The organism is Streptomyces sp. NPDC031670 (assembly GCF_055580545.1).
The window spans coordinates 1-56,993 of sequence record NZ_JBVILC010000024.1 but is presented as its reverse complement, the minus strand read 5'-3'; the positions used below and the strand labels follow the sequence as shown (position 1 = coordinate 56,993).

The window sequence follows — 56,993 nt, the reverse complement described above, 5'->3', positions numbered from 1 at the left end:
GAGGACCTGGTCGGAGTTGCGGATGAGGCCGACCACCCATGACGCGTCGCCGAGTGCCGCGTCGAGGTCGGGGGTGGGGCGGCCCTCCTGTGCGGCCCACTCCCCGACGAACACCTTGGGTCCGCCGCGGTCCCGGCCGTCGTATTTGTGGGAGCCCGCCTGGAAGGCGGACGGCGACTGGTAGTAGTGCTCGTCGATGAGGTCGTACGGCCGCGAGGCGACCGGCGTCGTGGCGATCAGCTTCAGCTTCGGGTACCGGGCCCTGATCGCGTCGTGGAAGGCCGCGTAGCGCTCCTCGTACGAGCCCGACCTGTCGAACCAGTCCTCGTTGCCGATCTCCACATGGGTCAGCGGGAAGGGCGCGGGGTGCCCGTCGGCGGCGCGTCTGCGGCCCCAGGTGGAGGTGACGGGTCCGGTGATGTACTCGATCTGGTCGAGGGCGTCCTGCACGAACGGCTTCAGGGCGTCACCGGTGACGTGCGCGCCCTGCAGGGAGTATCCGGCGTATACGCACAGCAGCGGGGCGCAGCCCAGGTCCTCGGTCATCTGGAGGTACTCGGGCAGGCCCAGACCGTCGGTGGACCAGTACCCCCAGGCGGAGTTGCGGTGGCCGGGCCGCTGCTCGACGGGGCCGATGGTCTTCTTCCAGTCGAACCGGTCGGCGATGACGTTGCCTTCGAGGTAGTTGCCGCCGGGGAAGCGCAGGAAGGCGGGCCGCAGGGCGGCGAGTTTCTCCATCAGATCCACGCGCAGACCGTTGCTCCGGCCCTTGTACGTCGGCGGGAAGAGGGAGACCTGGCTCAGCCAGAGCGTGCCGGCGGCCGGGGCGGTGACGACCAGGCGGGCGTCGAGGGTGGTGGGGGCGCCGGGCCCGGTGCGCAGGATCAGCTCGTGCTTGCGCCATGAGCCGGTGAGTGCCCCCGTGGTCGCGGTGGCGTGGACTTTGCCGTCCGTGCCGACGATCGAGACCGTCAGCCTGCCGGTGACGTCGGGGGACTTCGCGTGGAGGGAAGCGCGGTAGGTGGTGGAGGGGCGGACCGGTATGCCCCAGAATCCCTCGTTGGCGACACCGTCCCCGGCCGCGCTCGTGGTGACGCGCAGCGACTGGGTCAGAGCTTGGTTGAGCGGCTGGGCGGGGTCGACGGCGAAGGTGGCGGCGCCGACGGTGGACCAGTGCAGTGGTGTGGCCGCCGCCATGAAGCTGCGGTTGTTGACGAGTTCGGCGTAGAGGCCGCCCTCGCCGCTGTGGTTGATGTCCTCGAAGAAGATCCCGCCGAGGTCCGGGCTGACCACGGGGCCGGGACGGGTCGTGTCCACGGTCAGCAGCGGTCGGGTGGAGTCCACCGGCACGCCCGCGAGGGCCGCCGCCTGTTCGGTGGTGAGCGCGGTGTCGAAGACCTGGACGTCGTCGATGAGGGCGTGCGCCTGGTCGACCTGGGCGCCGCCGAAGAGGCCGCGGCCGACGGCGGTGGCACCGGTGGCGCGCCAACTGCCGGTGTAGGGGACCTCGCCCTCCAGGACCCCGTTGACGTACAGCCGCACGACTCCCGCCGCCCTGTCGTCGACCCCGAGGAGGTGGTACCAGACGCCGGTGGCGGGGGCGAAGGAGGCACCGGCCACGGCGGCGGCGCCGTTCCCGGAGGTGGCGTCGGAGGGCAGCCGGGTGAGGGCGAACGCGCCGGTGTCGTCGCGCAGTTGCAGGAAGAAGCCGCTGACCTGGGAGCCGTCGACGGAGACGAAGGTCTGGTATCCGGTGGTGGCGGTGAGGCGGACCCAGGCGGAGACGCTGAAGCTCTTCGTGGTGTCCACGACGGGACCGGGGGCGGTGGCGTTTCCGTCCGCCGAGAGGTCGAGGGCGGACGCACCCGACTTCGCCGCGCCCCAGCGCGCGGGCCCGTTGAGGGTGAGGGCGCGTCCGCCGGCGCTGTCGGCCGCGGTGGTGCCGGCCGCCTCGTCGAAGGCCCAGTGGGCGACCGGGGCGGGGAGCGCGTCGGCCGCCCGGGCCGGGGAGGCCGCGAACACCGGGCCGACCGCCCCGGCCAGCGGCAGGACGCCGAGGGCGGTGACCAGGGTTCTGCGGCTGGGTCCGGACTCGGGTCGTTCCGCCGGTCCGGCGGGGGTGCTTGAGGTCATGCTGAACTCCTCATCTCTCCATGTGGGTTCGAGATTTCGGACAGTGTTCTGCATTTCGTCGCCACTGTGTCGCCGGGAGCATTCCGCTTCCGCCGCCCCGGCGTCAACACCCACGAGCCGGCCCGACGGCCGCGCGGAGCGCGCCACCTGCCCCGACTCGGAAACGGTTCCCGCGTGACCCATTGACACCCGCCACCGCGCGTCATTACCGTCACGCCAACATTTCGAACGCGTGACGAAATATCGAACGGTACGGCCGCAGCCTCGGGAGCAACTGCCTTGCGAATCACGGGAATCAGCACACACGTCGTCGGGACGCCCTGGCGCAACCTCACCTACGTCCAGGTCCACACCGACGAGGGCCTCACCGGAGTCGGCGAAACGCGCATGCTCGGCCACACCGACGCGCTCCTGGGCTATCTGCGCGAGGCCGAGACCAACCACATCGCGGGCTCGGACCCGTTCGCCGTCGAGGACCTGGTGCGCCGGATGAAGTACGGCGACTACGGGCGCGCCGGCGAGATCGTGATGTCCGGTATCGCGGTCGTCGAGATGGCCTGCTGGGACATCAAGGGCAAGGCGCTCGGCGTCCCCGTCTGGCAGCTGCTCGGCGGGAAGGTGACGGACCGCGTCAAGGCGTACGCCAACGGCTGGTACACCACCGAGCGCACCCCCGACGCCTACCACAAGGCGGCCCGGGCGGTCGTCGAGCGCGGCTACCGGGCGCTGAAGATCGACCCCTTCGGCACCGGCCACTTCGAGCTCGACCACCAGCAGACCCGGTACGCCGTGTCACTGATCGAGGCCGTACGGGACGCGATCGGCCCCGAGACCGAGCTGATGCTGGAGATGCACGGGCGGTTCTCCCCCTCCACGGCGGTGCGCCTGGCCCGCGACCTCGCCCCGTTCGCGCCCGCCTGGCTGGAGGAGCCGGTGCCGCCGGAGAACCTCAAGGCCCTGGAGAAGGTCGCCGCCAAGGTGGACATCCCGGTCGCGACCGGCGAACGCATCCATGACCGCATCGAGTTCAGGGAGCTCTTCGAGTCGCAGGCCGTCGACATCATCCAGCCCGATGTGGGCCACATCGGCGGCATCCTGGAGACCCGCAAGCTCGCCGCCACGGCCGAGACGCACTACATGCTCGTCGCGCCCCACAACGTCGGCGGCCCGGTCCTCACCGCCGCCAGCCTCCAGGTCGCGGGCTGCACACCGAACTTCAAGATCCTGGAGCACTTCAACGACTTCGCGGACGCCGAGATCAAGAAGGTCGTCAAGGGTGCCCCGCAGGTCGTCGACGGCTACTTCGAGCTGTCGCACGCCCCGGGCCTCGGCGTCGAGCTCGACGTGGACGCGGCGGCCGAGTTCCCCCAGCAGCAGGCCCGGTTCGACCTCTGGGCGGAGGGCTGGGAGAAGCGCGCCCCCAAGGCCTCCGGAGCGACGGGATGAACGACCACGGGACCAAGGGCCCCCCGGGCGGCGCCCCGCCGGACGCCGGGGCCCGGGCGACCAGCCGCGCCATCGTCGTCGACGCACCCGGCACCCACCGCCTGATCACCGTGCCGCGCCCCCAGGCCGGCCCCGGCGAGGTACTCGTCGAGGTCGCCGCCGCCGGGGTCTGCATGAGCGACCGCGAGGTGTACGAGGGCCGGCGCGCCCCCGACTACGTGCGCTACCCCGTCACCCCCGGCCACGAGTGGTCCGGGACCGTCGTGGCCGCCGGGGCCGGGGTCGATCCCGCGCTGGTGGGCCGCAAGGCGGTCGCCGAGGGGTTCCGCTTCTGCGGGACCTGTGAGCGGTGTCGGAGCGCGGAGACCTCCCTGTGCGCCGCCGCGTACGCGGAGACCGGCTTCACCCACCCCGGCGCCTTCGCCGACCACGTGGTGGTGCCCGCCCGGCTGCTGCACCTGCTGCCGGACGACGCGGATCTGCGCGGCGCGGCCCTGCTGGAGCCCGCCGCCGTGGTCGCCGCCGCCGTACGGGCCGGTGCGCCGGAGGCGGGCGAACGAATCGCGGTGGTCGGGGCGGGAACGCTCGGGCTGCTCGCGGTCCAGCTCCTCGCCGCCTCCTCCCCCGCCGAGCTGACCGTGATCGACCCCCGGCTCGAACGGGCCGAGCTCGCCTGCCGCATGGGGGCGACCGAGGCCCGTACGCCCGTCCACTCCGGCGAGGCGCACGGCTACTACGACCTGGTCGTGGAGACGGCCGGCGCGCGCACCACGGCCGCCGACGCCTGCCTCCTCGCGCGGCGCGGAGGCCGGGTCGTGCTCACCGGGATGTTCACCGAGGGCGCGCTGGGCATCGACCCGGTGCACCTGTCGGTGAGTCAGCTCACCGTGCGGAGCGTCTTCGGCGCCCCCTCGGCCGCCTGGTCGTTCGCCGTACGGGCGTACGGCGCGGGCCTCATCGACCCGACGGAGCTGATCACGCACGAGTTCCCGCTGGAGCGGTACACCGACGCCCTCGCACTGGTCGGAGGCGGTGACCCGAAGACCGGAAAGGTGCTGCTGCGCCCCTGAGACGCGTCCGCGCTCCCAGGGTGCCGCGGCCCCTTTCCACCCCCTGTGACCCGAACCTCGTTCGATATATCGAACAAGCTGGACTCTTCCGTACGCGCTCCCCTCCCAGTACAAGGAACCCGCCTGTGACCGACGCACCAGCCACCGACCCCCGTCCGGGCCCCGAGGGGCCCCGCCGACCCGGCGAACCGGCCCTGGCCGCCCTGGGTCTGGGCGCGCCCCGGGGCAACCCCGCCGACTCCTCCCCGCACACGTTCCCCGACGGGGGCACCTGGCGCACCGAGATCCCCTCCGTGGAGGGCCCCGAGGCGCTCGCCGTCGTCCTCAAGGAGGCCTCCCGCCTCGACGTGCCCGTGCACCGCGTCAGCCAGGGCAGCGGTGTGTGGATGCTCTCCGACGCCGAGATCACCGAGATGGTGGAGGGCTGCGCCGAACGCGACATCGAGCTCTGCCTGTTCACCGGGCCGCGCGGCACCTGGGACGCCGGCGCCTCCGTCCGTACCGACTCGGGCGGCGCGGGGCTGCGCGCCCGGGGCCACGACGCGCTGGCCGGATGCGTCGAGGACGCCCTGCGCGCCGCCGAGCTGGGGGTGCGCTGTCTGCTCGTGGCGGACGAGGGCGTGCTGTGGAGCCTGCACCGGATGCGCGAGAGCGGCCTGCTGCCGGCCGGGACCACCCTCAAGGTGTCCGCGCTGATCGGCCCGGTCAACCCGGCGTCCGTCGCCGTCTACGAGCGGCTGGGCGCCGACTCCGTCAACGTCCCCTCCGATCTGACGGCCGCCCACTTCACCGAGGTCAGGCGCGTCTCCGGGGTGCCCATCGACCTCTACATCGAGGCGCCCGACGACCTCGGCGGCTATGTGCGGATGTACGAGGCGGCCGAGCTGATCCGCCGAGCCGCCCCGCTCTACCTCAAGTTCGGCCTCTCCAGGGCGCCCGGCATCTACCCCTACGGCGCACATCTGCGCGACCTCGCCCTGCAGACCGCCCGCGAGCGGGTCCGCCGGGGCCGGCTCGTCCTCGACCTGCTCGCCCGCCTCGGCGCCGACGACGGTATGTCCCCGCTCGGCTCCCGCCTTCCCGGCTCCCTGAACCGCTTCCCCGCGAACCCGAAGGACTGATGACCATGCGCCGCACCCGACCAGTCGCACTCGCTCTCGTCGCGGGAGCCCTCGCTCTCGCCCTCACCGCCTGCGGACAGGACAGCGAGGGCGGTGGCAAGGCGACGCCCAAGGGCGGCAAGGGGGCCACGATCGGCATAGCCATGCCGACCAAGTCCTCCGAGCGCTGGATCGCCGACGGGAACAACATGGCCCAGCAGTTCCGGGCGCTCGGCTACAAGACCGACCTCCAGTACGGCGAGGACAGCGTCGACCAGCAGGTCGCCCAGGTCGAGAACATGATCACCAAGGGGGTGGACGCCCTGGTGATCGCGGCGATCGACGGCCGCGCCCTCAGCGACGTCCTCAAGCAGGCCGCCGACCAGCACATCAAGGTGATCTCCTACGACCGCCTCATCCTCGGCTCCCCCAACGTCGACTACTACGCCTCCTTCGACAACGAGAAGGTCGGCGTGCTCCAGGCGACGTACATCGTCGACAAGCTGGGTCTGAAGAACGCCCAGGGCGGCAAGGCCTTCAACATCGAGCTGTTCGCCGGCTCGCCCGACGACAACAACACCCGCTACTTCTTCCAGGGCGCCCTGAAGACCCTCCAGCCCTACATCGACAAGAAGCAGCTCGTCGTCCGCAGCGGCCAGACCCGGCTCAACCAGGTGACCACCCTCCGCTGGGACGGCGCCACCGCGCAGAAGCGCATGGACGACCTGCTGACCAAGGCGTACTCCAACGAGCGGGTGGACGCCGTCCTCTCCCCGTACGACGGGATCTCCATCGGTATCCTCTCCGCCCTGCGCTCCGGCGGCTACGGCACCGCCGCCAAGCCGTACCCGGTCGTCACCGGGCAGGACGCCGAGGTCGCGTCCGTGAAGTCCATCATCGCCGGGGACCAGGCCCAGACCGTCTACAAGGACACCCGGGCCCTGGCCAAGCAGGCCGTGCAGATGGCCGACGCGGTGCTCACCGGCAAGACGCCGCAGGTCAACGACACCAAGACCTACGACAACGAGAAGAAGGTCGTGCCGGCCTTCCTCCTCAACCCGGTCAGCGTCGACAAGTCCAACTACCAGTCGGTGCTGGTCGACTCGGGCTACATCAAGGCGAGTGACCTGAAGTGAGCAGCCCGAACAAGGGGGCCGGAGGGAACAGGGGGGACGCGGGGGCGCCCATCCTGGAGATGCGCTCCATCGTCAAGACGTTCCCGGGCGTCCGGGCGCTCTCCGACGTCTCGCTCACCGTGGCGCCCGGTGAGGTGCACGCCATCTGCGGCGAGAACGGCGCGGGCAAGTCCACCCTGATGAAGGTCCTCAGCGGCGTCCATCCGCACGGCAGCTACGAGGGCGACATCCTCTTCCAGGGCGAGCTCTGCGCGTTCAAGGACATGCGCGCCAGCGAGGCGCGCGGCATCGTCATCATCCACCAGGAGCTGGCCCTCGTCCCCTATCTCTCCATCGCCGAGAACATCTTCCTCGGCAACGAGCACGCCACCCGGGGCATCGTGAGCTGGAGCGAGACGCTCAAGCACGCGGCGCGGCTGATGAAGCGGGTGGGGCTGCGCGAGCATCCGCAGACCCGGGTGGCGGACATCGGTGTCGGCAAGCAGCAGTTGGTGGAGATCGCCAAGGCGCTCTCCAAGGAGGTCCGGCTGCTGATCCTGGACGAGCCGACCGCCGCCCTCAACGACGAGGACAGCGCCCATCTCCTCGACCTCATTCTGGAGCTCAAGGCGCAGGGCATCGCCTCGATCGTCATCTCGCACAAGCTCAACGAGATCTCGGCGGTCGCCGACTCGGTCACCGTCCTGCGGGACGGCAGGACCATCGAGACGCTCGACGTGAAGTCCCCGGAGACCACCGAGGAGCGCATCATCCGCTCCATGGTCGGCCGCGACCTCGACCACCGCTTCCCGCCGCGCACCCCCTACGAGGGCGACCCGGGTGCCCACCCCGCCCTGGAGGTGCGGGACTGGACCGTGCACCACCCCATCGACCAGCAGCGCAAGGTCGTCGACGACGTCAGCCTGCATGTGCGGCGGGGCGAGATCGTGGGCATCGCGGGGCTGATGGGCGCCGGCCGCACCGAACTGGCCATGAGCGTCTTCGGCCGCTCCTACGGCCGGGGCATCAGCGGCACGGTGTGGAAGGACGGCCAACGCATCCGTACGAAGACCGTCCCCGAGGCGGTCGCCCACGGCATCGCGTACGTCACCGAGGACCGCAAGCACTACGGCCTCAACCTCATCGACACCATCAGCCGCAACATCACCCTGGGCGCCCTGGACAAGGTGTCCCGGCGCGGGATCGTCGACGAGCACGAGGAGCGGCGGGTCGCCGAGTCGTACCGCACCTCCATGGGCATCAAGGCCCCGACCGTCTTCGAGCCGGTCGGGCGCCTGTCCGGCGGCAACCAGCAGAAGGTCGTCCTCAGCAAGTGGATCTTCGCGGGTCCCGATGTGCTGATCCTCGACGAACCCACCCGCGGCATCGACGTGGGCGCCAAGTACGAGATCTACACCGTCGTCGACCAGCTCGCCGCCCGGGGCAAGGCGGTCGTCTTCATCTCCTCCGAACTGCCCGAACTCCTCGGCATGTGCGACCGCATCTACACGATGGCGGCCGGCCGGCTCACCGGCGAGGCCGCCCGCGCGGACGCGACCCAGGAAGTCCTGATGCGCCTCATGACCACGAACGACACCACGAACAAGAGGTAGCCGATATGGGTCCGGTCACCACCGACGCCGCCCCCAGCCCCCCGAGGACTCCCGAGCCGCCGCGCTCCGCCACCGGAGCGCTGCTCCTCGACGCGGCCCGCCGCAACATGCGCCAGTACGGGATGCTGGTCGCGCTCGGACTGATCGTCGTGCTGTTCCAGATATGGACCGACGGCGTCCTGCTCAAGCCCAACAACGTCACCAACCTGGTGCTGCAGAACAGCTACATCCTGGTCCTCGCCATCGGCATGGTGATCGTCATCATCGCCGGCCACATCGACCTGTCCGTGGGCTCACTGGCGGCCTTCGTGTCGGCGGCGTGCGCGGTGATGATGGTGGAGCACCATGTGCCCTGGGTGCTCGCCCTGGTCGTGGCCCTCGCGATCGGCGCCGTGGCGGGCGCCTGGCAGGGGTTCTGGATCGCGTACGTGGGCATCCCGTCCTTCATCGTGACGCTCGCCGGGATGCTGCTCTTCCGGGGCGGCACGCAGATCCTCCTCGGCTCCCGCTCGCTCGGCCCGTTCCCCGAGGGCTTCCAGAAGATCTCCACCGGATACCTTCCGGAGGTCGGGCCCGACACCAACTACCACAACCTCACCCTCCTGCTGGGGCTCGCCCTCACGGCTGTCGTCCTGATCCAGGAGGTGCGCTCCCGGCGGCGCGAGCAGGCGTACGAACTCGACGTGCTGCCCCGCGGTCTGTTCCTCACCAAGTGCGTGGCGATGGCCGCGGCCGTCCTCGCCTTCACCATGACCCTGGCCAGTTACCGGGGCGTGCCCGTGGTGCTGCTCCTGCTGGCCGCCCTGCTCATCGGGCTGGGCTTCGTGATGCGCAACGCGGTCGTGGGACGGCATGTCTACGCGCTCGGCGGCAACCAGGCCGCCGCGAAGCTCTCCGGCGTCAAGGACAAGCGCGTCACCTTCCTGGTCTTCGTGAACATGGGCGTCCTCGCGGCGCTCGCCGGTGTCGTCTTCGCCGCCCGGCTGAACGCCGGCACACCCAACGCCGGCGTCAACTTCGAGCTGGAGGCCATCGCGGCGGCCTTCATCGGCGGTGCCTCGATGAGCGGCGGCGTCGGCACGGTACTGGGCGCGATCATCGGCGGCCTGGTGCTGGGCGTGCTCAACAACGGTATGTCCCTGGTCGGCGTCGGCACCGATTACCAGCAGGTCATCAAGGGCTTCGTCCTGCTGGCCGCGGTGGGCTTCGACGTCTGGAACAAGCGCAAGGTCGGTTCATGACATCCCCTCAACCATCTGGAGGACCAGTGGAGATGAACGCCAGCAGACGTACGGTGATGGCCGTCGGCCTCGCGGCCGGTGTGGCGGCGACCACGGGCCTGGGCACCGCCCACGCCGCGTCGGGCCGCACCCCCACCAGGACGCTCTTCGGCACCCTTGAGGACGGCACGCCCGTCCACCGGTGGACCGTCACCAACGGCGGTGTCCGTCTGGAAGTGCTCTCCTACGGCGGGATCGTGCACCGCCTCGACGTGCCCGACCGGCACGGGCGCACCGCCAACATCGCTCTCGGCTTCGACAACCTCGCCGACTACGTCGCCAAGTCCCCGTACTTCGGCGGTCTCATCGGCCGCTACGGCAACCGCATCGCGGCGGGCAGGTTCACCCTCGACGGGCAGTCCTACCAACTGCCCCTCAACGACGGCGCGAACAGCCTGCACGGCGGCACCAAGGGCTTCGACAAGCAGATGTGGCACGTGGAGCCGTTCACCCGCGGCTCCCGCAGCGGCCTCGTGCTCTCCCGGATCTCGCCGGACGGCGAGATGGGCTACCCGGGCACCCTGAAGGTCCAGGTCACGTACACCCTCACGGCGCGCGGCGAGTGGCGGATCGACTACGAGGCCACCACCGACCGGGCGACCGTCGTCAACCTCACCAGCCACACCTACTTCAACCTGGCCGGCGAGGGCAGCGGCCCGGTCTACGACCACACCCTCGAACTGGCCGCCGCCCGCTACACCCCGGTCGACGCGGGGCTCATACCGACCGGCGAACTGGCCCGCGTCTCGGGCACCCCGTTCGACTTCCGGCGGACGAAGCCGATCGGCCGCGACATCCGCCAGGGCCACCAGCAGCTCCTGTACGCCAAGGGGTTCGACCACAACTGGGTGCTGGACAAGGGCAGGACGGCGGAGCCCGAGTACGCGCTCACGCTGGCGGAGCCGCACTCCGGCCGGGTGATGAGGATGTTCACCACCGAGCCCGGCATGCAGTTCTACAGCGGCAACTTCCTGGACGGCACGCTGAAGGGCACCTCGGGCCACATCTACCGCCAGGGCGACGCCCTCTGTCTGGAGTCCCAGCACTTCCCGGACTCGCCCAACCACCCGGCCTTCCCGTCCACGGTGCTGCGCCCGGGGCGGACGTACCGGTCGTCGACGGTGCACGCCTTCTCGACGCGCTGAGCCCTCGCGGGTACCGCCTTCCGCCCGGTGTCAGCCGGCGAAGGCGGTACCCGGCATCCCGCGCCCGATACCGGGCAGCACCAGCAGCGCCCCGCAGAGCGGGTGCGGCCGTCGCAGACCGGTACGGGCGCTCGTGATGTAGAGGTCCGTGAGGTCCGGGCCGCCGAAGGCACAGGCGGTGGGGCGGCGCACCGGCAGCTCGACCACCAGGTCGAGCGTGCCGTCCGGACCGTAGCGGCGCAGGGCGCCCCCGTCCCAGAGCGCCACCCACACCCCGCCCTCCGCGTCGACGGTGAGTCCGTCGGGGAAGCCGTCCTCGTCCCCGATCAGCGCGAACGGCCTTCTGTCGTGGGCCAGGTGCCCGTCGAAGTCGAAGACGTCGATCCGCCGGGTCGGGCTGTCGACGTAGTACATGAGCCGCCCGTCGGGGCTCCAGCCGGTGCCGTTGCTGACCGTGACCGGGCCGGGCACCGCCGTGGCCGCGCCGTCCCCGGTGATCCGGGTGAGGGTGCCGCCGCCGGTCGCCTCGTCGTAGCGCATCGTGCCCGCCCACAGGGCGCCGTCCGGTGCGACCGCCGCGTCGTTGCCGCGCCGACCGGGCACGGGGTCGCGCAGCAGCCACGAGAACGCGCCCTCGGGGCCGTAGAGCCCGACGCCGTCGCGGAGGTTGACGACGAGGCCGCCACCCGCGCGCGGCTTGGCGGCGCCGACGTGCTGTCCGGTCGCCATGACCGTGCGCCGGCCGCTGTCCGGCTCGTAGGTGTGGATCCGCGACGCCAGGATGTCCACCCAGACCAGCCGGCCGCTCGCCGGGTCCCAGGTGGGTCCCTCGCCGAGCTCCGCCTCCTCCCGTACCGCCACGTCCAAGATCATCGCGCGCCCCGGTGGCCGAGCCGCACGGACAGGTCGCCGGCGCCCTTCAGCGCCAGCTCGGCGAGCTCCGCCTCGCGGGCCTCGGTCCACCTGATCATCGGTACGGAGATGGACAGCGCGGCGACGACCCGGCCCGCGCTGTCGCGGACGGGGGCGGCCACACAGCTGACGTCCGGGTTGGACTCCCGGTGCTCGACGGCGGTGCCCCGGGCCCTGATCTCGGCGAGCGCGGCCCGCAGCGCGGCGGGGTCGGTGATGCTGTCCGGGGTCATGGCGACGAGCTCGCCATCCGCGATCCGGGCGTCGAGCTCCGCTTCCGGGAGTGAGGCCAGGAGCATCTTGCCGACGGAGGTGCAGTGGGCGGGCAGCCGACGGCCGGCCGCCGAGACCATCCGTACCGCGTGGGTGGAGTCGACCTTGGCGATATAGATGACGTCGGTGTGCTCCAGGATGGCCACATGGACCGTCTCGTCGCAGGTCAGGGCCACCTCGCGGGCCACCTGCTGCCCTTCGGCGGCGAGGTCCAGCTGTTCGGCGTACCGGCTGCCGAGCTGGTAGGTGCGCACCCCCAGCCGGTAGCGCCCCGGCTGTCCGGGCGCCGCCGCCAGGTAGGAGCGGGCGGCCAGTGTGGTGACCAGTTCATGGACCGTCGTCCGCGGCAGACCGAGCCTGCGCATGACGTCGGGCGCGGAGAGCGGCGCTTCGCTCTCCAGGAAGAGTTCCAGTACGTCCAGCGCCCTGGCCACCGCCGGCACGAGTCGCCCCATGGCCGCCACCCCACCCTCCGTGTTCGAAACTCCGGTCAACGACCGGAATGACGAACACAGGCTATCTACAGGGCGGTTCGGGGGGCAATGGGGCCGCCCCCCGGGTGACGGCCGAATCGGGGCTGGGGCGTGTTGCGAAAGTGGCGCCGTCCGCCCGGAGGGGCAGGCGGGACTTCCGCAACACGCCCCAGGGGGTCAGGCGGAGAGAGCGGTGGTTTCCGCCGTGTCGGGGATTCCGTGCGAGGTGACGAGGCGGGCGCTGCCCTCGGAGAGCTGGTAGGCGAGGCCCACGACGCCGGTGTGGCCGGTGGCGACCTGGTCCGCGAGCACCCGGGAGCGGTCCAGGAGCAGGTCCACGGTGTGCTGTATGTGGGCGTCGATGTGGTCGCTGTCCGAGGTGAGCCCGGCGGCCCGGGCGGCCAGCACGCTCGGGGTGACGCGCTCGACGACGTCCCGGACGTATCCGCCGGCGGGCAGTCCGCCCTCGACGGCGGCGCGGGCCGCCGCGACGGCGCCGCACGAGTCGTGCCCGAGGACCACGACGAGGCGGCAGTCCAGCACGCTGGTCCCGTACTCGATGCTGCCCAGGACCTCCGGGCCCAGGACGTGGCCGGCGGTGCGGACCACGAAGAGGTCACCGAGCCCCTGGTCGAAGATGATCTCGGCGGCCAGCCGTGAGTCGGAGCATCCCAGCAGCACCGCGAACGGCTTCTGCGCCGGCGCCAGCTCGGCCCGGCGCGCGGCGTCCTGGTTGGGATGGCGCGGGGCCCCGGCCACGAAGCGCCGGTTTCCGGCGAGGAGGGAGTCGAGGGCGTCGGCGGGAGACACGGGAAGGGAAGTCATGTCACCAGACTCTACGAGGCGAGGGACGTCGCCGCACGGGCCGGGGGGCCGGGCCGTCCACGCGCGGTTGACGTCCCCCGCGCCCCGTACGAGGCCCCCGGTGTCGCTCGCGGGCCGTCAGGCGGTCCGGTGGGTGACGCGGATCTTGGACTGGCCGTGCCTGCGGGTCTCCCAGTCGTCCATGAACCGCGCGGCCAGACCGTGCTTCTCGGCGAGCGCGACGAGCGTGGAGGTGCGGTAGTAGAAGTCCTCGCGCAGCACCTGGTGCTCGGCGCCCTCGGTGCGGTCGAAGGTGAAGTCGAAGAGGCCGTCGGGCTTCAGGACGCGCCCCACGTGTGCGAAGCACTCCTCGATGACCTCGATCGGGGAGTGCGAGAAGACGCTGTGGGCGTGGATCACGTCGAAATGGGATTCCGGCAGGAAATCGAAGGTCAGGTTCCGGGTGATCGTCAGATGGGGCAGCTTCTCCTGGAGTCCTCGGGACGTCAGGGTGTCCTTCGCCGCGATGAGGATGTCGGGGGATATGTCGATGCCGTAGTAGTGCCCCGGCTCCAGGTAGTCGATGAAGCGCCAGCCGGCCCGCAGGTTTCCGCACCCGATGTCCAGCATGCGCTGGTCGGGGCGGAGCCCGTGCTCCCGCAGGTAGGCGAACTGCATCTCGCCCAGCGCCAGCCACCGGTCGTGCGACTTGCTGCCGACGGCCGCCTCGGGGCTGCGAGCGGCGTCGGAGGCCATCACGGCGCGGTAGTAGTCGACGTGGTCGGGGTGCTTCAGCCGCAGCCAGGTGTCTCTCGCCGTTCGCTTGATGTGCGGGGCGATCCGGTCCGGATGCGTGAGCGCGTAACGCACCTTGTGCGTCACCCGCGCCCTGTTGACCACAACCGATCTGGCCTTCTTCTCCGACATACGAGCCCTTCCCTGGACGGAACCCCCGTGTGCGGATTCCGTGTGTGCGGCGTCAACGGAATCGACCCTAGGGAGGCCGGAGCGGCGAGTAATCCCTCGTACGGCCGAAGCCGGGGAGTCCTCCTCAGGTGCCATGTCCGCCGGAAGGACGAGGTGGACGACGGCGGGCCGCACCGGGCGGCTCCGCCCCCGGACGGGCGCAACACCCGCATTCGCTCCATAACTGACGGAATAGACGATTCCGCTACAAGCCGGTCGTCCGTGGCGGTTTTCGGCCAGGATCGCGACCATCACTCCGTGTGCAGGTTACCCGGCCGTCCCCCGCTCCGCTTCCCGAAGCCACCGGCGTGCGGCCCTTGCGCCGTGCACACCGCGTGGCAGGAGTTCATGCGGACTTACCGTGAGTTCGCCGAAAATTCTTACGCGTTTCTGACAACAGAAGACAAGACTCGACCGAAACTGACCGCGATCCTTTGACTCCGGATCGGCGCCTCGGTGAAGGTCGTTCACATGTCCCTCACATCCGGAGCCTCCACGGGCAGCCCGATGCGCCGACGCGATTTCCGGATGCTGCTCGCGGGAGCGGCAGCCGGACAACTCGGCGCCCAGGTCACCCTGGTGGCCCTCCCCCTGGTGGCCGTACTCGAACTCGACGCCTCGGCCTTCCAGGTAGGCCTGCTCACGGCCGCGGAGACCGCCGCCTTCCTCCTCGTCGGACTGCCGGCGGGCGCCCTCACCGACCGGATGCGCAAGCGTCCGTTGATGATCCGGGCGGACCTGGTGCGGGCGGTGGCGATGGCCAGCATCCCCGCCGCCGCGCTCGCCGACGCCCTGACGATGGCCCAGTTGTACGCCGTCGCGCTGATCACGGGCGTGGCGACGGTGTTCTTCGACGTCGCCCACCAGAGCTTCCTGCCGCAGATCCTGCCGCGCGAGGAGCTCATGGCGGGCAACGGCGGTCTGGAGACGGTGCGTTCGACCGCGCAGGTGGGCGGACCGGGGGTGGGAGGCGGGCTGGTCCAGCTCGTCGGGGCCCACCTCGCGGTCCTCGCCGACGCCCTGGGCTATCTGCTCTCGGCCGTGTTCCTGCTGCGCATCCGGCAGCCCGAGGAACCGCCCGCGATCGCCGCCGACGCGTCCCTGCGCAAGGACATCGGCGAGGGCATCCGCTTCGTCACCGGCCATCCGCTGCTGCGCGTCATCGCCCTCACCACGGCGCTGGGCAACCTGTGCATGGCCGTCCTCATGGCGACGCAGACCGTGCACCTCGTCCGCGTCGTCGGGCTGGAGCCGGGCGCCCTGGGACTGGTGCTGTCCGCGTCCGCCATCGGCGGGCTCCTGGGCGCCCTGTGCTCCGGACGGCTCGCCGCCCGGTGGGGACAGGCCCGGCTCATCCTCTGGTCGGTCCTGCTGAGCGGGCCGTTCGCCCTGTTCTGGCCCCTGTCGGGACACGGCACCCTCGGGGCGGCCCTGTTCGCCGCCGGATCGGCGGGCATCTCCTTCGGCGCGGTCGTCTACAACATCGCCCAGGTCAGCTTCCGCCAGGGGCTGTGCCCGCCGCACCTGCTCGGCCGGATGAACGCCACCCTGCGCTTCCTGATGTGGGGCACCCTGCCGCTCGGCGCACTCCTGGGCGGCACCCTCGCCGAGGCCTTCGGCCCGCGCACCGCGCTGGCCTGCTGCGCCGCCGGCTTCCTCGCCGTCCCGCTGCCGCTGCTGCTCTCCCCGCTGCGCCGGATGCGGGACCTGCCCGAACCGGAGGACCCCGGCGCCCCCGTACCCGCCGCACCCGGCGAGGACCCGGCCGTGGAAGGCGACGGACGGCCCGCCCCCACCCCCTCCCGCTGACCCCCGGGCGCCCGGTCGCCTCTGCCGCGCCGCCGCACCCGCGACACCCCCGGCCCACCACGACAGAACGAGGATTCCGTGCCCAGCATCACGAGCCAGTACCTGGCCCGCTACCGGCGGATCACCGCCGACGCCGGGTCCGGCACCCTGCTGCCCGTCACCGGGGCACAGCGCCGCTTCGCGCTGGTGCGCTCGCTGGACCCGGCCGGCCGCCCCGACGTGGTGCCGATGTTCTTCGCCTTCCCGTACGGGACCGTCGACCCCGAACGGTTGCGGGCAGCCGCCCGCGCACTCGCCACCCGGCACACCGCCCTGCGCTCGCGGCCCGCCGTCGTGCGCGGCACCCCGGTCCTGCGTGTCGGGGAGCCGGACGTGCCCGTCACCCGCCCGGCCGCCGCGCCGGGCGAGCGCCCCGCCGACACCCTGCGCCGCGCCCTGGCCGCCTGGGACCCGCAGGCCCCGCCCCTGCGGCTGTTCCTCGCCCGCGACGAAGAGGGCCGCACCGAGGACCTCCTCGCCGTCGCCCTCGACCACGCCGTCTGCGACGGCCGGTCGCTGGCCCGCATCGCCGACGAACTCGGCGCCGCGTACACCGAGGCCCAGACCGGTTCCCGCGTCGCACCCGAGGAGACGGAGGCCGAACTCGCCGCCTACCGCGAGGCGGTCCTGCTCCAGCTCGCCGCCGAGGAACGCGCGGACACGCCCGGCGCCGCCGCCCACTGGGCGGACCGGCTGCGCGCCGTACGGGCGCACGCCCCGCTGCCCCGCCCGGAACGTGTTCCCGTCGGCGCGCTGCCCACCGGCTCGGCCGAGGCCCGGCTGCCCGCCCACGAGGGCGCCGTCCCCTTCCCCGGGCTGCTCGACGCCTGCCGCGCCGCGGCGGAGGCGCTGTACGGCCCGGACCGCGCCGTCCCGCTCGGCTACCCGTGGGGCGGCCGTCCCGTCGGCGCGGAGCCCGTCGTCGGCTGCTTCCTCAACACCGTCGTCTTCCCCGCCGCCACCGGACAGGGCTCCACGCCCGAGGCGACGGCCGACGCCTGGTGGGACGACCTCGACCGGGCCGACATGCCCTTCGACGCGGTCGTGGCCGCCGCGCGGGCCGCCGGTACGGACTGGAACGGCGCGCTGGACGGACTGCTGACCGTCGACGACGACAGCCGCCGCCCGCCCCTGCGCCTGGCCGGTGTCGAGGGCCGCGAGGTCCACGTCGACGGCAGACCGGTGCGCGGTCCGTTCGCCGTATCCGTCACCCAGGGCGCCGGGATCGGGCTGCGGATGGTGTGGGACCGCGCGGTCCTCGACGACGCCGCCGCCCACCGGGCCTTCGACGCGCTCACCCGGGCACTGCGCCCGGTGGCCCGCACCACCGGCTGACCCCCGGCCCACGGCACGCCAGGGGCGGCCTGCGGCGAGCACGTCCTCGCGGCACGCCCCCCTGGCGACCGGTGCCCCCGCAGCACCCGTCGCGCCCCGGACCGCACACACCTGCCCACGGCCCCGCACAACCCGCGGAGCCGCCCGTACGACCGCGCCCGGCACCACCGTGACCGGACCGCGAACCGCCCCGACGACCCCCAGGGACCGAACATGCTTCCCCTCTCCGCCTCGCAGGAGATCGTCTGGCTGCACGAGCAGATGCAGCCCGGCAGCCGTGCCTACAACTTCACCGCCGCGCTCGACCTGTGGGGCCCCCTCGACGCCGAGGCCCTGCGCGAGGGCCTGGCCGCCACCCTGGCCCGCCACCCGGGCCTGCGGCTCGAACTCGTGGACCGGCCGGGATCGGTACCGGGGCAGCGGGTCGCGCCGCGGTGCGAGCCCAGACTGCACACCGCCGACCTCAGCGGCGAGGACGACCCCGAGACGGCCTTCCAGGACCTGCTGCGCCGCGAGGCCGAGACACCGCTCGACACCTTCGAGGCGCCGCTGATCCGCTGGACGCTCGTCCGGCTCGCCGCGCGGCACCACCGGCTCGTCCACGTCGAGCACCATCTGATCCACGACGGCCACTCCTTCGCGATCCTGCTCGACGACGTCTTCCGCACCTACCGCGCCCGCGTCACGGGGGAAACCCTCACGCTCCCGCCGGCCCCCTCGTACGCGGACCACGTACAGACCCGGGCCGGCGCCGCCCTCGCCCCCGAGTCCCTGGAGTTCTGGCGGACCGTCCTGCGCGACCAGCCCCACGACCTGCCGCTGCCCGGCCTCACCCGGCCCGGCGCCCGCCGGCGGCACCACGGCGGCCAGCTGCGGCAGACGATCGGCGCCGACCTCGCCGAACGGCTGCGCGCCCACGCCCGCGAGCGCGGGCTCACCCCCTTCGCCACGCTCCTGGGGCTGTTCGCCGAGCTCCTGCGCCGCCACAGCGGTCGCTCCCGGATGGTCATCGGCACCGCCGTCGGCAACCGGCCGCTGGGGTACGAGGACGCGGTCGGCATGTTCGTCAACACCATCCCGCTGCCCCTCTTCCTGGACGCCACCCTCCCGGCCCAGGACACCATGGACGAGGTCACCGACACCCTCATCCGCGCCCTGCCGCACCAGGACGTACCGGTCCAGGAGCTGACCCGGGCACTGGGCCTGCACACCTCCGGCGCCGACAACCCGCTCTTCTCGGTCATGTTCAGCGCCCACGACGCCCCGCTGCCCGAGATCGACCTGCCCGGCCTGGACATCACCCTGTTCGAGGGGTTCAACACCGGGACCACCCGCTTCGACCTGGACGTGGTGCTGCTGCCCGACGACCGGCGCGGCGTCACCACCCGCCACGGCGCGCCCGGCATGACCCTGGTGTGGGACTACGACGCCGACCTGTTCGGCGAGGACGTGGCCCGGCTGCTGTCCGGCCGCTTCCTGGACCTGCTGCGCGCCTACCTCGACGCTCCGGGGGCGCCGTTGGCCGACCTGGCGCCCGCCGCGGTGGAGCCCGCCGCCGAGGCCGCGCCCGTGCCGTCCGGCCGCGATCTGCTGGATCCGGTGGCCGCCCACCACCCGTCACTGCCCGCCCTGCTGTGCGGGCCGCGCCGGGTGACGTACGGCGAACTGGACGAGCGGGTCGCCTCGCTCGCCGGGCGGCTGCGCGCCGCGGGGGTCGGGCCGGGGCAGCCCGTGGCGGTCGTCCTGCCCCGTGGCGCCGACTCGGTCACCGCGCTGCTGGCCTGTCTGCGTACCGGCGCGGTCTACTGCCCGCTCTCCCCCGCCGACCCGCCCGCCCGTACCGCCCTGCTGCTCCAGCGGCTCGCCCCGGCGCTCGTGCTGACCGCCGAGGGCGGCCCGGACCTGCCCGACGGTCTGCCCGCGGCCCGGATCGACGCGCCCGTGCTGCCCCGCGCCCACGCGGCCGACGTCCTGCCCGGTGCCACCTACGTCATCCACACCTCCGGCTCCACCGGCACGCCCAAGCCGGTCGCCGTCGGCCGCGCGGCCCTGGAGCACCATCTGACCGCGACCGCCGACCGGTTCGCCCTGACCAGCGCCGACCGCGTCCTGATGTTCGCGCAGCCGTCCTTCGACGTGGCGCTGGAGGAGGTGCTGCCCACCCTGCACGCGGGCGCCTGCCTGGTGATCCCCGAGCACGAGGTGCCCACCGGAACCGAGCTCGCCGAGCTCCTCGCCGCCGCCCGGGTCACCGTCGCCAACCTTCCCACCAGCTACTTCCTGGCCACCCGCGAGGAGCTGCGCCCCGCACTGCGGGAAGAGAGCTGGACGCCCCGGCTGCTGGTCCTGGGCGGCGAGCGCCTGCCCGCCGAGACCCTGCGCGGCATCCTCGCCGACACCGACGCCACCGTCCTCAACGCGTACGGCGTCACCGAGGCGGCCATCACCTCCACCGTCCACGAGGTCTCGCGCGAGGCCCTGGCCGAGGGCGCCGAGATCCCGCTCGGCACCGAACTGCCCGGCGAGCGCGTCCACGTCCTGGACGCCCACCACCGCCCGCTGCCCGTCGGCGCCGTCGGTGAACTGGCCATCGCCGGACCCGGCCTGGCCGAGGGCTACCCCGGCAACGCGGAGGTGACGGCCGCCCGGTTCCGCAGCGTGGACGCGCTCGGCGGGGAGCGGGTCTACCTCACCGGCGACCTCGGCTACCGCGGCCTGGACGGTCTGCTGTACTTCCTCGGCCGTCGCGACAACCAGGTCAAGCTGCGCGGGTACCGCATCGAGCTGGAGGAGATCGAGGCGGCGGCGTCCGCCGCGCTCGGCGGGCGGTCCTGCGCCGTCGTCCTGGACGCGGAGAGTGCCGCGGCGCCCCGGCTCGTGGGCTTCTTCGAGGACGGCGCCGGCCTCGCCGACGTGGACGAGAAGGCGCTGCACACCGAGTTGAGCCGCCGGCTGCCCGGGGCCCTCGTGCCCGCCCGGTGGGCCCGTCTGGAGACGATGCCGACCCTCGCGGGCGGCAAGCCGGACCGTACGCTCCTCACCCGCCGCGCGGTCGCCCTCGACCCGGCGGCCCCGGCCGCGCCCGAAGCCGCGACCTCCGCCGGGGACACGGAGACCGTCGCCGTACCGGACGACCCGATGACGGCCCTGCTGGTGAACGGCTGGCGCGAGGTCCTGGGCCACGGCCGCTTCGACACCGGCTCCCACTTCTTCCACATCGGTGGCCACTCGCTGCTGGCCGCCGAGCTGGCTGCCTGGCTGGAGCCGCACCTGGGCGCCCGCCCGCCGCTGAAGGTGCTCTTCCGCAACCCCGTACTCGCCGACCAGGCCGACGCCCTCGCCGCCACCGCCCCTCTCTCCACGGAGTCGTGATGATCCAGTCCCCCGCCCTCACCGACACCGCCCCCGCGACCTCCGGCGCCGGCACCCCGCCGAGCATCGCCCACGGCCCCGCCGCCGAACCGACCGCCGTACTCGCCCGCTTCGAGGAGTGGGTCCGGAGCGCCCCGCAGGCCCCCGCCGTCATCGACGGCACACGCACCTGGACGTACGAGGAGCTCAGCGCCGCGGCCGAACGCGTCGCCGCCGCGCTGCGCGAGCGCGTACGGCCCGGGGACCTGGTCGGGGTCTGCCTCGACCGGTCCACCGCGCTGGTGGTGACCGCCGTCGCGCTCGCCCGGATGGGCGCCGTCTATCTGCCGCTGGGCCCGCGCCCCGGCGAGCGCCGCACCCAGGCCGTCACCGAGGACCTCGACGTCGCCTGCCTCGTCGGCGACCCGGACGTCCTGCCCCGGGCCCACCAGGACGGGGAGCACATCGCGCTGGCCCTGCCCACCGACGGCGTGAACGCGCCGGGCGGCCCGGTGGCCGCGTTCGCCGCCCGCCCCGAGGATGCGCGGCGCGCGCCCGAGGGCGCCCTGTACGCCGTGCTCACCTCCGGTTCGACCGGCCGCCCCAAGGCGGTCGCGGTGGCCGAGGCCTCGCTGTCCGTGGCCCTGGACTGGTACCGGGAGGCCACCGCCCTGGCACCCGGCGACCGCCAGTCGCTGCTGATCGGCGTCGCCTTCGACCCGCATCTGCTGGAGCTGTGGGCCGGGCTGACCTCGGGCGCCGCCCTGGTCCCGGCCCCCGACGACACCCGCTGGGACGCGGCCCTGCTCACCGACTGGTGGCGCGAGGCCGCCGTGACCGTGTGCGTGGCGGCGACCCCGACCGTCGAGCCGCTCCTCGACCGGCCGTGGCCCACGGACCTCGCCCTGCGCCACCTCGTCGTCGGCGGCGACCGTATGCGCCGGCGCCCCGGACCGGACGTCACCGCCACGGTCCACAACGCCTACGGCCCGGCCGAGGCGACCGTCCTCACCACCACGTACGCGATGCGCGCCACCGACCCGGCCGCCGGCGAGACGGCTCCGCCGCCCATCGGTACGCCGCTGCCGGGCGTCACCGTCGTCGTCACCGGCCCCGACGGCGACCCCGTCGCCCGGGGGCAGGACGGTGAACTGCGCCTCGGCGGCCACTGCCTGGCGCTCGGCTACCTCGACCCCGAGCTGACCGCGCGGCGCTTCACCACGGCCCCCGAGCACCCGGAGCCGGCGGCCACCGGCCGCCTGTACCGCACCGGCGACCGGGTGCGCATGGGCGCGGACGGCGTTCTGGAGTTCCTCGGCCGCCTCGACAGCCAGGTCAAGATCAGCGGTGTGCGCGTCGAACTCGCCGAGGTGGAGGCCGCGTTCGAGGAGGACGCCCGGGTGCGCACCGCCGTCGTCACCGTGGCGCGCGACGGCTCCGGCCTCGCCCGGCTGATCGCCCACCTCAAGCCCGCCGACGCCGCGCCGCCCGCGCCCGCCGAACTGCTCGACGCGGTCCGTGCCTGGCTTCCCGAGCAGGCCGTCCCCGGCGTCGTACGGTTCGTCGACTCCTATCCACTGGACGCCAACGGCAAGGTGGACCGGGCCGCCCTGGCCGCCCAGGCCCCCTCCCCCGCGCCGCCCTCGGCCCCGGCCGACGCCCTGACCGGGGCCACCCCGGGAGAGCGGCTGGTCCTCGCGACCGTACGCGAGCTCCTGGGGCGGCCCGAGACCGTACTCGGCGACAACTTCACCGACATCGGCGGCACGTCCGTCGTCGCCGCGCGGCTGCTGGCGGTCGTCGAGCGCGAGAGCGGTGTCCGCCCGCGCGCCCACGAACTGCTGCGCAGCACCGACCTGGGCGCCTTCGCCGCCCTCCTCGACCAGCGGTGGACCCCGCGACCGGCAGGAGCCTGAGATGACATCCACCCCCGCACACCGCACCGCCGCCGCGCTGCCCGACCTCGTGGCCCGGCACGCAGCCCGCACCCCCGACGCCCTGGCCGTGGTCGACGGCGACACCACCCTCACCTACTCTCAGCTCGACCGGGCGGGAAGCGCCCTCGCCGCGCATCTGCGCGAGCACGGGGTGGTGCCCGGCGACCGCGTGGCGCTGCTGACCACCCGCTCCGCCCGCACGGTCGTCGCGCAGCTCGCCCTGTGGGGAGCCGGCGCCGTGTGCGTACCGCTCGATCCCGCCCAGCCCCGGCCCCGTACCGAAGGGATGATCGCCGACGCGGGAGTCACCCTCACGCTCGGCGACGCCAAGCTGCTGGACGCCGCCGGACTCAGCGGGCCCGTCCTCGCCCTGCCGGAGACGCCCCTGAGCGGCGGCCCGTCGGCCGGTGGCGCCGCCGCCGACAGCCCGGCCTTCATCATGTTCACCTCCGGCTCCACCGGCCGCCCCAAGGGCGTCACCATCGCGCACCGGGCCGTCGCGGAACTGGTCACCGCGCCCGAGTACGTCACCGTCACCGCCCGCGACCGGGTGCTGTTCCACTCGCCGATGACCTTCGACGCCTCGACGTTCGAGGTGTGGACGGCGCTCGCCAACGGCGCCGCGGTCGTGGTGTGCACCGTGCCCCGGCCGTCCCTGGAGGACCTGGCCCGGCACGTCGAACGCCACGGCGTGACCGTGGCGTTCTTCACCACGGCACTCTTCCACCAGCTCGCCGCTCGCCGCTCGCGGGTCTTCGCCCAGCTCCGCTCGGTCGTCGTGGGCGGTGAGGCCATGGCCGCCGGCCACGCTCGCGATGTGCTGACCGCCTTCCCCTGGCTGGAACTCGTCAACGGCTACGGGCCGACCGAGACGACCACCTTCGCCACCGCACACACGGTCACCGTGCACGACTGCGACGCGCCGCCGCCGATCGGCCGTCCCATCGCCGGGGCCACCGTCCACGTCCTGGACGCCGACGGCCTCCCGGTTCCCGACGGCGGGCGGGGCGAGCTGTGGGTCGGCGGCACCCGGCTCGCCGACGGCTACACGGGCCGGCCCGAGCTGACCGCCGAGCGCTTCGTCGACCACCCGACCGCCGGACGCCTCTACCGCACCGGCGACCTCGTCTCCGCCCGCCCCGACGGCGTCCTGGACTTCCACGGCCGCAACGACGACCAGATCAAGGTCCGCGGGTTCCGCATCGAACCCGGCGAGGTCGAACACGCCCTCCGTAGCGAGCCGGACGTGGACGACGCCGCCGTCACGGTCGACGGCCCGGGCACGCCCGAGGCACGTCTGGTCGCGTTCGTCGTCGCCGCGCCCGGCCGGGTGCCCACCGCCTCCGCGCTGCGCGGCCGGCTCACCGCCGTCCTGCCCGCCCATCTGGTGCCGGACGCCCTCACTTTGGTGGAGCGGCTTCCGCTGACGCCTTCCGGCAAGGTCGACCGGCGCGCGCTGGCCCACCGCCCGCAGACCGCCCAGGAACCGGCCGAGGCGCCGGCTCCGGCGATGACCCCGCTGGAGCAGGCCGTCGCCGAGGTGTGGAGCCGGTCCCTGGGCAGCGAGGTCACCCACGGCGAGGCCGACTTCCTCGCCCTGGGCGGTCACTCCCTGCTCGCCCTCGCCGTCACCGACGACCTGCGCGAGGAGCTCGGCGTGGAGCTCGCCCTGGCCGACTTCTTCGCCGCCCCGACCGTCGCCGCGCAGGCCGCCCTGATCGAACGGGCCCTGCTGTCCGCCCACAGCGACCTCCACCCCCGCACCCCGGAGCACAGCGATGCCCACTGACGCCGACCCCACGACCCGAGCCGAACAACAACGGCTCCAGCTCGAACTGCTGCGCAGGGCCCGCGCCGGCGCCGCCCGGCGCTCCCCGGCCGTCCCGGCCGGCACCGCCCCCGGGTCCGGCCGTCTGCCGCTCTCCCGCGCCCAGCGCCGCATGTGGCTGATGGAACGGCTCGGCGGCGCGGGCGACTCGTACCACGTCCCCTTCGCGACTCGGGTGCGCGGCCCGTTCGACGCCGCCGCGCTCGCCACCGCCCTGCGCGCGCTGGTGGTCCGGCACACGATCCTGCGCACCTGTTACGGAGAGAAGGACGGCGAGCCCTTCCAGGAAGTGCTTCCGGCCCCGACCGCCGTCGCCGTGCCCGTCGTCGAGGCCGACCCGGCCGACGCCCCCGCGCTGCTGCGGGAGGAGGCGGCCCGGCCGTTCGACCTCGCGGCGGGCGAGGCGGTACGGGCCCGCGTCCTGCGCCACGCGGAGCAGGACCACACCGTACTGCTGACGTTCCATCACATCGCCATCGACGGCGGCTCCCTGGAGACCGTGGCCGACGAACTCGCCGCGCTGTACACCGCGGCCGTCGACGGCTCCGGTCCGGCCCTCCCCGACGCGCCGCCGCAGTACGCCGACCACGCGCGCCGCGAGCACGAGGCGATACCGGGTCTGCGGGCCGAACTGGACCGCTGGAGCGCCCTGCTCGCCGACGCCGCCCCGCCCCGGCTCCCCGCGCCCGCGGCCCCGGCGCCGTCCGACCCGCCCCGGTCGGCGGCCGTCCACACCGTGCCGCTCGCACCCGCTCTGCCCGACGCGCTGCGGAGCCTCGGTGCCGGACACCGGGCCACGCTCTTCGCGGTGTCGCTGACCGCCGCGTTCGCCGCGCTCCACCGGCTCACCGGCGACGACGACCTGGTCATCGGCGTGGCGGGCACCCACCGCGCGGGAGTCGCCATGCGCGGCCTGGTCGGTCTGTGCGTCAACACCCTGCCCGTCCGCGTCGACGCCTCCGAAGACCCGTCCTTCATCCAACTGCTGCACCGCGTACGCGACGCGCTCCTCGATGCCCAGCGGCACCGGCACATCCCCTTCGACCTCGCCCTGGAGCGCCTCGGCGCCACGGCACGCGGCGCCGACGGCACCGCGCTGGTCCGCGTCACCTGCGACGTGCTGGGCGAGCCGACGGTGCTGCGGCTGCCCGGCACCTCGCCCGAGTACGTGGACGTACCCACCGGGGGCGCCAAGTTCACCCTGTCCTACGGCCTGGCGCTCGGCGAGGCCGAACAGCCCGCGGCGCTGGTGCAGTTCGACCGCGGCGCGCTGGACGACGCCGCGGCCGAGGCGACCGTACGGGACTACGCCGCCGTGCTGGAGGCGGCGGCGGCCGACCCGGAACGCGCCCTGAGTGAGGTGCCCGGCCTCGGCGCACCTCGGGACCGGGGCACCCGGGCCGCGGCGGAGGCCCCGTCCGGGGCCGCCCCCGCCGGAAGGGACGCGCACCCGGCCGCCCAGGCCCTGCGCGCCCACCCCCAGGTCGCCGACGCGGTGGTCGTCCGGTCCGAGCAGGGGCGGCCGGTCGCCTACGCCGTCCTCGACGACAGCGCCGGACCGTCCGGCAACGAGCTGCTCGGTCTGCTGCGCCGCTCGCTCGCGCCGGAGTCCGTGCCCGCCGCGGTCACGGTGCTCGACACGCTGCCGCGGACGACCGACGGGCTGCCCGGTACAGCCGCCCCCGCCGCCCCGGCCGCCCCTTCCGGACCGCGAGCCACCGCCGTCACCGAGGCGTTCACGGCGCTGCTCGGGCTAGCCCCGCCGCCCGACGGCGACTTCTTCGAGCTGGGCGGCCACTCCCTGGTCGCCGTGCAGCTCGCCGAACGTCTGCGGGCCGGGCTCGGCCTGCCGCTCACCGGCCTCGACGTGCTCCAGGCCCGCACGCCCCGGGCGCTGACCGCGCTCCTGGACGAGCGCGCGGCCCAGCAGGCCGCGGCCAAGGCCACCGCCAAGGCCACCGCCAGGCCCGCCCGGTCCCGGGCCACCCGGCCCGGCACCGTGCTGGTCACGGGCGCGACCGGAGGTGTCGGCGCGTTCGTCCTGCGGGAACTGGCCGCCCGGGGCCGCCCCGTACTGGCCCTGGCGCGCCCCGAGTCCGCCCATCTGATCGCCGCCGAGGGCGTCGACGTGGTCGAGGGCGACCTCACCGACCTGGCCGGGCTGCGCGACGCCGTCGCGGACGCGGACGCCGTCATCCACGCCGCCTCCACCTTCACCCGGCCCGACGTGGACCTGGCGGCCATGGAGACGATGGTCGACGCCTGGCGCGGCGGCCCCTTCGTCTTCGTCAGCAGCGTCGACGCGTACGGGCATCCGCGCGCCCAGCGCGTCGTGGAGGAGTCTCCGTCCTGCGAGCCCCTGAGTCCATACGGCAGGGCCAAGGCCGACTGCGAAGCGATGGTGCTGCGCGCGGCCGGTACCGACGGGCGCGGCGGAGCGAGCGCCGTGCGGTCACCGATCGTCTGGGGCGCGCACGAGCGGTTGCGTGAGCAGTTGCGCTGGGGCGCCCTCGGCACGCTCTACCAGGCCGCCGTCCGGGGCGAGGCGATCGAGGTGCCCCGTCCCGGCACCGCCGGCCACCCCTGGTACGGCGCCGCCTGGGTCCACGCGGCGGCCCTGGCCCGTGCGGCGACGGAGTGCCTGGACCGCCCCGTCCACGGCGTCGCCAACGCGGTGAGCGGTCACGTCTCCTGGCACGACCTCGCCCAGGACCTCACGGACCTGCTCGGCACCCACGCCGAGATCCGCGAGAGCGGCGCCGTGCCCCGGGACCTCGACCACCGCTGGCACTACGACAGCGACCGGCTGGCCCGCCCCCTGCGGCCCCTGCCGGGCGAGGACCGGCGGAGCGTACTGGCCGAGATGATCGGCGGTATGACGGGCGACTCCGTCTGACCACCCGTCACTCGACGGACACGGTTGCCGTTCCCCGGGGGCTGGGCGCGGCCGGTACGTCAGCGCGGCGCGGACGAAAAACGACCGAAGCCCGCGGTTGTCTTCCGTCGGCGCACCGCCCAAGCTGCCAGTGCCGGACAACTCATTCCCTGGGGAGGCTCCATGACCAACCGCGTGGACCAACCGCGCCCACTCGACCTGGTCGGCAACCCGATCCACGTCGGCGGCGTCGCCACCGGCTTCGAAGCCACTCTGGAGTACCGGATCAGCGACGGCCACCAGCAGGTGACCGGCACGTTCACCGCGGGCGGCGGCAGCGGTGAGCACGGCCAGTTCCACTTCACCGTCGATGTGGGCCACACCGCTTTCCAGGCCGACCGGCTGCTCGTCCAGGTCTTCGAGGCGAGGGCCCGGGACGGCGGCGAGATCAACGCCGTCACCGTCCCGGTCGTCTACGGGCCGCGCATCGTGCCCGATTACTACGGATACCGCGAGCACACGGTGGCCAAGGGCGAGACGCTGTCGGCGCTGGCCAAGTCGTACTACGGCAACGCCGCCCTCTATCCGCGCATCGTGCGGGCCAATCCGGCCCAGATCACCGACCCCGACAAGATCGTGCCGGGGCAGGTGCTCCGGATCCCAATCGGGTCATAGCCCCGGCCCGGTCCGGACGGCTTCCGGGCTCCCGGCCGCGCGCGGGATGTACGCCAGCCCGTGCGCGCCGGGCTCGCCCGTCTTGGCGATGTCCAGCCGGCCGAGCTCCTCCATCGTCCGAAGGTCCACGACGTGGACGGTGGAGGAGACCACGCACGACACGTACGCGAGCCGGCCGTCCGGCGACGAGGTGATGGTCAGGGGGAAGAGCCCCACCTCCACCGCGCCCAGCCGCTCGCGGGTGTCGGCGGAGACCACCGTGAGCAGGCCCGGAGCCTGGCGGCCGAGCCGGGACGCCGGGTCGGGTTCCGTCCGCAGCTCACCCACCAGCAGCAGGCCGGTCGAGGTGAGATGCACCGGCAGCACCACACCGTCCGTGCGCAGGGTGTCGACGACGGACGACGTGCGGGCGTCGATGACCGTGATCCCGGTGTCCGGCCGGTCACCGGTGTCCGAGAGGAAGGAACCGGCGTACGGGGAGGCCACGTAGACGTGGGAGCCGTCGGCGGACACCGCGAGCCCCTCACTGCCCGGCACCTCGACCTTCGCCGTGAGGACGCCCCGTTCGAGGTCGACGACCGAGACGAAGGGCGCCTCCTTGTTGGTGGCGTACCCCGTCCTGCCCTGGGGGTCGATGGCGAACCAGTGCGGACCGGGCGCGTCCGTGTCGATCCTGCCCAGGGGCCGACGGGTCTCGGTGTCGATCACCACGACTCCGCCGGGCCGGTCAGCCGAACCCTCCACGCTCACATAGAGGCGGTGGCGTGCCGCGTCCAACGCCAGCCCGTGCGGGCCGTGTTCGGGAGCGAGGTCGATCACCTCGACGACGCGGCGCGTGTCGGGGTCGATGACGGTCAGTTCGGTGCGCCGGCCGCCGTTCGCGTGGTAGTAGCCGGAGTCGTACGTGGTGGCACACCACAGCAGGCGCTGCGTCGGGTCGAAGCACAACTCGTGGGGCTCGGCGAGGACGTCGATGGTGTCCACGTGCCGGTCGGTGGCGGCGTCGAAGAACGAGACGGTGGGCCCGCTCTGGCTGACCACTGCCAGTAGATCGCCGGCGCGGCCGGGGCGGGGGGACTGGTGCACGGAAGGCTCCCTCGGAGGGTGGGCTGAACATCACGCGAGAGGTCTCGCGGACGTCTCCACTCTCGCCACGGGGAGCTCCGCGCACCATGCAAGAATGAGCACCACATTCTTGCCTCAGATGTAACAACGCAGCTCAGGAGCGGTATTGGACCTCAATCTGCTGCGTGTACTGGACGTCCTGCTCCAGGAGAACAGCGTGACCCGCGCCGCTGAGCGGCTCGGGACCTCGCCCGCCGCCGTCAGCCGTACGCTGGCCCGGCTGCGGCGCGCCGTCGGCGATCCCCTGCTGGTCCGGGCCGGGCAGGGCATGGTCCCGACCCCGCGCGCCCTGGAACTGCGCGACGAGGTGGGCGCGTTGCTGCGCGGCTGCGAGAACCTTCTGCGGCCCGGGGCGGGTTTCGAGGCCGCGCACCTCCATCGCACGTTCACCGTCCAGGCCACCGACCTGCTGATGGCGGGTCTGGCCGGGCCCCTGACCGACCGCGTCCGCGCCGAGGCCCCCCACGTGGACGTGGTCTTCCTGCCGGAGGCCATGGAGGGCGGCCCGGCCCTGCGCCAGGGCCTGGTCGACGTGGAACTCGGCGTCCTGGAACACCTCGACCCGGAGATCCGCACCCGGGCGCTGACCCGGATACCGCTGGTGGGTGTCGCCCGCGCCGGTCACCCCCTGTTCGACGGGCGCATCACCGCGCGCCGTTTCGCCGCGGCCGACCACATCGGCGTCTCCCGGCTGGGCAAACGCCTCGGCCCCATCGACAGCGCGCTCGCGGAGCTCGGGCTGCGCCGCCGTACGGCGGTCGTGGTGCCCAGCCATACGAGTGCGATGCTGCTCGCCCGGACCACCGACCTCGTCGCCCTCACCCTGGCCGACTGGCTCACCGACACCATCGCCGCGCTGGGGCTGCGCACCTTCTCCGTCCCTCTCGACCTGGCGCCCCTGGAGCTGGGCATGGCCTGGCACCCCCGCAACTCGGCGGACCCGGGCCACCGTTGGTTCCGCGCCCACCTGGCGGCGGTGGCGGACCCTGCCGGCGGGTGTTCGCTCCTCACGCCCTAGAAAGGCGCTTCCCGGAGTCGCGGTCAGTGGCCCGTGCCGCTTCCTGCGGGGATGGCGTGCTCGGCGGCACGGCTGACGTCCTCCCAGGCGGCCCAGGTGTCCATGCGCTTGCGTGAGATGTCGAAGGCGAGATCGTAGATCATGCTTCCCAGCAGCAGACGCAGCGGCGGTTCGTCGCTGTCCACGAGCTTGAGGAGCGCCTCGGCGGCCAGTTTCGGGTCGCTGTCGACCGACCCCTCGGCGAACTGCTTCTCCAACTCGGCGCGCAGCGGCCCGTATTCCTCTCTGGCGTCCGTGGTGTGCATGGCGGTGTAGAGGTCGGTCCAGTAGCCGCCGGGCTGCACGATGCTCACCTTGACCCCGAAACCGGCGGCCTCCATGGCCAGCGCTTCGCTCATCCCCTCCAGCGCGAACTTGCTGGCGCCGTAGAGCCCCGTACTGGGGAAGCCGGCGAGCGCGCCGATGCTGGAGATCTGGACGATGTGCCCGGAGCCCTGCTCGCGCAGGGTGGGCAGCACCGCCTGGCTCACCCACAGCGCGCCGAAGAAGTTGATGTCCATCTGGGCGCGGGCCTCGGCTTCGGTGAACTCCTCGATCATGCCCATCGACAGCATGCCCGCGTTGTTGACGACGATGTCGAGCCGCCCGAACCGGGCCACCGCGTCGGCCACGGCCGCGAAGACCGCGTCCCGGTCGGTCACGTCCGCGGTGAGCGGAAGGACCCGCCCCGGATGGGCGGAGGCCAGCTCCTCCAGCGGCCCGGCGGTGCGTGCCACGGCGGCCACGCGGTCACCCGCGGCCAGTGCGGCCTCGGCGAAGGCGCGGCCGAGGCCGCGGCTGGCGCCGGTGATGAACCAGACCCGGTCGGTCCCCTCGGCTGACGTACGCATATCCGGCGCTCCCCTCCTCGTGGCGAGACGTTGCGTCTCGCTTGATGCGCCCACTATGCCCCGCCCGGGCTCGCCGGTCAAGACGGAACGTCTCGTTTCCTCGCGGGTCTCTCCAGTGGGGAGGATCGCGCCGCTCGCCGCCGTACCGCCGTCCACCGACACCGACACCGACACCGACACCGACACCGACACCGAGGTCAACGGCAGGCGTGCGGTCAGTGCGTCGCGGACCCGCCGAGGTCGCACCAGGCCACGGCATCCTCACGGAGGCTGCCCAGGGCGAGCCGTCCCGCGTGCTCCGCCACGCCGGTCACCATCCGGTAGCCGCGCCCGCGCAGTTCACGCACGACCCTCCCGTACGCGTCCACCTCGGCCACCCGTGCGCCGCCGAGGGCGGGTGGAGGCGGCAGCCGGCGGGCCGCGGCGGCCACCGCGCGGCGCAGCCGGGGTCCGGTCCGGTGCAGTAGGTCCAGTGGGGGCATGGGCGGCCCGGCGAGCGCGACCCAGAAGCCGCCGCGGGGGCTGCGGGACATGTTGTCGGGGAAGCCGGGCAAATTCTCGGCCAGGGTGTCGTGGCGGCCGGACGCGGGGCCCGTCAGCCACAGCCGGGTCAGACGGCGCGCGCCGGTCTCCGCCACCGTCACGGACGACTCGTCGGGCGCGAGCGCCAGGCCGTTCGCGAACTGGAGCCCGTCGAGCAGCACTTCGGGCTCGCCCCCGGGTGCGAGCCGTGCCAGTACGCCGGTGGGCTCGTGCTCCACGATGTCGGACAGCCAGTCGTCGAGGCCGTGACGGCGGCTGGACACCGTGAAGTAGACCGTGCCGTCCGCCGCCGCGACGGCGTTGCTGCAGAAACGCAGCGACGCCCCCGCCACCGAGTCGGCCAGGACCTCGATACCCGCCCGGCGGCCGTCCGGATCGACGCGCAGCAGTCCGCGCTCCGCGTCACACACCAACAGCCGCCCGTCGGGCAGGACTTCGAGGCCCAGGGGGCGTCCGCCCGTCCGGGCGACCTCCACGACGTCCGGGGTACGCGCGGGCCCGCCCGGTCCGGGAAGGCCGATCCGCAGGACGCGCCCGTCCGCCACACCCGCCAGCAGCCGGCCGGAGGCGTCGAACACGACGTCCTCGGGCCCGGAGCCGGCCAGCTCGACGCGGTGCAACGGCGGCAAGGGGGTGCGGGCCGGACGCGCTGCGGTGGGACTCGGCATGACAGCCCTTCTCGTCGTCAATTGCGGGAACTCCCCGGAACCTTCTGGGATCTCCCGGGAACTTCCGGAACCTGGCGGGAACTTCCGGGGAGCCCGGGGGCTCCCCGAGCGGTCCCCGCCGTACGGGAACGGCCTTCCCTGGATTCCCGGCCCGGCCCGCCGAAAACACCCCGGGCCGGTTTCAGGCCGGGCGGTCCGCCGTGACCAGCCACGAGGTGCTGAGCAGCCGGACGGCGCCGTCCGCCGCCTCATGGGGCCGCAGCCACTCCTGCAGTGTCCTGCGGGCACCGGCCCCGGTCTCCTCGTCCACCTGCGCCATAAGGTGGCTGCCGGGTCCGGTGCCGAGCAGGAACTCCGCCGCGTCCGCGGCGCCGCTCCCCCACGTCCCGTACGCCTGGGCCCTGGTGACGGTGATGCGGGTGAACCCGGCCGCCGTGAGGACTTCGCGGATACGGTCCGGATCGGCCAGCGAGAACATGCCGGGCAGTCCAGGCCGGGCCAGATCACCGAGCGGCAGCAGACCGCGCAGGGCGAGCAGCGCCTCGACCCAGCCGTTGGCCCCGGCGTCCGCCGGACACACGAACGCCAGACGCCCGCCCGGCCGCAGCGCCCGCCCGATGTTGCCGAAGGCGGCCACGTGGTCGGCGAAGAACATCACGCCGTAGCGGCTGACGGCACAGTCGTGGGCGGCGGGCTCCAGGGGGTGGACCTGCGCGTCGCCCTGGATGAAGGAGACGTTGCGCAGGCCTTCGCGCTCCGCCCGGGCGCGGGCTTCGGCCAGCATCGGGCCGGACAGGTCGAGCCCGAGCGCGCGCCCCCGGGGAGCCCGGCGCGCGGCGAGGCGCGTGGTCTGGCCGGCCCCGCAGCCGATGTCGAGGACACGGCTCTGTGCGGTGAGCGCCGCGGCGTCGAGAAGCGGCTCGTCGAAGCCCTCGTTCACGGCGTTCCAGCGGTCCTGATGGCGTGCCCAGTGGGCGCCCTCGGGGCCGTTCCAGGCCTGCGCCTGCTCGGTGTTGACGACGTCCGGCATGGGTGCCTCCTGCGCGACGACAGAGAATGGGCGTACGCCCAAACAGTATGGGCGAGCGCCCATACTGACAACCCCGGCTAAGATCCGCGGAGCGGGGAAGACCCCCGCGATCACGGCAGCGAAACGGGAGAGGGCCCATGTCACCGCGCGGAGTGGCGACGCCGGACGTACGGGAGCGGCTGTTCGCGGCAGCCGAGCGGATCCTGGAGCGGGGCGGCCCCGGCGTGCTGACCAGCCGTGCCGTCACCACCGAGGCCGAGTGCGCCAAGGGGCTGCTGCACACGCACTTCGCGGGGCTCGACGAGTTCGTCGCGGAGCTCTGCCTCGACCGGTTCGCCCGTACCGCCGCCAGGGCCGAGGCCCTGTCGGGGCTCGTCGGAGAGGGCACGGTGGCGGAGAACCTCGGGGCGGTCGCCCTGGCGCTGCTCGACTCGGGCGGTCCGGCCGTCGCGGCTGCGGCCATGACGCGCCCGGCCGCCGCCCTGCGTGTCCGGGAGGCGCTGGAAGCGGGCGCGCCGGGCTTCGCCGCGATCGAGGACTCCATCGAGCGCTACCTCGTGGCCGAACGCCGGCGCGGACGGGTGGCGGCCACCGTCGACCCGCAGGCCGCGGCCCTGGCCGTGGTGGGCGCCGCCCACCATCTCCTGATGACGAGTTGGCCGGGCACCGCGGACCCCCGGGCCCGGATGATCCGGCTCGTGGCGGCTCTGGTCGGCGGGTAGCGGAGCGGCCGGGTCATCATCCGGGAGTCGGCCCGGTAAGCCGACGCGCGCGTCACCGGGGTCGTCCGGGGCCCCTGCGCCGGGAGGCACTTCACGCCCGCCCGTCCGAATCCGGTACGGTGCCTCGTTCAGCCCGTCAGCGTCCCCCAGCGCCGTCAGGAGACACCGTTGCACGCCCCAGCCGAGACCTCCCGGGTGCTGGTCACCCTGTACGAGACCGTCGCCGCCGCCGAGGAAGGGCAGGGGGGCGCGTTGTGGCGGCTGGCGGAAGAGGGCAGACAGCTCGACGCCAATCTGGTGCGGCTGCCGCCGGACGCGTCCGTGGCCGAGCACGTCGAATCCGAACTGGACGTGCTGCTGGTCGTGGTCGAGGGCACAGGCCGGCTCGACAACGGGGTGGAACCCCAGCCCCTGGCGCCCGGGACCGTGGCCTGGCTGCCGCGAACGGCCCGTCGCGCCCTGTCCGCCGGGCCGGACGGACTCGCGTATCTGTCCGTGCACCGGCGGCGCCCCGGGCTCAAGATCGGCGTCCGCACCGCCCAACTGGACGAAGGCGGCGAGGCGCCGTGTTCACTGGACCGCGTCTGCCCGGCGTGCGGGCGGATGGCAGCGGAGTCGGACGCACGCTACTGCGCCCGCTGCGGCGAGGAGCTGCCGAGGTAGGCGGCGCCGGCGGCTGATGGTCCCAACCTGTCCGGCGCCTACGTCCTCCGTACGAAGACAACGCCCTTACGAACTACCTCGTCCGCGCCGGTGAAAACATCGAATTCCCGATCGTCTCGTGCGGCACGGGAATCAGGGGCACCGGGGAAGACCGCCGTCGCGCCCGGAGTCCGTCGTCCGGACGTCGCCCAGCGGTCCCGCCGATCCGGCCCCGGCGGCGAGTTCGGCGACGGCCGCCGACAGCCGCTTGCGGATCTGTGGAGGCAGGGGGGCGCCTCCGGCGGAGTCCACCACCTGCTGGGCCACACGATGCAGCTTGATGTTGGTGTTCTGGGACGTCATGACCAGCGCGGCCCAGGCCTTTTCCGGGGTGATGGCGAAGACCGCCATGAGGACCCCCCGGGCCAGGTCGATCGTTCCCCGGCTCCGCATCGCCCGCCGCAACTGCCCGAGCTCCAGCCCCGGATCGGACTCGGCGGCCCCCGCGTCGACGGGCTCGGCCGAGTGTGACGGCTGCGCCATGGCCATCTCCCATGTCTCCAGGGTCCGCTGGGTCCATCCTCCGCGCCCAGATTCCCGCCCGGACGGGAGACACGTCAAGAGATACATGAAGTAGGATTCGCATGTTCCTATACATGAAGCTCAGGGCGTGCGATCCGCCCATGGGTGGAGTACCGGAAACGCACACAGGATGGACGTTCATCACCAGCCACGCGCGTGTGCTCGCGGTCATCGCCGAGAACCCGAACGCGCGGATACGTGACATCGCCGCGCACTGCAGACTCACGGAACGCGCCGTCCAGAAGATCATCGCCGATCTGGAACAGGCCGGATTCCTCTCCCACACACGCCAGGGACGCGGCAACACCTACCGGATCGAGCCGGGCAAGGTCCTGCGTCATCCGGCCGAGGCGGAGGCGGGCCTCACGGTCGCCTCGCTCCTGGCCCTGCTCGCCCAGGACGAGGAGAGGCGCGCCGAACTGCTCGCCGCCGGTGCGCGCACACGTATGGAAGGAAGCCGCTGACACGAGCCCCGCGGGGCGAATCCTGCCGCCGTTCCGAGGACGGATCCGGCATCGGCGGCGGCCCCGGCCCGGCCGTCACCACGCCGGAACGGGCTTGTTCGGCGTTCGGACACCGCATTACCGTGCCTCTGTGGACCACTTCGCGGACTCATGGACGGCTCTGCTCACGGCCGTCGCCGAACTGCCCGACCATGACTTCGAACGCCCCTCCGGCTGCGCCGGCTGGCTCGTGCGGGACCTCGTCTGCCATCTGATCGTCGACGCGCAGGACATCCTCATCACCCTCGCCACGCCCGCCGACACCGAACCGACCGCCGACGCCCTGACGTACTGGCACGTCGAGGACCACCCGCCGACCGGCGAGGACCCGCTCGACGCGCTGACCGTGCGGCTGGCCGCCGCCTACGAGGACCCGGGCCTGCTCAGGTTCCACCTCGACGACGTGGGCTCCGCGGCCGGACGCGCCGCCGCACTCGCGGCACCCTCGGCCCGGGTGAGCACGCGCGACCTGGTGCTCACCGTGGAGGACTATCTCGCCACGTACGTCATGGAGTCGACGCTGCACCATCTCGACCTCGTGGCGCACCTGCCGGAGGCCGCTGGGCCGCCCGCCGAGGGCCTGGCCCACTCCCGCGCGGCGCTGGATGCGATCGTCGGGGCGGCCTTCCCCGCCGGCCTCTGCGACCGTGACGCGCTCCTGGTGGGCACCGGCCGCCGGGCACCGACCGAAGCCGAGCGGGCCGAACTCGGCGCGCTGGCCGAGCGGCTGCCGTTCGTCCTGGGCTGACGGCGTGGAGCGGGCCAGCCCCTACGGCACGGCCGGTGAGCAGGCACGGGTGTAGAGGTCGGCGAGGGTCCGCACGTGACAGCACAGCCCCCAGGGGTCGAGGGGTTTGAGCAGCAGCCCGGCGGCGCCGAGTTCGAAGGCGAGCCGGGCGAGCCGGTTGTCGCGGCTGGTGCCGGTGACGAGCAGTACGGGCACATCGCGGGTCTGGTCGAGGCGGTGCAGGTAGGAGAGGGTCTGCAGACCGTCGATGTGCGGCATCACCACGTCCATCACGACCGCGGCGACGGGTTCGCGCAGCGCTGTCTTGAGTGCCTGTTCACCACTGGTGGCCAGCAGGACGGGCCGCCCCAGCGGCCTGAGGGCGTGCTCCAGGGCGAACAGATTGTCCTCGTGGTCGTCGACCAGCAGAAGAGCCTGTCCCCCTCCCGGCGGGGACGCGTTTTGGGGCATGCGGGACGACGAGAGCGGTACGGGCACAGAGGACTCCCACTGATCGGCAGTACGACGATGAGCGGGGTAGCCGCTTCCTGACCACTCCGAAACAGGAGCATATCGACTTCAACCGTGCCGAGGCCAATACTCCGGGCTTCTGGGCGGTGTGCCCACCGGCCGCCCGGAACTGCCCTATTCTGTGCGCCCGCAGGGACCGAAACCCACACGTGCCAGCACCTCGACCAGCCGCCCCCGCGACCCGCGGCGGCCGATCACACCTCCGGTTCCGCGCCCCCCGAGCGGCCCAGGGCGTGGAGGTACTCCAACGCGTCCAGGACGACGGTGTGTTCGTGCCAGGCGAGCCAGCTCCCCACCTGCCGGCCGGTGGCGGCGAGCGCCTTGGCCTGGACCGGGTGCAGGGCCTTCGTAGGGCGTTCGAGGTGGGCCGAGACGATTCCCAGACACGCGCCCGACGCGCTGACCAGCGGAACGCTGTGACAGGCGCGGCTGCCCGCGGCGAGGATGGTGTGACGCGCCTCCTCGGTGAACACCGCGTCGGTGGCGACGTCGTGCACGGTGGTCAGCTCGACGTTCTTGGCGGCTTTCGCACACGATGTGCCGTCCTCACCCACGAAGGCGAAGAACTCGACGAAGTGCGCGCTGTGGCCGGTGTGCTGCTCCAACCGCAGACCGCCCGCGGTCGGGTCGCTGATCTGGACGTTGCCCATGTCCGTGCCCGTGATGGCCAGGGTCTGCGACAGGAGCGCGCCGAGCACCGCGCCCCGGTTGACGTGGCCGGGGTCGTCGACGCCGACCATGTCCAGCCGGGGCGGCCTCCCGCGCACCCGTCCGGGGAACCACAGGTCGGCGGGGCCGTCAGGTCTCGGTGTACTCACCACCGCCCCGGCCAGGACGCGCAGCTTCACGTTGTACCGCTGCGAGGAGCGGCGCAGCAGCGTGAAGGCGCTGTCGGCGTCCGACAGCCGGTAGCGCTCCTGGAGGATGCCCTGGGCGTGGGAGATGAGCGGTCGGCTGCGGACCTGGGCCCGCAGGTCACGGACCTCCGCGCGCAGCCGCGCCGCCTCCTCGGCCGCACCCTCCGCCGCCCACCCGCCGGGCACCCCGCCTTCGGTCATCCGCTCCACGCTGTTCTCTTCCGGACTCCGCTCAAGCGCTCAGCACCGAGTCGTCGAAGGTCCGCGCACCGGGCAGCCGGTGGCGCGCGGCGATCACGGCGGTGTCCACATCCCGCGTACCGGTCGACACACAAAGGGTGTAGGAGACGTCCTCAAGGCGCCGACGGGTCGCGTCGGTGCCCTCGGCCGCGTTCAGCGCACTGAGCGCGTCGTACTCGGCGAGGAGATCGCGCAGCACTGCCGGGTGAGCCATCAGCATGAGGAATCCTCCACTTGAAACGGTCACGATACGTATCCGCTTGCCCCGGCTTCCCACTCGTACACACCTCCGCCACACTTCGTTCGATCAGGTGGGGGGAGGAAAGAAGGGAGGGGGGAGGGAGGGGAGGTTTCCCGAGGTGCGACCCCGTTGGGGCGGGGCACAACCGGGCCCAGGAACCGACGGCGCCGCGCGCCCGGCCGCGCGGGCAGGCGCCGCGAACGCGGGTGCGGGGCCGGCACCTCTCCGAGGCCGGCATCGGGCTGACGGGCGAAGTAGCGACATAACGACCGAGAGATCTTCCACGCCACCCGCAGTAGGTAGCGCTTACCGGGTGGCACAGGAGCTTGCACACAAGTCTTGAACCAGTGGGAGCGCTCCCAGCATGGAGTTGGACGGGGCTGCGGTCAAGATGCTTGAGGAGTCGAAGTCATAAGACGTCATCGGAGCCCAACTCGTTCGCTGTTCTAGGGCAGTTGGACCCAGGCGGATGCCGAGCCCCTTCGCGGGAAGGGTCCTACGGCCCAGCGGTAGGCACCCGGGGAGCCTGCCAAGACGTATCGCGTCCTCCTCCCTTGCCATGCGCCACCCGAGCCCCTACCGTGATGCCCCACCAGTGGGAGCGCTTCCATCCGTCGGACGCCGGGCATCTGCCGACGTCCCGGCCGTGAAGGATCCGCTCATGCGACACCCCCCGCGCTTGGCATTACCCCTCACCGCGGCGGCGCTCGTGCTCGCGAGCGCCGTCGTCGTCCCGCACGTCACGGCATCCGGAGCCGAGCCGTCCTGTTCGGTGGCGTACGCCGTCACCAATGAGTGGGGCGGCGGCTTCCAGGGTTCCGTCACGATCACCAACAACGCCTCCGCGCTGTCCGGCTGGAGCCTCGGCTTCGCGTTCACCGGCAGCCAGAAGGTGACCCAGGGCTGGAACGCCAAGTGGTCCCAGTCCGGCAGCTCCGTCACCGCCGTCAACGAGAGCTGGAACGGTTCGCTCGCCCACGGCGCGAGCGTCACCCTCGGCTTCCTCGCCTCCCTGTCCGGCGCCGACACACCGCCCCGCGCGTTCACCCTCAACGGCGAGCCGTGCGCCACCACCGGCGCGGGCGACCCGACCCCGTCCCCGACCCCCACTTCTCCCTCCCCCACCCCCGGCACCGGCGCGCCCGTGCTCCGCGTCTCCGGGAACAAGCTGGTCGACGCGGGCGGCGCCACGCGCAGGCTCCTCGGCGTCAACCGGTCCGGCGCCGAGTTCATGTGCGTCCAGGGCCGCGGCATCTTCGACGGCCCGGTGGACGACGCCTCGGTGACCGCCATCGCCGCCTGGCACGCCAACACCGTGCGCATTCCCCTCAACGAGGAGTGCTGGCTCGGTCTGTCCAACATCGACCCGGCCTACGCGGGCGCCCGTTACATCAGCGCGGTTCGGGACCTCGTTCACCGCGTGGAGGCCCACGGGATGACGCCGGTCGTCGAACTCCACTGGTCGTACGGGCAGTACACGGGCAACTCGGCCGGCTGCTCCGACGTGCACGCCGGCTGCCAGAAACCGATGCCCGACGCCCAGTACGCACCCGCGTTCTGGTCCTCGGTCGCCACCACCTTCAAGAGCGACCCGGCCGTGGTCTTCGACCTGTTCAACGAGCCGTATCCGGACCGCGCCACCTCCACCACCGACCAGGCCTGGAGCTGCTGGCGCGACGGCGGAAGCTGTCCCGGCATCGGCTACGAGGTCGCGGGGATGCAGGACCTGCTGGACGCCGTACGGGCAGCGGGCGCCCGCAACCTCGTCCTGGCCGGCGGCATCGCCTACGCCAACGACCTCAGCCAGTGGCTCGCCCGCGCCCCGTCCGACCCGGCGGGCAACCTCGCCGCCGCCTACCACGGATACAACTTCAACAGCTGCGCGAGCGAGTCGTGCTGGGACGCGACCCTCGCACCCGTCGCCGCCAAAGTTCCGCTCGTCGCGGGCGAGCTGGGCGAGAACACCTGCGCCCACTCGTTCGTCGACCGCGCCATGAAGTGGTTCGACGAGCGGGGCATCTCGTATCTGGGCTGGACCTGGAACACCTGGGACTGCTCCTCCGGCCCCTCCCTGATCAGCGACTACGACGGCACCCCCACCGCGTACGGCAGCGGCCTGCGCGACCATCTCCGCGCCGTCGGCTGAAACGCACCTCCTCTCCAATCCCCGAACGAACCTCCAAACCTCCAAACCTCCGAATTCCTGAATCTCCGCACTCCACCGCACGAAAGGACACGCCCCACCATGAGCCGCATACCCACCGCATCCCCCCGGTCCTCGCGAAGGCGGACCGCCCTGCTCGGCGCAGGTGTGCTCGTCGCCGCGGCGACCGGCACCGCCGGTCTCGTCGGCGCCGCGGGCACCGCCTCGGCGGCGACCGGCTGCACCGTCGCCTACCAGGTGCAGAACCAGTGGTCCACCGGCTTCACCGCCTCCGTGACGCTCACCAACAACGGTCCCGCCGTGAACGGCTGGGACGTGAAGTGGACCTTCGCCGGAAACCAGCAGGTCACCCAGGGCTGGAACGCCAAGGTGACCCAGTCCGCCGCCGCCGTCACCGCCACCAACGAGAGCTACAACGGAACGCTGGCGACCGGCGGCTCGGCCACCTTCGGCTTCAACGCCTCCTACAGCGGCACCAACGCCCTTCCCAGCTCGTTCACGCTCAACGGCGTGGCCTGCAACGGCGGCGACACCCCCACGGACCCGCCGACCACTCCGCCGACCACCCCGCCCACCACTCCCCCGGCCGGCAACCGCGTGGACAATCCGTACGCGGGGGCCAAGGTGTACGTGAACCCGGAGTGGTCCGCGAACGCAGCCGCCGAGCCCGGTGGCACCCGGGTCTCCAACCAGCCCACCGGGATCTGGCTCGACCGCATCGCCGCGATCGCCGGAGCCGACGGGAAGATGGGGCTGCGCGCCCATCTGGACGAGGCCCTGAAGCAGAAGGGCAGCGGCGAGATGGTGGTCCAGCTGGTCGTGTACGACCTGCCGGGCCGCGACTGCTCCGCGCTCTCCTCCAACGGTGAACTCGGCCCGACCGAGATCGACAAGTACAAGACGCAGTTCATCGACCCGATCGCCGCGATCCTCGCGGACAGCAAGTACGCCGGTCTGCGGATCGTCACCGCGGTCGAGATCGACTCGCTGCCCAACCTCGTCACCAACACCGGCGGCCGGGCCACGGCCACCCCGCAGTGCGACACCATGCTGGCCAACGGCAACTACGTCAAGGGCGTCGGCTACGCGCTGCACAAGCTCGGCGCCGTGCCGAACGTGTACAACTACGTGGACGCGGGCCACCACGGCTGGCTCGGCTGGGACGACAACCTCGGGCCCTCCGCGGACATGTTCAAGAAGGCCGCCACGGCCGAGGGCGCCACGCCCGCCGACGTGCACGGCTTCATCACCAACACGGCCAACTACAGCGCCCTGAAGGAGAACAACTTCACCATCGACGACTCCGTCAACGGGGTCTCCGTGCGCCAGTCCAAGTGGGTCGACTGGAACCGGTACGTCGATGAGCTGTCCTACGCCCAGGCGTTCCGCGCCAAGCTGGTCTCGGTCGGCTTCGACCCCGGGATCGGCATGCTGATCGACACCTCGCGCAACGGCTGGGGCGGCACCGCCAGGCCCGCCGGGCCGGGCGCCAAGACCAGTGTGGACACCTATGTGGAGGGCGGTCGTTACGACCGGCGCATCCACATCGGCAACTGGTGCAACCAGGCGGGCGCCGGTCTGGGCGAACGTCCGCAGGCCGCCCCGGCCGCCGGGATCGACGCGTATGTGTGGATGAAGCCGCCGGGTGAGTCCGACGGCTCCAGCAGCGCGATCCCGAACAACGAGGGCAAGGGCTTCGACCGGATGTGCGACCCGACGTACACGGGCAACCCCCGCAACGGCAATCACCTCTCGGGGGCCCTGCCCAACGCCCCGCTGTCGGGACGCTGGTTCTCCGCCCAGTTCCAGGAGCTCATGAAGAACGCCTACCCGGCGCTGTAGCCCCGGCGCAAGGCTGATGGGCGGCGAGGACCGGTCCTCGCCGCCCATCACCGCGTCGGCTTGCCTGCGGGAGCGCGTCCGGTCGCCGGCCCGTCGATCCGGCCACGCCCGCCCGCGCCCGTACCTTGTCGGCGGTCGCATGGCCGGAAAGCGGCGCGCGACTTACGCTCCCCGCCACCGGCGCACCACACTGGAGCCTCACGCCCAGGGAACAGTACGGACGAGGAGTTGGTGAGATGACCAGGCAGGCCCCCGAGGGAGCCGCGCAGGCCACCCGGGCCGCGATCGACGCCTATCTGGCCCGGCTCTCGCAGCGGGATCTGGACGGCGCCGTGCAGGTCTTCGCCGAGTCGGCGGAATTCAACGCTCCGGGCTCCCCGGCGGTGCCGTGGTCGGGATCCCGCACCGGGCGGGAGGGGGTCATGAAGTTCTTCACCACCCTCCACGAGTATCTGAAGCCCGAGGAGTTCACGGTGACGCACATCGTGGTCGAGGGTGAACAGGGGGTGATCATCGGCCATCTCCGGGACACCGTCAAAGCCACTGGCAAGCCCCTTGTGACGCCCTTCGCCGCACATGTCACGGTCGTGGACGGGAAGATCGCCCGGTACCACCTCTTCGAGGACACCCACGCGCTGCACCGGGCCGTGACCGACGACTGAGCCCGCGCCGTACCCGTCCCCACCGCTCCAGAGAGGCTCAAGTCATGACTCCCCCCGGCATGCCCTCCCATCCGGTCGTACGCGCGTTCGTCGACGCGGTCAACGCCCAGGATCCGCAGGCCCTGTGGGCCGTGCTCGCCAAGGACGCCACGGTGGTCGACGTCGGGACCGAGCGCGATCCCGAGGCCTGGGTGGAGCGCGAGCTGTTCTCCGCCCACGCGCGAATGGAGGTGGTACGGGAGTCACTTGACGGTCTGTCGGTGACAGCGCGTTTCCACAACGACATCTGGGGGGACATCGACACCGCGTGGGAGTTCTCCGTCTCCGGCCCGGTCATCCGGGGCTTCGTCACCGGCCCCGGCTGAGCGTTCCCCGCCGGACGGGACTGCGGACACGCGCGACAGAGGTACGCGGATCGGCAGCGGGAACAGGGAAGCAGAGGGCAATGGTGTGAGCCGCACCTCGGGGCCCAGGGCTCAGCCGGCACCGAAGGAGTCGGTCCGGATCCGTCTGCTGGGCCCGGTGAGTGTGGAGGTCCAGGGCCGTCACATCGGCCTCGGGCCGCAGCAGCGCGCGCTCCTCGCGGTCCTCGCCCTCGCGCGGGGCCGCCCGGTCAGCACCTCCCGGCTCTCCGAGCTCCTGTGGGAGGGTGACGCGCCGGACGGCGCGGTCAGCGCGCTGCGCACCCACGTCATGCATCTGCGGCGCATCCTGGAACCGGGCCGGCGCGCCACCTCCGGCTTCGAGCTCCTGCTCAGCGCGGGCGCCCGCAGCAACACCAGCTACACCCTCCAGGTGGCCGACGAACAGGTGGACGCCCTGCACTTCGTACACCTGACCGACCAGGCCCGCAAAGCGGCGGCCGACGACGACGCCGAAGCCGCCGTCGCCCTGCTCGACCGCGCCCTCGCCCTGTGGACCGGGCCCGCGCTCGAAGGCGTCAGTGACCGCAGCTTCGCGCTGGCCGAGGCCGACCGCCTGGAGGAACTGCGCCTGGTGGCGCGCGAGGACCGACTGGACGCGCTCGTCGAGCTGGGCCGCTACGAGGAGTCGGTGCCGGAACTGAGCACACTGGTCGCCCAGTACCCGCTGCGCGAGCGGCTGCGCTGCCAGCTGATGCTGGCGCTCTACCGGTCGGGGCGCCAGGCCGACGCGCTCGCCTCGTACCGCGACTACTACCAGCTCCTCGACGACGAGCTGGGCATCGAGCCGGGCCGCCCGCTCAAGGAGCTCCATCAGCGCGTCCTGGTGGGCGACCCGGCCCTCGCGGCCGAACCGGCCGCCCCGGCCGCGCCCCCGACCGCCGCCCTCCCGGTCCCCCGTCAGCTCCCGCCCGACGTCGGCAGCTTCACCGGCCGCGCCGGCTATCTGCGCGAACTGGACGCGCTGCTCTCCCAGTACGCCACCGGCCCCGGCCAGACACTGGTGATCTCCTCGCTGTCCGGCATGGCGGGCGTCGGCAAGACCGCCCTCGCCGTGCACTGGATGCACCGGGCCGCCGACCGCTTCCCCGACGGACAGCTGTACGCGAATCTGCGCGGCCACGCCGACGAGCCCCCGGCGACGGCCGACGACGCCCTGGGCCAGTTGCTGCGGGCCCTGGGGGTCGGCGCCGGGCACCTGCCGGAGAACACCGACGAGAAGGCCGCCCTGTACCGCTCGCTCCTGGCCGGCAAACGGATGCTGGTCCTCCTTGACGACGCGGCCGGCCTCGAACAGGTGCGCCCGCTGCTGCCCGGCTCGCCGAGCTGCTTCGTCGTCGTCACCAGCCGCAACGACCTGCGGGGCCTCACCGCGTTCCACGACGCCCACCGGGTGAACGTGGCCGCCTTCGACGACGAGGAGGGGCTCGCGCTGCTCACCCGTGTCATCGGCGCGGACCGGGTGCGCGGCGAACCCGAGGCCGCGGCCGAGGCGGTCCGGCTCTGCGGCGGCCTGCCGCTCGCCGTGCGGATCGTGGCCGCCCACCTCATCGGCGACCAGCACCTGCCGCTCGCGGAGGTGGTCGGAACGCTGCGCGGCGAGGACCGCCGTCTGGACGACCTGACCCTCGACCAGGAGCAGCACACCGGTGTCCGCAGCGCCCTCGCCCTGTCCTACCGCTCGCTGCCCGCACCCGAGCGGCGGCTCCTGCGGCTGCTCTCCCTCACCCCCGGCTCGGAGGTCTCGGCCCCGGCCGCCGCCGCGCTGGCGGGGGCCCCACTGACGGCCACGGCCCGGCTCCTGGACCAGCTGGTCGCACGCAGTCTGCTCCAGACGCACCGGCCCGGCCGCTTCCATCTGCACGCCCTGGTCCGCCTGTTCGCCCGCGAACGGGCCCGCACCGAGGACGACACCGCGTTACGGGAAGAGGCCGTCGACCGGCTGCTCACCTGGTATCTGGCGACCGCCGAGCAGGCCGGGCATCTGCTGTACGGCACCTTCTACTCCTGGTACGCCGCGCCCCCGCCCGAGCCGGACGGCTCCCCCACCGCGCCGCTGACCTTCACCGGGCCGCCCGCGGCGCTGTCCTGGCTGGAGGACGAGCGGGCCGCCCTGCTGGCCTGCGCCCGGTACGCCCTGGGCCACGGTCCGCGGGCCTTCGCCTGGAAGTCCGCGCTGGCCACGCACGGCCATCTGATGGAGCACGGCCAGCGCACCGCCTGGCTGCGCGCCGCGGAGACGGGACTGCGCGCCGCCGACGCCGAACACGACGACCACGCGCGCGCGGTGATGCACTGGAGCCTGTGCTACGTCCTGTGGGAGCTGGGCCGCCACGACGAGGCGCTGCGCCACAGCGCCCGCGCCGACGCCCTGTTCGACCGGGCCGGGCTGCCGGTGGAGCGGGCCGGCGCCGTACTGGGGCTCGCCGCCTCCCTCCGCGAACTGGGCGCTCTCGACCAGGCCCAGCGCCACGCCGAGCACACCCTGGCCCTCTACCGCGACGGCGGTGAGCCCGCCGGGGAGGCGTGGGCGCTGTTCCTGCTCGGCTCCCTGCGCCTGGACCGGGGCCGACTGGACGCGGCGGGCCCGTACTTCACCGAGGCCCTCGAACGCGCCGAGGCTTCGGGGGACGAGCACACGGTGATGCTGTCGCTGTGGGGGCTGGGCAGCCTCCACCACGCGCGGGGCGATCTGGAGGAGGCCCAGCGCCTGCTCACCCGGGCGCTGGCCGCGCAGGGCAGGCTGCTGTCCACGTACGCGGCGGAGGGCGCGCTCACCACGCTCGCGGCCGTCTGCCGCGACAACGACGATCCCCGGCTCGCGCTCAAGTACGCGATGGACGCGCTCAGCGTCACCCACCGCACCCACCGCCGGCTGGTCGAACCGGACGCCCTCAACACCGTCGGCACCGTCCTGCTGCACCTGGACGACGCGCCGGGCGCGCTCGACCACCACCGGCGGGCCCTGGACGCGGCCCGGGCGACGGGGTGTCTTCGGGCGGACGCCATGGCTTGTGTGGGCCTGGCGGCGGCCCATCGGCACCTGGGTGAGAACCGTGAGGCCCTCGCGTACACACGGCGGGCCCTGAGCACCGCCGCGCGGGCCGGGCTCAGGCTCGTCGAGGGCGAGGCGCGCACCGAACTCGCCCGGGTCCATCTGGCGCTCGGGCACCGCACCAAGGCCGCGCAGGCGGCCGAGCGGGCCGTGCGGATGCACCGGGCCGCCGGACACGGGCCGGGTCTCGCCCGGGCCCTGGAGGCCGCCGCCGCCGTACGCGGCACCGGCGGGGACCTCAGCTGAGGGCGCGTACCAGCGCGGTGATCACGGCGGCCACCAGGACGACGAGGGGCACGGGCGCCTTGAGCCGCCACGCCACCAGGGCTCCGACGAACCCGGCGAGCCGGGCGTCGAAGGTCATGCCGTGCGCGCCGGCCGAGCCCACGAGCTGGGTGACGACGAGCACGGCGAGCAGCGCGGGCGTCAAGTACTCCACGAACCGGGGGAACCACGCGGGCAGTTCGCGGTCCCCCATCACCAGCGAGCCGGCACCCTTGATGAGGAAGGTGGTCACCACCAGGGCGCCGACGACGATCCACGGGTCGTTGCTCACCGGGCCCCCTTCACCGGTCGGGTCATGGGCAGCGCGGTCCATACGACGGCGATCAGACAGGCCGCGGCGATGGCCGCGTCCGGGAGCCCGGCCGCGGTGAGGGCCGCCGCGGCCACGGCCGCGGTGGCGGCGGCGGTCCGTTTGCGGGCGGTGCCGAGGTGGGGCGCGAGCAGCAGGAAGAACAGGACCGGCGAGACGGCGTCCAGGCCGTAGTTGAGGACGTCCACCGCCTTGAACGGGCCGATCGCCCCCAGCAGCGTGCCCAGGACCCAGCCGAGCCAGAGCACCACGCCCGAGGAGAGCAGCCGGGTCCGGTCGAAGCGGCCGTCCGCGTCGCTGGCAATGGCCCAGGACTCCTCGATGACCAGCTGGGACTCGACCGCCCGGCGGGCCCGGCCGCCGCGCAGCGCGGGCAGGATGGCGAAGCCCATCACGAGGTAGCGCAGGTTCAGCAGGGTGCCGGCCACGGCCGCGGCGGCCCAGCCGCCCCCGTTGGCGATCACCGAGACGGCGGCGAACTGCGAGGAGCCCACGAAGACCAGACCGGACATGGAGGTCGCGCCGAGCGCGCCGAAGCCCGCGCCCTTGGCGAGGACGCCGAAGGAGATGCCGAACGCGAAGATCGCCACGGTGAACGGCACGGCGGCCCTGGCGCCCGCCGCCCAGGCCCGGCGGCGGCCGGCGGGCGGAGCCGGGCGGGCGGAGCCGGATTCGGTGCCGGTCATCCGTTCCCGCCCGCGGCGGCCGTGGCTGCCCCGCCGGTGGGGGCCGGAGCCCCGCCGGCCCGTACGGCCCGTCCGTACGCCCGTACCAGCGCGGTCGTGACGGCGCCGACCGGGTACTCCCGCGCGTCGACGGCGGTGACCGGCTGGACCTCGTATGCCGTGCCGGTCAGGAACACCTCCTCGGCGCGGGCGAGTTCGGCCGGGTCCATGTGCCGCTCGACGGTCTCCAGGCCGAGTCCGCGGGCGAGCGCGAGGACGGTGCGCCGGGTGATGCCGTCCAGTACGCACTCCGGTGGCGGCGTGTGCAGGGCGCCGTCGATCACCAGGAACAGGTTGGCGCCGGTGGCCTCGGCCAGCCGGCCCCGGTGGTCGAGGAGCAGCGCGTCGTCGCGGCCCGCCGCTTCGGCCTCCTGTCCGGCGAGCGAGCCGAGGGCGTAGAGGGCGGCCGTCTTGGCGCGGACCGGGGCGGTGTCGGGTGCGGGGCGCCGCCAGCGCGAGGTGGCCAGCCGGATTCCGCGCGGCCCGGACGCGAAGACCCGCGGCCAGGGCCAGGCCGCGATCGCCACATGGACCGTGGGGTCCGGGGCGACCAGCCGCAGGGTGTCGCTGCCGCGCCAGGCGACCGGGCGGACATAGCCCTCGGTCAGGCCCGCCAGGGCCACGATCTGCCGGGTGGCCGCGTCCAGTTCGTCCGCGGACCAGGGCAGGGCGAAGCCCATCTCGCGGGCCGAGGCGACCAGCCGGAGGCTGTGTCGGTGGAGCTCGAAGACCCGGCCGTCGTAGACGCGCTCGCCCTCGAAGACGCTGCCGCCGTAGTGCAGCCCGTGGCTGAGGACGTGCAGGCGGGCCTCGCGCCAGGGCACGAGCCGGCCGTCGAGCCAGATGACGCCGTCGCGGTCGTCGAGCGGCGGCGCGGCGGACGGCCGCGCATCGCTCGCGTCGCTCGTGGTGCCCGTGGGGCTCGTTTCGCTCATGTGGCGAATCCCCGGTCCGCGTAGGGGAAGCCCTCCAGTTCGTTGACGGGGACGCTGTCGTCACGGCGGGACGCGTAGTAGATGCGAATCTCGTCGATCAGGCCCGCCTCGTCGAAGCGGTAGACCTCCGCCCCGCGCAGCACCTTGCCCAGGCGCGGTTTGAAGGCGGTCCACTCGCAGGTCGCGGTGCGGCTGTGCGGGTCGGCGTGGACGGCGTCCACGGCCCAGTGGGAGTCGTTGGCGCGTACGTCGGCGCCCCAGCGCTCCACCACGGGGTCGATGCCCTCGATCGGACCGGCCATGCCGACGGCCAGGTAGTGCACGACGTTCTCGGCTAGGCACCGCGCGAACAGGTCGCGGTCGACCTTGTTGCAGGCCTCGAAGTACAGCCGTACCGCGGCCTCCATCGCGGAGCGGTCCAGCGCCCGTCCGGTCGCGCGGCCCTCGTCACCCGTGGCGTCGCTGTCCATGTCGCTCGTCTCCTCGCTTCTCGTTACGGCTCTCGACGGCCCGCGCGCACGGCGGTGTTCACTGCTCGGCCGGTGCGAAGCGCAGCGGGGGAAGGGACGCCAGCCGGCCCTGGGCGCGCACCAGTCTCGACTGGTCCGCCGTGAAGGCGTACCGGTCGCCCTCGGCGCCCTCGCGCAGATGTGTGCGGACCAGTTTCCTCGCCGCCGCGCGGTACTCCTCGGGTGTGGTGGCCGCGGCCTCCATGGCCTCCACCGTGTCGACCAGTTCGCGCAGCGCTTCGATGACGCCGTCGTACGAGAGCGACAGACGGCTGCCGTGGTCGGCGAGGGCGTGGCGTTCGCGCAGCCACGAGTAGAGGAACACGCCGGTGCCCGCGTCGAAGTTGCGGACGGCGTGGGCGTCGAGCGGGTAGCGGAACATCCGCTCCAGAAGGATCATGGCGATCTGCTCGTGGGCGTACGGGACGGTCTCGTCGTGGCAGGCGAGCACGGTCCTGGCGTCGACCTTCAGCTCTTCCAGCACACCGATGAACCAGTTCATCTTGAGTTTGATGTGCTGGTCCAGCGGCCACTGTCCCTGGTGGTGGAAGTAGTCGTGCAGATATCCCCACAGGGAACGGGCCTGGTAACACACCTCGGGGTGCATGCCGATCGAGGCGCGCGGCAGGGACTCCGGGGTGAGGACGGCCCGCGCGGACGGTACCGCGTACGTTTCGTGGATCCGGCGGAATTTACTGAAGAAGAAGAACGCGTAGGCCTGTTCGGTCACCTTGTCGTGGGCCGCGACGTTCTCCGGGAAGAAGACGATGCAATTGCCGTTGGTCAGCCCTTCGCTTCCGGCGAGGAGCACGGTGGCCTGGCAGTTGTTCTTGGGGTGCGGATAGCGCACGGCCAGTTCGGGAAGGGCGTCGGGCTCCTTGCGGCGGACGAGGAAGAACTCCAGTCGCCTGCCGACCGGCGGAACGCTGTTGGTGCTCCGCACGGGGGCGAGGAGGGCCGCCCAGTCGCCGTCGGCCGGGGCGGTCAGGGCGTCGCGGGAGCGGGCGAAGTGCGGCGGCGTGTCGAGTCCGGCGGCCAGCCAGCCGTCGATGTCGGCGGCCAGGGCGTCGGCCTGGTCCGTCCTGCCGTGCCCGGCGAACCAGTGCACGGCCTCGTCCCTGATGGCCAGGAGGCTGGCACGGTCCCGCTCGCCCGGCTCCATGACCGTGCCGTCGTCGCCCTGGCGGGTGCGGAAGGCGTCGATCCGCGGCAGGAGGCCCCGGCCGAGCCGTTCCGCCTCGCCGAGCAGGTCGTCCCGGAGGCGATGGGGGCCGAGGGCTGCGGTCACGAAGCGGCCTCCCGCACATGGTGCACGGTGTAGACCATCGGCACCTCGCCGAAGCTGCGCAGCACGCGCAGGCCGTGGGCCCTCGCGGCCACCACGGTGGTGACACAGCCCTCGGTCCTGCCGTCGGCGCAGTCGATGGCCGCCTGGGCGTTGCTGGTCACCAGCCGCCGTCGGCCGGCCGGTGAGACGAGGCCCGCCGGGGCCGGGTGGGTGGCCACGGTGCGCGGCTCGGCGTGCGCGCCGGGGGCCACGGCGAGCACCATCTCGTGGGTGGGCCACACGAAGGAGTCCACCATGCGGCAAACCTGGAGGTTGCCGAAGACCAGGGTGTGCAGCTCGGGGTAGACGGCGCAGGCGACGAGGGCGTGCTCGCCGTCCCTGGGCACGCTCTCCATGGCGGATTCGAGGGTCGCGTGCAGGGTCACCCGCCCCCGGTCGTCACGTCCTTGGCGCCGCAGCCACTCGTGCGCCGCGGCTTCCAGATTGGTGCCGGTCGGGCCCAGGGTGTGCAGATGCCTGATCCCGCCGATCGGCGAAGGCGATAAAGAGCCGGCGCCCACGCGCTCCCGCGTCACCATGTCCACTCCCCCACGTCTTCCCCCGCGGTTCTGCTGTCGCCCTCGGGCGGCACGCGGGCTGTGCGTCGGTGCACGGCCGCGTCGGTGATCCTAAGCGGCCCGCCCCGCGGCGGCCACCGGGCCTGGGGCGCACCGACTGATTTCCCACACTGTGGCCACTTCCGCCCGTTCAACGTTCCGGAAATCCGGCGACAAATGCCGTCGGGGCGGGTGCCATTGATGCCCTTTTCCACCCCCGAAGCGGTCGTCCTGCGTACGCATCGCGTCATTCCGGGTGGCGTCCGGGGGCACACACCGGCGCAACACGCGCGCCCCGGCCACCGTCGGCCCCGTCCGGGGCGGCCGGAAGCCGACGGAGCCGCTCCGTTTCGCCCTCATCGCTCGCACCCGGTCGCGGAGTTCGCCCGAAGGAGGCACGCCTCGGCCGTCAGGCCTCGGTCACCTCGGCGAGGAAAGCGGCGAGGTTCGCCACGACCCGGTGGATCTTCTCCTCCAGCGTGATCGTCTCGTGGAGCCGCGCTCCGACGCCCGCGTCCCTCCTGCCCCGTACGTACAACGAGCAGGCGAGGTCGTCGCAGAGGTAGACACCCACCGAGTTCCCCTGCTGTCCGGCCTTGCCCGCCTTCGGGGCGACCATCAGGGAGACGTTGCCGTCGTGGGTCGTCAGGCATATCGAGCACATGCTGCGCCGCCCCTGCCCGGAGGTGTGGCCGGGGCTGCGCAGGACGAGCGCCCTGGGGGTGCCCGCCAGCTCGGTGACGAGATAGGCGCGGCCGGGGGCCTGGGGATCTCGCCAGCCCAGGTAGTCCAGTTCGTCCCAGGGCTGGTCGGCCAGGTCGCGCGGCACGGCCAGGCGCTTGGCCTCGCCCTTGGTGCAGTTCACGAAGGCGGCGCGGATCTCTTGTTCGGTCAGCTGCTTCATAAAGGTGAGGCTAGTTTGCCTAAAAGTGTTAGGCAAACGCATAATCGTTTCGGTCGGGTACCGGTCGAGGAGAGGAAGACCATGGGGCGTGTGGGTCTGAGCACGGAACGGCTGACCCGGGCCGGAGCGGAGCTGGCCGACGAGGTCGGCTTCGACCGGGTGACCGTCTCGGCGCTGGCCCGCCAGTTCGACGTCAAGGTCGCGAGTCTGTACTCCCACGTCAAGAACTCCCAGGACCTCAGGACCCGGATCGCGCTGCTGGCTCTGGAGGAGCTCGCCGACCGGGGGGCCGCGGCGCTGGCCGGACGGGCGGGAAAGGACGCGCTGTCGGCGCTGGCGAACGTCTACCGCGACTACGCACGCGAGCACCCCGGCCGCTACGCCGCGGCGCAGCTCCGGCTCACCCCGGAGGCGGCGGCCGTCAGCGCCGGAGGCAGGCACGCGCAGATGACCCGGGCCGTCCTGCGCGGCTACGAGCTGAGCGAGCCGGACCAGACGCACGCGGTCCGGCTGCTCGGCAGCGTCTTCCACGGCTACATCACCCTGGAGCTCGGCGGCGGCTTCAGCCACAGCGCCCCCGACACCCAGGAGACGTGGACGCGGGTCCTGGACGCTCTGGACGCGCTGCTGCGGAACTGGCCCGCGAGCTGACGCGCGTACCCGCGCGCGGGGCGGGCGGACGCGTGAAGGCGCCCGCCACCGTCAGCGGTGGCGGGCGCCTTCACGCGGGGTCACCTCAGATGCGGGTGTCCTCGACGGTCGGGATCCAGCGGTCGGTGTGCCGGTCCGCGTTCCCGTTGCCGCTCAGCGAGCCGCGCGGCGCGGGAGCGGCCTTGGCCGGTGCCTTGCCGCAGAACGCGGGCTCCAGCGTGTTCGTCAGACCGCTGGTGATCGTGCCGTTGTTGGAGGCGTTGGCGAAGAGCACGACCGTGCGCTTGCCGTCGCGGGTCGAGAACGTCTGCGTCTGGTAGCCCTGCACGATTCCGCCGTGGCCGAGCACCTTGCCGCAGGAGAGCGCGATCTCCCGGATCCCCAGGCCGTAGCTGATCTTCGCGGTGGGGGTGGGGAGCACGCTCGTCATCTGGCGCACCGACTCGTCGGAGACCAGACCGCCGGAGTTCCCGGCGAGCAGCGCGGTCATGAAGCGGTCCATGTCGCGGGCGGAGGAGACCACGCCTCCCGCGCTCCAGACCCAGGACGCGGTCTGCTCGGTCGAGTCCAGCAGCGGCTTGGCGCGGTCGTCGTTGGTCAGATAGCCGGTGACGTGCGGGCCCGCGATGGTCTTCTCCGGTACGGCGAACGTCGTCTGACGCAGCTTCAGCGGCTCGAAGATCTGCTCCCGCAGCAGCTCGGCGTAGGGACGCCCGGTCAGGTGCTCGGCGGCCAGTCCCATCAGTACGAAGTCGGTGTTCGAGTACGAGTACGCCGTCCCCGGGGTGTACTGCAGGCCGTGCTTCACCGACATCGCCACGAGGTCCCTGGGCTCGTAGACGTTGTTGCGGATGCGCTTCTCGAAGGCCGCGGTGGTCTCCTCGCCGCTCTGTTCGAGGAGGTCGTTGGTGTGGTCGTACACACCGGCGCGGTGCTCCATGGCCTGGCGGGCGGTGATGGACCAGCTCTCGGGGAGCGTCCCGGCGGGCAGGTAGCGGCGCAGCGGCTGGTCGAGGTCGATGCGGCCCTGCTCGACAAGGCGCATCACCAGGACCGAGGTGAACATCTTGGAGTTGCTGCCCACGCGGAAGCGCCAGTTCGCGTTCATGGCGGTGCCGTCGAGGTTCGCCTTGCCCAGGGTCACCGTGCGGCTGCGCTCGGAGCCGCCGTGGTCGCGGATCACCGCGAAGGTGCCGGGCGCGCCCGCGTCCACCACGCGCTGGAGAGCGGTACGCACCGCGGCGACATCCGGCTCGGCCGGTCCCGGAGCGGCGGAGGCACCCGCCGCGCTGCCGGCGACGAGCGCGACGGTGGCCGCGAGCGTGGTCGCCGAGCGCCTGATGGTGATGGAAGCCATATGAGAAGTACCCCTGTTCCCCGGTGACTTGGTCAGCGCCCCGGCCTTCGTGAGACTCGTACGCCCATGATCGTATATGTCGGGTGGGCTCCGGTTGACGCACGGCCGAATTCCGCGCGACCGGCGTGCCAACCCCGGGTGCTCCCGCGCGGCCCTTGTCGGCACACCGGCGGTGGGCGACGATCGGTGTCGCCGATCGACCGCCTCCGGGAGGAACAACCGTGTCCGATGTCAAAGCCGAGCTCGACCAGTTGATGCACACCTTCCTCGGGGCGTTCACCAACACCGGCGGCGCCCGGCCGCGCGTCGAGGTGGTCCGCGAGGTGTTCATCCCGCAGGGAATGATCATCAACAACGTCGGGGACAAGCCCGTGGTCCACGACGTCGACGCGTTCGTCGAACCCCGCGAGCGGATCCTCACCGACGGGACGCTGACGGAGTTCTCCGAGTGGGAGGTGGCGGAGCGGACCGAGGTCTTCGGTTCGATCGCGCACCGCTTCAGCGAGTACCGCAAGTCCGGCTTCCTCGACGGCGAGTGGTTCGAGGGCGCCGGCCGCAAGACCACCCAGTTCGTCCGTACCCCCGAGGGCTGGAGGATGAGCTCGATGGCCTGGGACGACGAGTAGGCGGACGCGTGGGCCCCGGGCCACCCGCCGGGGTCGGCGATGGTCCTTTGCGGTGGTCTTCGTCCACGACACTCCCCCGGTCGCCCGTCCGGCGGGAGGGGTGTGTGAGCCTGGCCGCCGAGGGGGGACCGACGCACTTTCGAGGAGCTGGTTGTTCCGGTGTTCCGACTCCCTCTGGCCCGTCCCGGCGCGGGATCCCTCGGCCCCCTGCTGACCGCGGTCGCGCTCTGCCTGACCGTTCCGCCCGCGCCGGCGGCGGCCCTGCCCGGCGGGCGGGCGGCTCCGGAAACCGCCCTGACCGCACAGCCGCTGCCCGGCGGCCTCGGCCCGTGCGTGCCGGGGCACTGCCCGCCCGACGGCTATCCACCCGTCCACAACGGCGCGATCCGGTGGCGCGACAACGGCGTCAACATCTATGTCGGCGGTGACTTCCGCGTACGGGAGAAGGCCGCCGAGGCAGAGGGACGGGTCGTCGTGCTCGGCTCCTTCGACCAGCACAAGGCCGCGGGCGTCAGCGGTGTCTACAACGTGGGCGAGGCCGGGGTCGGCTCACGGGTCGCCCCGCCGGTCGGCGCGGACTGGCTGACCACCGGCGGCGACGTCACCGTCGCGGCCGGGCAGCGGCTGCTCGCCGAGCAGGGCGTCGTACGGCACGCGGGCACCGTGACCGGGACCGTCCTGGCCCGGCGCACCGTCCACGACGCGGACGCGGACGCGGCCGAGCCGTACACCGAGCTGCGCGGCCAGCTCACCGACGCCAGCCAGTGCTACGCGCACCCCGGCGGAGCCACTCGCACCCCCACCGGGACGGCCGTCCATCGGGGCGGGGAGACCCTGTTCACCGGTGACGGCACCTCCATGCTCCAGGTGTTCACCGTCGACTTCGACATGCAGAGCGCGAGCGGCGGCCAGGAGGGCATCCGCTTCGCACGCATCCCGGCCGGGGCGACCGTGCTGGTCAACGTGGTGGGGGAGCACCGGACCATCAACACCTACAGCGGCACCATCGACGACTCCAGCCCGTTCAACCATCTGCGCACCCGGCTGCTCTGGAACATCCCCGACGCGACCTCCGTCGCCTTCAAGGGTACCGGCCAGTTCCAGGGCAGTGTGCTCATCGGCAACCAGGTGTCCCAGGCGACGGTGAGTCTGCCCGGCGTCAACGGGCGTTTCTTCACGACCGGTTCGCTCACCCACACCAGCCCGCCCTCGGGCGGCGGTGGCCAGGAGTTCCACAACTACCCCTTCGACGGGGACCTGCCCGACTGCGCCGCCGCGCCCGTCGAGGGCGAGGTGCGGGTCCACAAGACCGACCACGCCACGGGCAGGCCGCTCGCCGGGGCGGTCTTCGAGCTGTGGGAGGAGACCAACGGCACCGAGGGGTTGCAGACGTCGGGCACCCGTCCGGACACCCGGCGGGGCGAGGCGTGCACGACCGACGGGGCCGGGACGTGCGTCAACACCGTGCCCCCGGGGACGTACTACTGGCTGGAGACCAGGGCCCCGCAAGGCTATGACCTGCCCTCCCCCGCCCACTTCGGGCCCCTGGTCCTGACGGACGAGAACGCCTCACAGGGTGTGTCCGTGACCGCGGCCAACCACCGGCACGTCGTACCGAAGGGTTCCCTCACCGTCGACAAGAGCGACGCCCAGACCGGCAGGCCGCTGCCGGGGGCGGTGTTCCGGCTGTGGCACGAGACCAACCAGATCACCGGGCTCCAGACTGCGGGCGCCCACCCCGACACCCCGGTGGGCCCCGGCTGCGCGACCGGCGCCTCGGGGAGGTGCCACTTCACGGATCTGCCCCTCGGCACCTACTACGTCCAGGAGACGGCCGTGCCCGAAGGGTATGTCCTGCCCAGGAACCCGGTCAGCGGCCCCCACCGGGTGACCGCGGCCAACACCGCCCAGGGAGTCACCATCCGGCTCACCAACCAGCGCGGGGAGCCCGACAAGGGAGGAAAGGGCGGCAAGGGCGGCAAGGGCGGGAAGAGCGCGCACCGCTGACGCCGCCGACACCGATGCCCCGGTGACGGGGTGGGTGACCTGCCGGAACTCTCCGGCCCCCCAGGAGCGGGGGGGGGGGGGGGGGGTTGCGGGGGGGGGGGGGGGCGGGGGGGTTGTGTTGGGGGTGGTGGGGGGGAAGCTTTGGGGGTTGGGGGTG

The 56,993-nt window shown here is 72.8% G+C and carries 48 protein-coding genes (1 of these 48 running past the window's edge); 27 read left to right on the top strand and 21 right to left on the bottom strand.

The features are described 5' to 3' along the window. Positions 1–2,133, bottom strand: the 5' portion of a protein-coding gene (locus tag ACZ5ID_RS31330) for an alpha-L-arabinofuranosidase C-terminal domain-containing protein (RefSeq protein ID WP_468904616.1). It extends 462 nt beyond the left edge of the window; the window shows 2,133 of its 2,595 coding nt (coding positions 1–2,133); the start codon lies at positions 2,131–2,133; its stop codon lies beyond the left edge, outside the window. Between the two features lie 279 nt (positions 2,134–2,412). On the opposite strand from ACZ5ID_RS31330, the gene ACZ5ID_RS31325 reads away from it, so the two are divergent. From ACZ5ID_RS31325 to ACZ5ID_RS31295, 7 genes are all read left to right on the top strand, one after another. Beyond that, complete coding sequence (locus ACZ5ID_RS31325; protein ID WP_468904614.1) at positions 2,413–3,579, top strand: mandelate racemase/muconate lactonizing enzyme family protein; 1,167 nt, start codon at positions 2,413–2,415, stop codon at positions 3,577–3,579. Beyond that, positions 3,576–4,649, top strand: a complete 1,074-nt coding sequence (locus ACZ5ID_RS31320) for a zinc-dependent alcohol dehydrogenase (RefSeq protein WP_468904612.1) — start codon at positions 3,576–3,578, stop codon at positions 4,647–4,649. The genes ACZ5ID_RS31325 and ACZ5ID_RS31320 overlap by 4 nt, the downstream gene beginning before the upstream one ends. Before the next feature lie 125 nt (positions 4,650–4,774). Further along, complete coding sequence (locus ACZ5ID_RS31315; protein ID WP_468904610.1) at positions 4,775–5,770, top strand: hypothetical protein; 996 nt, start codon at positions 4,775–4,777, stop codon at positions 5,768–5,770. 5 nt (positions 5,771–5,775) lie between these two features. Beyond that, the gene (gene chvE / locus ACZ5ID_RS31310; RefSeq protein ID WP_468904608.1) at positions 5,776–6,885 is read left to right on the top strand and encodes a multiple monosaccharide ABC transporter substrate-binding protein; all 1,110 of its coding nucleotides are present in this window, start codon (positions 5,776–5,778) and stop codon (positions 6,883–6,885) included. Beyond that, complete coding sequence (mmsA, locus tag ACZ5ID_RS31305; protein WP_468904606.1) at positions 6,882–8,477, top strand: multiple monosaccharide ABC transporter ATP-binding protein; 1,596 nt, start codon at positions 6,882–6,884, stop codon at positions 8,475–8,477. The genes chvE and mmsA overlap by 4 nt, the downstream gene beginning before the upstream one ends. Before the next feature lie 5 nt (positions 8,478–8,482). Next, positions 8,483–9,718, top strand: a complete 1,236-nt coding sequence (gene mmsB, locus ACZ5ID_RS31300) for a multiple monosaccharide ABC transporter permease (protein WP_468904603.1) — start codon at positions 8,483–8,485, stop codon at positions 9,716–9,718. A 32-nt stretch (positions 9,719–9,750) separates the two neighbouring features. Then, the gene (locus ACZ5ID_RS31295) at positions 9,751–10,902 is read left to right on the top strand and encodes an aldose epimerase family protein (protein WP_468904601.1); all 1,152 of its coding nucleotides are present in this window, start codon (positions 9,751–9,753) and stop codon (positions 10,900–10,902) included. A 30-nt stretch (positions 10,903–10,932) separates the two neighbouring features. On the opposite strand, the gene ACZ5ID_RS31290 is transcribed toward ACZ5ID_RS31295, so the two are convergent. The 4 genes from ACZ5ID_RS31290 to ACZ5ID_RS31275 all read right to left on the bottom strand — a co-directional run bounded on the left by ACZ5ID_RS31290 (position 10,933) and on the right by ACZ5ID_RS31275 (position 14,291). After that, positions 10,933–11,775, bottom strand: a complete 843-nt coding sequence (locus ACZ5ID_RS31290) for an SMP-30/gluconolactonase/LRE family protein (RefSeq protein ID WP_468904599.1) — start codon at positions 11,773–11,775, stop codon at positions 10,933–10,935. Further along, on the bottom strand, positions 11,772–12,542 hold the full coding sequence (locus tag ACZ5ID_RS31285) for an IclR family transcriptional regulator (RefSeq protein ID WP_468904597.1): 771 nt from the start codon (positions 12,540–12,542) through the stop codon (positions 11,772–11,774). The genes ACZ5ID_RS31290 and ACZ5ID_RS31285 overlap by 4 nt, the downstream gene beginning before the upstream one ends. 195 nt (positions 12,543–12,737) lie before the next feature. Then, on the bottom strand, positions 12,738–13,385 hold the full coding sequence (locus ACZ5ID_RS31280) for a carbonic anhydrase (RefSeq protein WP_468904594.1): 648 nt from the start codon (positions 13,383–13,385) through the stop codon (positions 12,738–12,740). A 117-nt stretch (positions 13,386–13,502) separates the two neighbouring features. Beyond that, complete coding sequence (locus ACZ5ID_RS31275) at positions 13,503–14,291, bottom strand: class I SAM-dependent DNA methyltransferase (RefSeq protein WP_468904592.1); 789 nt, start codon at positions 14,289–14,291, stop codon at positions 13,503–13,505. A 510-nt stretch (positions 14,292–14,801) separates the two neighbouring features. Here ACZ5ID_RS31275 and ACZ5ID_RS31270 point away from each other — a divergent pair. From ACZ5ID_RS31270 to ACZ5ID_RS31240, 7 genes are all read left to right on the top strand, one after another. Further along, positions 14,802–16,139, top strand: a complete 1,338-nt coding sequence (locus tag ACZ5ID_RS31270) for an MFS transporter (protein ID WP_468904590.1) — start codon at positions 14,802–14,804, stop codon at positions 16,137–16,139. A 78-nt stretch (positions 16,140–16,217) separates the two neighbouring features. Continuing rightward, positions 16,218–17,513: a condensation domain-containing protein gene (locus tag ACZ5ID_RS31265; protein WP_468904585.1), complete on the top strand. Its 1,296-nt coding sequence runs from the start codon at positions 16,218–16,220 to the stop codon at positions 17,511–17,513. Between the two features lie 213 nt (positions 17,514–17,726). Then, positions 17,727–20,885 (top strand): non-ribosomal peptide synthetase, encoded by a 3,159-nt coding sequence (locus ACZ5ID_RS31260; RefSeq protein WP_468904581.1) that lies wholly within the window; start codon positions 17,727–17,729, stop codon positions 20,883–20,885. After that, a complete protein-coding gene (locus ACZ5ID_RS31255; protein WP_468904579.1) occupies positions 20,885–22,780 on the top strand; it encodes a non-ribosomal peptide synthetase in 1,896 nt (631 codons plus the stop codon). Before ACZ5ID_RS31260 ends, ACZ5ID_RS31255 begins: the two co-directional genes overlap by 1 nt. A gap of 1 nt (position 22,781) precedes the next feature. Continuing rightward, the gene (locus tag ACZ5ID_RS31250) at positions 22,782–24,590 is read left to right on the top strand and encodes a non-ribosomal peptide synthetase (protein WP_468904577.1); all 1,809 of its coding nucleotides are present in this window, start codon (positions 22,782–22,784) and stop codon (positions 24,588–24,590) included. After that, entirely contained in the window at positions 24,580–27,525 is a 2,946-nt protein-coding gene (locus ACZ5ID_RS31245; RefSeq protein ID WP_468904575.1) for a condensation domain-containing protein, read from the top strand. The genes ACZ5ID_RS31250 and ACZ5ID_RS31245 overlap by 11 nt, the downstream gene beginning before the upstream one ends. A 162-nt stretch (positions 27,526–27,687) precedes the next feature. After that, on the top strand, positions 27,688–28,179 hold the full coding sequence (locus tag ACZ5ID_RS31240; protein ID WP_468904573.1) for a Gmad2 immunoglobulin-like domain-containing protein: 492 nt from the start codon (positions 27,688–27,690) through the stop codon (positions 28,177–28,179). Here the strand turns inward: ACZ5ID_RS31240 and ACZ5ID_RS31235 are convergent. Further along, complete coding sequence (locus ACZ5ID_RS31235) at positions 28,174–29,265, bottom strand: YncE family protein (protein ID WP_468904571.1); 1,092 nt, start codon at positions 29,263–29,265, stop codon at positions 28,174–28,176. The genes ACZ5ID_RS31240 and ACZ5ID_RS31235 overlap by 6 nt on opposite strands. A gap of 145 nt (positions 29,266–29,410) precedes the next feature. On the opposite strand from ACZ5ID_RS31235, the gene ACZ5ID_RS31230 reads away from it, so the two are divergent. Beyond that, on the top strand, positions 29,411–30,322 hold the full coding sequence (locus tag ACZ5ID_RS31230) for a LysR family transcriptional regulator (RefSeq protein WP_468904569.1): 912 nt from the start codon (positions 29,411–29,413) through the stop codon (positions 30,320–30,322). Positions 30,323–30,345: 23 nt separating this feature from the next. Here the strand turns inward: ACZ5ID_RS31230 and ACZ5ID_RS31225 are convergent, their stop codons facing one another. The 3 genes from ACZ5ID_RS31225 to ACZ5ID_RS31215 form a co-directional block, all read right to left on the bottom strand. After that, a complete protein-coding gene (locus ACZ5ID_RS31225) occupies positions 30,346–31,212 on the bottom strand; it encodes an SDR family NAD(P)-dependent oxidoreductase (RefSeq protein ID WP_468904567.1) in 867 nt (288 codons plus the stop codon). Positions 31,213–31,427: 215 nt separating this feature from the next. Next, positions 31,428–32,423 carry an SMP-30/gluconolactonase/LRE family protein gene (locus tag ACZ5ID_RS31220; RefSeq protein ID WP_468904565.1) on the bottom strand — a complete coding sequence of 332 codons (996 nt, stop codon included), beginning with the start codon at positions 32,421–32,423 and terminating at the stop codon, positions 31,428–31,430. Positions 32,424–32,604: 181 nt separating this feature from the next. Next, positions 32,605–33,453: a class I SAM-dependent methyltransferase gene (locus ACZ5ID_RS31215; RefSeq protein WP_468904563.1), complete on the bottom strand. Its 849-nt coding sequence runs from the start codon at positions 33,451–33,453 to the stop codon at positions 32,605–32,607. 137 nt (positions 33,454–33,590) lie between these two features. Here ACZ5ID_RS31215 and ACZ5ID_RS31210 point away from each other — a divergent pair, with 137 nt between their 5' ends. Further along, complete coding sequence (locus tag ACZ5ID_RS31210) at positions 33,591–34,175, top strand: TetR/AcrR family transcriptional regulator (protein ID WP_468904561.1); 585 nt, start codon at positions 33,591–33,593, stop codon at positions 34,173–34,175. Between the two features lie 168 nt (positions 34,176–34,343). Further along, positions 34,344–34,838 (top strand): hypothetical protein, encoded by a 495-nt coding sequence (locus ACZ5ID_RS31205; protein ID WP_468904558.1) that lies wholly within the window; start codon positions 34,344–34,346, stop codon positions 34,836–34,838. Between the two features lie 132 nt (positions 34,839–34,970). Here the strand turns inward: ACZ5ID_RS31205 and ACZ5ID_RS31200 are convergent, their stop codons facing one another. Continuing rightward, the gene (locus ACZ5ID_RS31200) at positions 34,971–35,360 is read right to left on the bottom strand and encodes an ANTAR domain-containing protein (RefSeq protein WP_468904555.1); all 390 of its coding nucleotides are present in this window, start codon (positions 35,358–35,360) and stop codon (positions 34,971–34,973) included. Positions 35,361–35,500: 140 nt separating this feature from the next. On the opposite strand from ACZ5ID_RS31200, the gene ACZ5ID_RS31195 reads away from it, so the two are divergent. Continuing rightward, a complete protein-coding gene (locus tag ACZ5ID_RS31195; RefSeq protein WP_468904553.1) occupies positions 35,501–35,863 on the top strand; it encodes a MarR family transcriptional regulator in 363 nt (120 codons plus the stop codon). A gap of 130 nt (positions 35,864–35,993) precedes the next feature. Further along, positions 35,994–36,650: a maleylpyruvate isomerase N-terminal domain-containing protein gene (locus tag ACZ5ID_RS31190; protein ID WP_468904550.1), complete on the top strand. Its 657-nt coding sequence runs from the start codon at positions 35,994–35,996 to the stop codon at positions 36,648–36,650. Between the two features lie 21 nt (positions 36,651–36,671). Here the strand turns inward: ACZ5ID_RS31190 and ACZ5ID_RS31185 are convergent, their stop codons facing one another. The 3 genes from ACZ5ID_RS31185 to ACZ5ID_RS31175 form a co-directional block, all read right to left on the bottom strand. After that, positions 36,672–37,100, bottom strand: coding sequence for a response regulator (locus ACZ5ID_RS31185; protein ID WP_468904548.1), 429 nt, complete (start codon positions 37,098–37,100; stop codon positions 36,672–36,674). A 254-nt stretch (positions 37,101–37,354) separates the two neighbouring features. Then, a complete protein-coding gene (locus tag ACZ5ID_RS31180; protein WP_468904718.1) occupies positions 37,355–38,218 on the bottom strand; it encodes an ANTAR domain-containing protein in 864 nt (287 codons plus the stop codon). 31 nt (positions 38,219–38,249) lie between these two features. Beyond that, positions 38,250–38,477, bottom strand: coding sequence for a DUF5133 domain-containing protein (locus ACZ5ID_RS31175; protein WP_468904545.1), 228 nt, complete (start codon positions 38,475–38,477; stop codon positions 38,250–38,252). A 682-nt stretch (positions 38,478–39,159) separates the two neighbouring features. On the opposite strand from ACZ5ID_RS31175, the gene ACZ5ID_RS31170 reads away from it, so the two are divergent. The 5 genes from ACZ5ID_RS31170 to ACZ5ID_RS31150 all read left to right on the top strand — a co-directional run bounded on the left by ACZ5ID_RS31170 (position 39,160) and on the right by ACZ5ID_RS31150 (position 46,889). After that, the gene (locus ACZ5ID_RS31170; protein WP_468904543.1) at positions 39,160–40,644 is read left to right on the top strand and encodes a cellulose binding domain-containing protein; all 1,485 of its coding nucleotides are present in this window, start codon (positions 39,160–39,162) and stop codon (positions 40,642–40,644) included. A gap of 99 nt (positions 40,645–40,743) precedes the next feature. After that, complete coding sequence (locus tag ACZ5ID_RS31165) at positions 40,744–42,504, top strand: glycoside hydrolase family 6 protein (RefSeq protein ID WP_468904541.1); 1,761 nt, start codon at positions 40,744–40,746, stop codon at positions 42,502–42,504. Positions 42,505–42,740: 236 nt separating this feature from the next. Beyond that, the gene (locus ACZ5ID_RS31160) at positions 42,741–43,166 is read left to right on the top strand and encodes a nuclear transport factor 2 family protein (protein ID WP_468904538.1); all 426 of its coding nucleotides are present in this window, start codon (positions 42,741–42,743) and stop codon (positions 43,164–43,166) included. A gap of 44 nt (positions 43,167–43,210) precedes the next feature. Next, a complete protein-coding gene (locus ACZ5ID_RS31155; protein WP_468904536.1) occupies positions 43,211–43,531 on the top strand; it encodes a nuclear transport factor 2 family protein in 321 nt (106 codons plus the stop codon). A gap of 157 nt (positions 43,532–43,688) precedes the next feature. Continuing rightward, a complete protein-coding gene (locus tag ACZ5ID_RS31150; protein WP_468904533.1) occupies positions 43,689–46,889 on the top strand; it encodes an AfsR/SARP family transcriptional regulator in 3,201 nt (1,066 codons plus the stop codon). Here the strand turns inward: ACZ5ID_RS31150 and ACZ5ID_RS31145 are convergent. The 7 genes from ACZ5ID_RS31145 to ACZ5ID_RS31115 all read right to left on the bottom strand — a co-directional run bounded on the left by ACZ5ID_RS31145 (position 46,882) and on the right by ACZ5ID_RS31115 (position 52,195). Next, entirely contained in the window at positions 46,882–47,199 is a 318-nt protein-coding gene (locus ACZ5ID_RS31145; RefSeq protein ID WP_468904531.1) for an AzlD domain-containing protein, read from the bottom strand. The genes ACZ5ID_RS31150 and ACZ5ID_RS31145 overlap by 8 nt on opposite strands. Then, positions 47,196–47,924, bottom strand: a complete 729-nt coding sequence (locus ACZ5ID_RS31140; protein ID WP_468904527.1) for an AzlC family ABC transporter permease — start codon at positions 47,922–47,924, stop codon at positions 47,196–47,198. The genes ACZ5ID_RS31145 and ACZ5ID_RS31140 overlap by 4 nt, the downstream gene beginning before the upstream one ends. Further along, a complete protein-coding gene (locus ACZ5ID_RS31135) occupies positions 47,921–48,898 on the bottom strand; it encodes a branched-chain amino acid transaminase (protein ID WP_468904524.1) in 978 nt (325 codons plus the stop codon). Before ACZ5ID_RS31135 ends, ACZ5ID_RS31140 begins: the two co-directional genes overlap by 4 nt. After that, positions 48,895–49,368 carry a nuclear transport factor 2 family protein gene (locus ACZ5ID_RS31130; protein WP_468904521.1) on the bottom strand — a complete coding sequence of 158 codons (474 nt, stop codon included), beginning with the start codon at positions 49,366–49,368 and terminating at the stop codon, positions 48,895–48,897. The genes ACZ5ID_RS31135 and ACZ5ID_RS31130 overlap by 4 nt, the downstream gene beginning before the upstream one ends. Positions 49,369–49,426: 58 nt before the next feature. Then, on the bottom strand, positions 49,427–50,695 hold the full coding sequence (locus ACZ5ID_RS31125; RefSeq protein ID WP_468904518.1) for a DUF6421 family protein: 1,269 nt from the start codon (positions 50,693–50,695) through the stop codon (positions 49,427–49,429). Continuing rightward, positions 50,692–51,273, bottom strand: a complete 582-nt coding sequence (locus ACZ5ID_RS31120; RefSeq protein WP_468904516.1) for a type 2 periplasmic-binding domain-containing protein — start codon at positions 51,271–51,273, stop codon at positions 50,692–50,694. The genes ACZ5ID_RS31125 and ACZ5ID_RS31120 overlap by 4 nt, the downstream gene beginning before the upstream one ends. Before the next feature lie 427 nt (positions 51,274–51,700). Further along, positions 51,701–52,195 (bottom strand): FBP domain-containing protein, encoded by a 495-nt coding sequence (locus tag ACZ5ID_RS31115; RefSeq protein ID WP_468904514.1) that lies wholly within the window; start codon positions 52,193–52,195, stop codon positions 51,701–51,703. An 81-nt stretch (positions 52,196–52,276) separates the two neighbouring features. On the opposite strand from ACZ5ID_RS31115, the gene ACZ5ID_RS31110 reads away from it, so the two are divergent. Beyond that, positions 52,277–52,846 carry a TetR/AcrR family transcriptional regulator gene (locus ACZ5ID_RS31110; RefSeq protein ID WP_468904512.1) on the top strand — a complete coding sequence of 190 codons (570 nt, stop codon included), beginning with the start codon at positions 52,277–52,279 and terminating at the stop codon, positions 52,844–52,846. Between the two features lie 85 nt (positions 52,847–52,931). Here the strand turns inward: ACZ5ID_RS31110 and ACZ5ID_RS31105 are convergent, their stop codons facing one another. Continuing rightward, positions 52,932–54,203 carry a serine hydrolase domain-containing protein gene (locus ACZ5ID_RS31105; RefSeq protein ID WP_468904509.1) on the bottom strand — a complete coding sequence of 424 codons (1,272 nt, stop codon included), beginning with the start codon at positions 54,201–54,203 and terminating at the stop codon, positions 52,932–52,934. Between the two features lie 254 nt (positions 54,204–54,457). On the opposite strand from ACZ5ID_RS31105, the gene ACZ5ID_RS31100 reads away from it, so the two are divergent. Together ACZ5ID_RS31100 and ACZ5ID_RS31095 are read left to right on the top strand one after the other, a co-directional pair. Further along, positions 54,458–54,829 (top strand): DUF4440 domain-containing protein, encoded by a 372-nt coding sequence (locus ACZ5ID_RS31100; protein ID WP_468904716.1) that lies wholly within the window; start codon positions 54,458–54,460, stop codon positions 54,827–54,829. Positions 54,830–54,988: 159 nt separating this feature from the next. Then, positions 54,989–56,836, top strand: coding sequence for a choice-of-anchor A family protein (locus ACZ5ID_RS31095; RefSeq protein WP_468904506.1), 1,848 nt, complete (start codon positions 54,989–54,991; stop codon positions 56,834–56,836). Positions 56,837–56,993 lie beyond the last annotated feature (157 nt).

What these genes read in the sequence shown, in the direction of transcription:
- ACZ5ID_RS31320 (WP_468904612.1), top strand. Translation starts at nt 3,576, where the DNA reads ATGAACGACCACGGGACCAAGGGCCCCCCGGGCGGCGCCCCGCCGGAC.
- chvE (WP_468904608.1), top strand. Translation starts at nt 5,776, where the DNA reads ATGCGCCGCACCCGACCAGTCGCACTCGCTCTCGTCGCGGGAGCCCTC.
- mmsB (WP_468904603.1), top strand. Translation starts at nt 8,483, where the DNA reads ATGGGTCCGGTCACCACCGACGCCGCCCCCAGCCCCCCGAGGACTCCC.
- ACZ5ID_RS31295 (WP_468904601.1), top strand. Translation starts at nt 9,751, where the DNA reads ATGAACGCCAGCAGACGTACGGTGATGGCCGTCGGCCTCGCGGCCGGT.
- ACZ5ID_RS31290 (WP_468904599.1), bottom strand. Translation starts at nt 11,775, where the DNA reads ATGATCTTGGACGTGGCGGTACGGGAGGAGGCGGAGCTCGGCGAGGGA.
- ACZ5ID_RS31285 (WP_468904597.1), bottom strand. Translation starts at nt 12,542, where the DNA reads ATGGGGCGACTCGTGCCGGCGGTGGCCAGGGCGCTGGACGTACTGGAA.
- ACZ5ID_RS31280 (WP_468904594.1), bottom strand. Translation starts at nt 13,385, where the DNA reads ATGACTTCCCTTCCCGTGTCTCCCGCCGACGCCCTCGACTCCCTCCTC.
- ACZ5ID_RS31275 (WP_468904592.1), bottom strand. Translation starts at nt 14,291, where the DNA reads ATGTCGGAGAAGAAGGCCAGATCGGTTGTGGTCAACAGGGCGCGGGTG.
- ACZ5ID_RS31270 (WP_468904590.1), top strand. Translation starts at nt 14,802, where the DNA reads ATGTCCCTCACATCCGGAGCCTCCACGGGCAGCCCGATGCGCCGACGC.
- ACZ5ID_RS31260 (WP_468904581.1), top strand. Translation starts at nt 17,727, where the DNA reads ATGCTTCCCCTCTCCGCCTCGCAGGAGATCGTCTGGCTGCACGAGCAG.
- ACZ5ID_RS31255 (WP_468904579.1), top strand. Translation starts at nt 20,885, where the DNA reads ATGATCCAGTCCCCCGCCCTCACCGACACCGCCCCCGCGACCTCCGGC.
- ACZ5ID_RS31250 (WP_468904577.1), top strand. Translation starts at nt 22,782, where the DNA reads ATGACATCCACCCCCGCACACCGCACCGCCGCCGCGCTGCCCGACCTC.
- ACZ5ID_RS31245 (WP_468904575.1), top strand. Translation starts at nt 24,580, where the DNA reads ATGCCCACTGACGCCGACCCCACGACCCGAGCCGAACAACAACGGCTC.
- ACZ5ID_RS31240 (WP_468904573.1), top strand. Translation starts at nt 27,688, where the DNA reads ATGACCAACCGCGTGGACCAACCGCGCCCACTCGACCTGGTCGGCAAC.
- ACZ5ID_RS31225 (WP_468904567.1), bottom strand. Translation starts at nt 31,212, where the DNA reads ATGCGTACGTCAGCCGAGGGGACCGACCGGGTCTGGTTCATCACCGGC.
- ACZ5ID_RS31220 (WP_468904565.1), bottom strand. Translation starts at nt 32,423, where the DNA reads ATGCCGAGTCCCACCGCAGCGCGTCCGGCCCGCACCCCCTTGCCGCCG.
- ACZ5ID_RS31215 (WP_468904563.1), bottom strand. Translation starts at nt 33,453, where the DNA reads ATGCCGGACGTCGTCAACACCGAGCAGGCGCAGGCCTGGAACGGCCCC.
- ACZ5ID_RS31210 (WP_468904561.1), top strand. Translation starts at nt 33,591, where the DNA reads ATGTCACCGCGCGGAGTGGCGACGCCGGACGTACGGGAGCGGCTGTTC.
- ACZ5ID_RS31200 (WP_468904555.1), bottom strand. Translation starts at nt 35,360, where the DNA reads ATGGCGCAGCCGTCACACTCGGCCGAGCCCGTCGACGCGGGGGCCGCC.
- ACZ5ID_RS31195 (WP_468904553.1), top strand. Translation starts at nt 35,501, where the DNA reads ATGGGTGGAGTACCGGAAACGCACACAGGATGGACGTTCATCACCAGC.
- ACZ5ID_RS31185 (WP_468904548.1), bottom strand. Translation starts at nt 37,100, where the DNA reads ATGCCCCAAAACGCGTCCCCGCCGGGAGGGGGACAGGCTCTTCTGCTG.
- ACZ5ID_RS31180 (WP_468904718.1), bottom strand. Translation starts at nt 38,218, where the DNA reads ATGACCGAAGGCGGGGTGCCCGGCGGGTGGGCGGCGGAGGGTGCGGCC.
- ACZ5ID_RS31175 (WP_468904545.1), bottom strand. Translation starts at nt 38,477, where the DNA reads ATGCTGATGGCTCACCCGGCAGTGCTGCGCGATCTCCTCGCCGAGTAC.
- ACZ5ID_RS31170 (WP_468904543.1), top strand. Translation starts at nt 39,160, where the DNA reads ATGCGACACCCCCCGCGCTTGGCATTACCCCTCACCGCGGCGGCGCTC.
- ACZ5ID_RS31165 (WP_468904541.1), top strand. Translation starts at nt 40,744, where the DNA reads ATGAGCCGCATACCCACCGCATCCCCCCGGTCCTCGCGAAGGCGGACC.
- ACZ5ID_RS31160 (WP_468904538.1), top strand. Translation starts at nt 42,741, where the DNA reads ATGACCAGGCAGGCCCCCGAGGGAGCCGCGCAGGCCACCCGGGCCGCG.
- ACZ5ID_RS31155 (WP_468904536.1), top strand. Translation starts at nt 43,211, where the DNA reads ATGACTCCCCCCGGCATGCCCTCCCATCCGGTCGTACGCGCGTTCGTC.
- ACZ5ID_RS31140 (WP_468904527.1), bottom strand. Translation starts at nt 47,924, where the DNA reads ATGACCGGCACCGAATCCGGCTCCGCCCGCCCGGCTCCGCCCGCCGGC.
- ACZ5ID_RS31135 (WP_468904524.1), bottom strand. Translation starts at nt 48,898, where the DNA reads ATGAGCGAAACGAGCCCCACGGGCACCACGAGCGACGCGAGCGATGCG.
- ACZ5ID_RS31130 (WP_468904521.1), bottom strand. Translation starts at nt 49,368, where the DNA reads ATGGACAGCGACGCCACGGGTGACGAGGGCCGCGCGACCGGACGGGCG.
- ACZ5ID_RS31120 (WP_468904516.1), bottom strand. Translation starts at nt 51,273, where the DNA reads ATGGTGACGCGGGAGCGCGTGGGCGCCGGCTCTTTATCGCCTTCGCCG.
- ACZ5ID_RS31115 (WP_468904514.1), bottom strand. Translation starts at nt 52,195, where the DNA reads ATGAAGCAGCTGACCGAACAAGAGATCCGCGCCGCCTTCGTGAACTGC.
- ACZ5ID_RS31110 (WP_468904512.1), top strand. Translation starts at nt 52,277, where the DNA reads ATGGGGCGTGTGGGTCTGAGCACGGAACGGCTGACCCGGGCCGGAGCG.
- ACZ5ID_RS31105 (WP_468904509.1), bottom strand. Translation starts at nt 54,203, where the DNA reads ATGGCTTCCATCACCATCAGGCGCTCGGCGACCACGCTCGCGGCCACC.
- ACZ5ID_RS31100 (WP_468904716.1), top strand. Translation starts at nt 54,458, where the DNA reads ATGCACACCTTCCTCGGGGCGTTCACCAACACCGGCGGCGCCCGGCCG.